Annotated in this window: 25 protein-coding genes, 1 pseudogene and 1 CRISPR repeat array; of the genes and pseudogenes, 20 read left to right on the forward strand and 6 right to left on the reverse strand. The window is 26.3% G+C overall.

The window, feature by feature from the left end; translation table 11 throughout:
• Nucleotides 1-98: 98 nt before the first annotated feature.
• The 5 genes from NG904_RS15580 to cas3 all read left to right on the forward strand — a co-directional run bounded on the left by NG904_RS15580 (nt 99) and on the right by cas3 (nt 6,533).
• The gene (locus NG904_RS15580) at nt 99-794 is read left to right on the forward strand and encodes a CRISPR-associated endoribonuclease Cas6 (RefSeq protein WP_252232567.1); all 696 of its coding nucleotides are present in this window, start codon (nt 99-101) and stop codon (nt 792-794) included.
• A 2-nt stretch (nt 795-796) separates the two neighbouring features.
• Nucleotides 797-2,536, forward strand: a complete 1,740-nt coding sequence (locus tag NG904_RS15585) for a hypothetical protein (protein ID WP_252232569.1) — start codon at nt 797-799, stop codon at nt 2,534-2,536.
• 1 nt (nt 2,537) lies between these two features.
• Nucleotides 2,538-3,473 (forward strand): type I-B CRISPR-associated protein Cas7/Cst2/DevR, encoded by a 936-nt coding sequence (gene cas7i / locus NG904_RS15590; RefSeq protein WP_252226532.1) that lies wholly within the window; start codon nt 2,538-2,540, stop codon nt 3,471-3,473.
• Nucleotides 3,474-3,475: 2 nt separating this feature from the next.
• On the forward strand, nt 3,476-4,189 hold the full coding sequence (cas5, locus tag NG904_RS15595; protein ID WP_252232570.1) for a CRISPR-associated protein Cas5: 714 nt from the start codon (nt 3,476-3,478) through the stop codon (nt 4,187-4,189).
• A 124-nt stretch (nt 4,190-4,313) separates the two neighbouring features.
• On the forward strand, nt 4,314-6,533 hold the full coding sequence (gene cas3 / locus NG904_RS15600; RefSeq protein ID WP_252232572.1) for a CRISPR-associated helicase Cas3': 2,220 nt from the start codon (nt 4,314-4,316) through the stop codon (nt 6,531-6,533).
• A 214-nt stretch (nt 6,534-6,747) separates the two neighbouring features.
• Nucleotides 6,748-12,997: direct repeats of the CRISPR family, unit length 30 nt; unit sequence GATTAACCTTAACATGAGATGTATTTAAAT.
• 85 nt (nt 12,998-13,082) lie between these two features.
• On the opposite strand, the gene NG904_RS15605 is transcribed toward cas3, so the two are convergent.
• A complete protein-coding gene (locus tag NG904_RS15605) occupies nt 13,083-13,982 on the reverse strand; it encodes a LysR family transcriptional regulator (RefSeq protein WP_252232573.1) in 900 nt (299 codons plus the stop codon).
• Between the two features lie 173 nt (nt 13,983-14,155).
• Between NG904_RS15605 and NG904_RS15610 the strand changes: the two genes are divergently transcribed.
• The 4 genes from NG904_RS15610 (at nt 14,156) to NG904_RS15625 (ending at nt 18,926) form a co-directional block, all read left to right on the forward strand.
• Complete coding sequence (locus NG904_RS15610; protein ID WP_252232575.1) at nt 14,156-15,394, forward strand: MFS transporter; 1,239 nt, start codon at nt 14,156-14,158, stop codon at nt 15,392-15,394.
• 131 nt (nt 15,395-15,525) lie between these two features.
• Nucleotides 15,526-16,734: a GNAT family N-acetyltransferase gene (locus NG904_RS15615; RefSeq protein WP_252212203.1), complete on the forward strand. Its 1,209-nt coding sequence runs from the start codon at nt 15,526-15,528 to the stop codon at nt 16,732-16,734.
• Nucleotides 16,735-17,171: 437 nt separating this feature from the next.
• Nucleotides 17,172-18,362, forward strand: a complete 1,191-nt coding sequence (locus NG904_RS15620) for a deaminase domain-containing protein (RefSeq protein ID WP_252232577.1) — start codon at nt 17,172-17,174, stop codon at nt 18,360-18,362.
• Nucleotides 18,363-18,467: 105 nt separating this feature from the next.
• The gene (locus NG904_RS15625) at nt 18,468-18,926 is read left to right on the forward strand and encodes a hypothetical protein (RefSeq protein WP_252232579.1); all 459 of its coding nucleotides are present in this window, start codon (nt 18,468-18,470) and stop codon (nt 18,924-18,926) included.
• A 105-nt stretch (nt 18,927-19,031) separates the two neighbouring features.
• Here NG904_RS15625 and NG904_RS15630 read toward each other — a convergent pair whose 3' ends face one another.
• On the reverse strand, nt 19,032-19,532 hold the full coding sequence (locus tag NG904_RS15630) for a spore coat protein (RefSeq protein WP_252232581.1): 501 nt from the start codon (nt 19,530-19,532) through the stop codon (nt 19,032-19,034).
• A gap of 137 nt (nt 19,533-19,669) precedes the next feature.
• Between NG904_RS15630 and NG904_RS15635 the strand changes: the two genes are divergently transcribed.
• The 8 genes and pseudogenes from NG904_RS15635 to NG904_RS15670 all read left to right on the forward strand — a co-directional run bounded on the left by NG904_RS15635 (nt 19,670) and on the right by NG904_RS15670 (nt 30,863).
• Nucleotides 19,670-20,404, forward strand: coding sequence for a tetratricopeptide repeat protein (locus NG904_RS15635; protein ID WP_252232583.1), 735 nt, complete (start codon nt 19,670-19,672; stop codon nt 20,402-20,404).
• A gap of 219 nt (nt 20,405-20,623) precedes the next feature.
• Entirely contained in the window at nt 20,624-22,282 is a 1,659-nt protein-coding gene (hcp, locus tag NG904_RS15640) for a hydroxylamine reductase (RefSeq protein ID WP_252232585.1), read from the forward strand.
• A 235-nt stretch (nt 22,283-22,517) separates the two neighbouring features.
• Nucleotides 22,518-23,171 carry an HAD family hydrolase gene (locus NG904_RS15645; RefSeq protein WP_252232587.1) on the forward strand — a complete coding sequence of 218 codons (654 nt, stop codon included), beginning with the start codon at nt 22,518-22,520 and terminating at the stop codon, nt 23,169-23,171.
• A gap of 412 nt (nt 23,172-23,583) precedes the next feature.
• Entirely contained in the window at nt 23,584-25,497 is a 1,914-nt protein-coding gene (locus NG904_RS15650) for an endonuclease MutS2 (RefSeq protein WP_252232589.1), read from the forward strand.
• A gap of 181 nt (nt 25,498-25,678) precedes the next feature.
• Nucleotides 25,679-25,791, forward strand: a pseudogene (locus tag NG904_RS17500) (magnesium transporter); the annotation flags it as partial.
• A 329-nt stretch (nt 25,792-26,120) separates the two neighbouring features.
• The gene (locus NG904_RS15660) at nt 26,121-27,764 is read left to right on the forward strand and encodes a sensor histidine kinase (protein ID WP_252232591.1); all 1,644 of its coding nucleotides are present in this window, start codon (nt 26,121-26,123) and stop codon (nt 27,762-27,764) included.
• A 470-nt stretch (nt 27,765-28,234) separates the two neighbouring features.
• Nucleotides 28,235-30,715: a CoA-disulfide reductase gene (locus tag NG904_RS15665; RefSeq protein ID WP_252232593.1), complete on the forward strand. Its 2,481-nt coding sequence runs from the start codon at nt 28,235-28,237 to the stop codon at nt 30,713-30,715.
• On the forward strand, nt 30,702-30,863 hold the full coding sequence (locus NG904_RS15670) for a TipAS antibiotic-recognition domain-containing protein (protein WP_353846075.1): 162 nt from the start codon (nt 30,702-30,704) through the stop codon (nt 30,861-30,863). The genes NG904_RS15665 and NG904_RS15670 overlap by 14 nt, the downstream gene beginning before the upstream one ends.
• Nucleotides 30,864-30,936: 73 nt before the next feature.
• Here NG904_RS15670 and NG904_RS15675 read toward each other — a convergent pair whose 3' ends face one another.
• Complete coding sequence (locus tag NG904_RS15675) at nt 30,937-32,685, reverse strand: NADH-dependent [FeFe] hydrogenase, group A6 (protein WP_252232597.1); 1,749 nt, start codon at nt 32,683-32,685, stop codon at nt 30,937-30,939.
• Nucleotides 32,679-34,514, reverse strand: a complete 1,836-nt coding sequence (locus NG904_RS15680) for an NAD(P)-binding protein (protein ID WP_252232599.1) — start codon at nt 34,512-34,514, stop codon at nt 32,679-32,681. The genes NG904_RS15675 and NG904_RS15680 overlap by 7 nt, the downstream gene beginning before the upstream one ends.
• A gap of 330 nt (nt 34,515-34,844) precedes the next feature.
• Between NG904_RS15680 and NG904_RS15685 the strand changes: the two genes are divergently transcribed.
• Both NG904_RS15685 and NG904_RS15690 read left to right on the forward strand, forming a co-directional pair.
• Complete coding sequence (locus tag NG904_RS15685; RefSeq protein WP_205454946.1) at nt 34,845-35,162, forward strand: nucleotide pyrophosphohydrolase; 318 nt, start codon at nt 34,845-34,847, stop codon at nt 35,160-35,162.
• 242 nt (nt 35,163-35,404) lie between these two features.
• On the forward strand, nt 35,405-35,803 hold the full coding sequence (locus NG904_RS15690; RefSeq protein WP_205454947.1) for a hemerythrin domain-containing protein: 399 nt from the start codon (nt 35,405-35,407) through the stop codon (nt 35,801-35,803).
• A 161-nt stretch (nt 35,804-35,964) separates the two neighbouring features.
• On the opposite strand, the gene NG904_RS15695 is transcribed toward NG904_RS15690, so the two are convergent.
• Nucleotides 35,965-37,965, reverse strand: a complete 2,001-nt coding sequence (locus tag NG904_RS15695; RefSeq protein WP_252232601.1) for a methyl-accepting chemotaxis protein — start codon at nt 37,963-37,965, stop codon at nt 35,965-35,967.
• 467 nt (nt 37,966-38,432) lie between these two features.
• Between NG904_RS15695 and NG904_RS15700 the strand changes: the two genes are divergently transcribed.
• Nucleotides 38,433-39,845 (forward strand): APC family permease, encoded by a 1,413-nt coding sequence (locus NG904_RS15700; protein WP_252232603.1) that lies wholly within the window; start codon nt 38,433-38,435, stop codon nt 39,843-39,845.
• Between the two features lie 62 nt (nt 39,846-39,907).
• On the opposite strand, the gene NG904_RS15705 is transcribed toward NG904_RS15700, so the two are convergent.
• Nucleotides 39,908-40,270 (reverse strand): C-GCAxxG-C-C family (seleno)protein, encoded by a 363-nt coding sequence (locus tag NG904_RS15705; protein ID WP_252232605.1) that lies wholly within the window; start codon nt 40,268-40,270, stop codon nt 39,908-39,910.
• Nucleotides 40,271-40,438 lie beyond the last annotated feature (168 nt).

Consider the following 40,438-nt stretch of genomic DNA (forward strand, 5'->3'; position numbering starts at 1 on the left):
ACATTAACATGAGATGTATTAAAGTTATTAATATGTAAAGGTAACTTAAAAGAAATGTTAATATATAAATATTTTATAAATAAATAGGAGATGAAACTATGAGGTATACTGAATTAACGCTTACCACCTTGCTAAAAACAAACATAAAATTTACACAAAGTAGTGAGATTATTGGAAAAAACATAAGTTATGCAATGCTAAGAGATTCTAAATTAAAAGAATACCATGAAGAAAAACTATATAAATATGTTTTTGATAATTTCTTTCCTATTGAAAAAGATGGTATATATAAAGAAAATAGAATTTATATATTTAATATAAGAGGTTTTGATGAAAATATTATTAGTAAACTTAAGTGCTGTTTAGATAACTATGAAAGCAATGATTTAAAAATAATTTCAATAGAAATAAAAGAAATAGATAAGAAACAAATAACTTTTTTAAAAACAGTAACACCTGCTATTATAACAGTAGATAGTAAACCATGGTTATATAGTATGGATATTTTAACTTTAGTTAAACGACTTCATGCAAATGCTGAAAAAAAATACAGGTTTTTCTTTGGAGAAGAGATTGGGAAGACTGAAGACTATTTTATTGAAAAATTAAAGATATTAAATAATAAACCAATACCATATAGATATAAAGGAAAAACATTATTAGGAAATAAATTTAAAATAAAAGTAAATGAAGATGAAAAATCTCAAAAATTAGCTTTTACTATATTAGGAGCAGGACTTGCTGAAAAAAATTCCATATTGGGAGCTGGATATTCTATAACTGACAGGAGGTGATTATGGATATGAAGGAGGATATATTAGTAAAAGAATTCTATAAGAAAGATGTTTTTTATAACAATGGATTAGTAAATTTAAAATTATATTTGGATGAAGTTAATATAGAAGAAATTAAATATGAATTAACAAATAGCAAATTAGCTTTAAAAATACCTAAAAATCAGATTGATAATTATTACAATGAAATTTTTAAAGGATTTCTTACTAATAATGAAATAGTTTTTCAAACTCAAAATAAAAGATTATATTGGGATAAGTATAATGAAAATTTTATTTATAGTGAGAAATATGATATTAAGGGAAAGTCAACAGGGAATGATGTAAAGAACTTGTATGAATACATTACTCTAAAAGAATTAGAAAAAACAACAGAAGAATTATTTAATATTTATATGAAATTTGCTGAAAAATATCCACTAAGTGAGTCAAATATTAAAGAGGATAGTAAACTATTTAGAAAAGGAACAGACTTTAAAGTTAATAGCAAATGTAGAATACCATTAATAATGACAAGAGATGAAGCTTTTGAACGTTATATGGATTATTTAATTAAGGGAGATAAATTAAAAGTTGATTCTAAAATACACCAATTTGAAGACGGTGGTAAATGTTTTAGAGATATGCTTATTAATAAAGATAATTATATAGATAAATGGGATGCACTTATTTATTGGTGTGGAGTAAAAGTTAAACGATTTTATAATTCATCATATTTCATATATGTAAATTCATTTGATTTATTATCATTATTAGAAATAAAAAGAGATTTATTTAAAAATATAACTGATAATCCACTGAAGGTTAAAGATAAAAAAGGTGGCAATTTTAAAACTATACCTACCAATGTGGATGTTTATAAAAAATTAAGTAATGATGGTATACAAAATCAGAATTTCTATATTTCAAATAGTATAGTAGAATTTGAATTAAAATTTTTTATGTATATAGAGTCATATGTTTTTAATATTGCAACAGAATATGAACTCTTAAATATAGATAAAATACAAAAACAGCAGAAAAAATTATATAACAGTATATCTAAAATGAATTTAGTTACGTATACAGAAGATGGAGATATGAAGTCGACTTTTGAAGAATATACAAAATCATACAAGGTAATTATGTTTTTAAAAAAATTAATAGAGACAAAAACTAAGAATGATTCTACGTTATTTAAATATTTTTCATATTTAATTACTGCAATTACAATGTCAAAAGCACCTAAAGAAAAAGTTAATTTATACATAAAAAGATTTTGTGAAAATATACTTAAATTTATAAATTTAAGAGATGTATATTATGAAGTTTCATTTAAAATTTTAAGAAACAATACAATTGGACTTGGAAATACGCTTTATGAATTTGAAAATTTATATTTACAGGAAATTGGAAGAGGTGGAGAAATAATGAGTTTACACAGCAAAGCAAAGGAAATAGGTGAAAAGATAGGGGTATTTTGTGGGACTATAGAGGATAAAGATTTACTATTTAAGTTAAGAAATATAAAAAATCATAAACAATTAATTAGTTATTTTAGAGATTTTAAATTTGCAGTATTGAAAAAGCAAGATGTTGCAAGATTTAAAAATGAATTTAATCAAATAATGGATGAAATATTTGTTGAACTAGAAAGAAAACCAGAAAATTGGGAAATTGTGAGAGATTATATTGCTATTTATTCCATAGATAAATATAAGTCAGTAACATATAAAATAAGTAAAGAGAAAGTAGGTAATTAACATGTTTTATAATATTTCGTATATATCAAAGGTAAATTTAGCCTCCTTAAATGGTAGTGAGGGAATGGGAGGAAACATAATTCCAATAAAGAAAATTATAGATAATCAGGGAGAAGAGTATGCGTATATATCAGGGCAGGCTCAAAGAAGATATTTAAAAGAAACATTGAGACAACTTGGGGAAAGAATAAGTGCAGTAAATGAAGAGGGAAATCCTAATTTTCTAGAGTTAAATGATAAAATTTATGATAAGAAGAAAGAGAAGTTTGATGATAAACAATTAATGTATAAAGAGTTTTGCGATCTTGATTTATTTGGATATATGTTACCTAAAGGAGGGAGAAGATGGTCACCAGTTAAGGTTTCACCTATGGTTTCAATACAGCCATATAAGGGATATTATGATTATTTAACAAGAAAGCAATATGTAAAAGATGAATCTAAAAAAAGTGGAAATATTGTTCAGGTAGAAATTGATACATTAAATTATATGAGAGGAAATATAATTATCGATTTAAAAAATATAGGCAATGAAGTGAATGAATATACGTATGAAATTACACCTATGCTTTCAGAAAAAGAAAAGATAAATAGAATTAATACCCTCATAGATGCAATAAGATTTTTAAATGGTGGAGCCAAGCAATCAAGAAACTTAGAAGATATTTCGCCTAAATTTGTTGTTATTGCAAAACAGAAGACTGGTAATCCATTTTTATTAAACAGCATTTATGTTGATAAATATAATTCTTTAGATTTTAAATCTATAATAGATGAAATTAGAGACAATAAATCTGTTATTGATAAAATTATAGTTGGAATTTCCAGAAACATATTTTCTAATGAAAAAGAAATTGAAGAAGGATTTTTAAGTGCAGATATTAAAATTTGTTCAATAACTGAGGCATTTGATTTTATAAAGATGGGAATTGATTAAGAATGAATGTTATAAGGTTTAGGATTGAAGGCATTTTTAATTCCTTTAGAATACCATTTTTTAGAACATACCATAAGACTTTTTTAGCACCACCTAAAACTACAATAGTAGGAATGATTACAAATATAATGAGAAAATCAGAAGCTTACTATTATGAATTATTAAATGAAGAAAAGATTCAGCTTTCAGTAGTAATAGACTCAATACAAGGCAAGGCAAAAGATTTATGGTCATATAAAACATTAGAAAATAAAAGTGGAATGCATGGACGTAGCATAATAAGAAGAGATAAATTATTTAAAGCAAAATATACAATATATCTTAAGATAAAAGATGATGAATTGAGTAATAAAATTTATAACGCTCTTTTAGAACCTAAATGCATTCCTTCACTTGGATTAGATGATGAAATAGTAAAAATTTATGATATTGAAAAAAATCTGCAATTGAATATAAATAAATCTAATTTTATTAATTCAGTTTTTATGGATAAAGGTTATTATTATGAAGTTAAAATAAAAAATATACAAGAAAACATGGAAATGCCCACAGCTAATATTGTTCCATTAAAATACGAAGTTAAGTTTGATGAAAATTATAGAACTGTAAGAAAAAATAAAGATGAGTATAAGCAAGTTGAGTATATTAATTGTTTTGTTGAACTAAAAGAAACTGAAAGTTATGAGTGTGATCATAACAAAATAGTATTTTATTAAAGCTACATTATATGTGTTGCATGATATATGTTGCATGAATAAACATTCATAGAATCAAAATGTTTTATGAAAAGTTATATTGTAACATATATTTTTATTTTGGAAGAGGGGCCATTAATTATAAATGAAAGGAACAATTGCAAAACTAATAACAGATTCAAAAACAAATAAAAAAAGGTTTCAGAATTTAGAAGAACACACAACAATGGTTATTGCTGAAGCTTTAAAATTAATTAATGATGAACAACTAAATATCATTTCAGAAGAAAGTGGATTTAGTAAAGATAAAATTAAGGATTTAATATTCTTAATAGCTTATTTTCATGATATAGGAAAAGCAACAGAAGAGTTTAAATATGGGATTTTAAATAATAAAAAAAGTTATCATGCATTATATTCATGTAGCCTATTCATTAAAGTAACAGATTTTGAATTTAGTGAAGAAACAGAAATTAATATGTTGATGCTTTGCATATTGACACATCATTCAATTTTTAATAAATATAGTACATTTAAATATATAGATAGTAAAGAATTTAAGCATACATTTTTTAAAGAGGCTAAAGTATTTTTTTATAAATATAAAGAAATGTATGAGAAGTATATGAATAAAAAATGTATTTATAATTTAAAATACAAAGAATTTGGTTTATCAGAGTTACAAAAAGAAATAAAAGTTATCTATTATTATATTGAACGTATAAAAAATAAAGAGATGTTAGCTCTAAGATGGCTTTATTCATATGTTCTTGGAATTATAAATTTAGCTGACTGGATTGCTTCTGCAAAATTTAATGAGACACTTCCTAAAATTAAATTTGATAAAATACCAGAAAAAGAAGAAGTGAGAATTAAGTTAGCTAAAAAAAATGAAACTAAAAAATTTAATTTAAAAAATTTTCAACAAGAACTTTCTAAATATGAAGGAAGCCTGATGGTAGAAATACCAACAGGAGAAGGAAAAACAGAAGGGGGATATTTTTGGGCAATAAATAATTTAAAAAATTGCCATAGTAGAATAATATACACGCTTCCAACTCAAACAACATCCAATAAAATATATGAAAGATCTAGTGAAGTATTTGGAGAAAATACAGGACTAATACACAGTGCTTCAAAAATACTTTTAGAAAAAAAATATGAGTCTGAAAATGGTATAGTTGATGAGTTATTTAAAAGTAACATTTTATTTAATGCAACTTTTAACAAGGGAATGACAGTATGTACAGTAGATAGTTTATTTAAATACTTTTTGAATATAGGAAGATATAATATAGCTATGCTTAACTTTTTGAATTCTGTAATAGTAATAGATGAAATACATTCATATGATTTTAAACTCATGGGATTTATGAAAAGATTTTTAGAAATTTGCAGTGAATATAAAGTTGCATATTGCTTAATGAGTGCATGCATTCCAAATAAGATAAAAGAAAAGTTAGAAATACAAAATTTACATGTTATAACTGATAAAAATATGTTTAATAAAAAAGCAAATTATATATATAAAATTGAAAATAGTCTAGATAACGATTTAAATAATATAGTAGATAATTTTAGTGAAGGAAAAAACATATTAGTAGTTAGGAATACTATTAAATCTTCAATAAAAACTTACATCGTTTTAAAAAGTAAAGGTATAGAGAATATAGTTTTATATAATTCACAATTTAAGAAAAAAGATAGAGTAGAAAAAGAAAATTTAATATATGAGAAATTAAAAAATAAAGAACTTTTTATTTTAGTAGCTACTCAGGTGGTAGAAATTTCTTTAGATATAGATTTTGATATTTTATTTACTGATAATGCACCAATAGATTCATTAATACAAAGATTTGGAAGAGTAAATAGGAGCAAAATTAAAGATAAACTAGGCAAAATATATATTTATAGATATACACAAATTGTACCATACAATACATTGCCTAAAATATTAGATTTAACATATGAAATAATAGAACAAGGTATATTTTCCATAAGCCAATACACTAAATGGGCCAATAATGTTTATGATAAATTATTTAATGAAAAATTGGCATTAGATATAATAAATAGAAAATTTAAAGAGGGATATGAGAAATTTGATAAAAATTTAAAACAACTTTATGGAATAAGCAAAAGTGATGATATATATGATTTAAGGGATATAGATGATTATAAGCAAGATTATATCTTGTTAGAGGACTACAATAATGGAAATACAACCTACAATAATACTATTTCGCTTAAAAGGGTTTATGATGATAAAGATATATGTATAAAAAAGGATTATAAAAAAGGAATCTATTATGATGTTGTTGATAGAAAATATAATTTTGAAATAGGAGTAATTAGTCAAACTTAGTTCATGAAAATTACATTTAAGTATAAAAATAATATATATTTTACCAGGTGATTATACTAATTCAACTACTGTAAGACTATATGAGTACAGGGATAAGTGAAGTTTTAAAACAATTTAGTTAATATTTTAAAATCATTTGGTAAAATTTTTGTAATGTGTTACTATTACTGTATTACAGGAATAGTAACATTTTAAGAATGGCTTATTTTCAATGGATTAACCTTAACATGAGATGTATTTAAATTTATTTATTCCTTTAATATATATAGAAGGCTTATCTGATTAACCTTAACATGAGATGTATTTAAATTTAAGTTTATAGCCTTTATTATTTTCTTCTTTTTTTGATTAACCTTAACATGAGATGTATTTAAATTATAGCAATTTATGCTGGTGACGGATATTTATATGGATTAACCTTAACATGAGATGTATTTAAATAGAGGTAAGGTTGTATTTGGAAAAGCTAGTGATTATGATTAACCTTAACATGAGATGTATTTAAATATGTCAAAATCAATATCCTTATCTTTTCCTGAAAAAGATTAACCTTAACATGAGATGTATTTAAATAATGATAAATGGACAAATCCAGCAGCAGATATTGTGATTAACCTTAACATGAGATGTATTTAAATAATAAATATAGATAGTAAAACAGCAGGTACGTCATAGATTAACCTTAACATGAGATGTATTTAAATACATAGTCTTTTACATGATCTACTTCTATATAATCGATTAACCTTAACATGAGATGTATTTAAATATTAATGAAGTCTTATTTAGGAAATATAGCTGCAACGATTAACCTTAACATGAGATGTATTTAAATACAAGTAAATGGTGGATTAAGTGAAACTTGTGAAGCGATTAACCTTAACATGAGATGTATTTAAATAATCTTCAAGCTCTTTAAATTCTGAAATATGATTAGATTAACCTTAACATGAGATGTATTTAAATGTAACGATAATACTTCCTCGTATATTATTACTAAGCGATTAACCTTAACATGAGATGTATTTAAATATGCTGGAAAGGGAGTTTTCTATATTACTCACCCTAGATTAACCTTAACATGAGATGTATTTAAATGATGAATTTTTTTGGAAATGGGATGCTGAATATATAAGATTAACCTTAACATGAGATGTATTTAAATATATCAGCTGCTACGATCTTACCATCAGTTATAATTGATTAACCTTAACATGAGATGTATTTAAATTCTTGTAATACATAAGAACCTATAATGGTATCAAGATTAACCTTAACATGAGATGTATTTAAATGCTATTGGTTGTAATAATGCAAACTTAGTTAAAGCAGATTAACCTTAACATGAGATGTATTTAAATAAGCAAAGAAAGAGAAAGTAATTCTCTCATAAAAGATTAACCTTAACATGAGATGTATTTAAATAAATAATCTTAGCATTTCTTAGCATAAGTGTAACCTGATTAACCTTAACATGAGATGTATTTAAATTGGTCTTAGGCATACTCATGCTACATTGTTAATATTGATTAACCTTAACATGAGATGTATTTAAATTAAAGCAATATATAAAGCATTTATTGATATGAAAGCGATTAACCTTAACATGAGATGTATTTAAATTACATAACTTGTTTAATATAGCTGCTAACCCCTATTGATTAACCTTAACATGAGATGTATTTAAATACAAGTAACATTAGAACAGGAAATCATAGGTGGCTTGATTAACCTTAACATGAGATGTATTTAAATAATTATAAGACAAATAAAAAAAGTGATGAACATAAGATTAACCTTAACATGAGATGTATTTAAATGTTTCTATGTTTTCAACTACATCAAACTTTTCTGCGATTAACCTTAACATGAGATGTATTTAAATGTATTCTAAGGACTTGAAAAAATTCTTAGGTGATAGATTAACCTTAACATGAGATGTATTTAAATTATTTCTACACCTCCTTTTTATTTAATTAATTTATTGATTAACCTTAACATGAGATGTATTTAAATTTATCTCTCTAAAGGAATTCTTAAACTTTCTCTCATGATTAACCTTAACATGAGATGTATTTAAATTCTATTAATTTATTAATAACAAAAGCTGCTGCTTGATTAACCTTAACATGAGATGTATTTAAATATCTCTTGCTTAAGAGTATTAGTATCTGTATTCTCGATTAACCTTAACATGAGATGTATTTAAATACCAAAGCTCTTTCTCTTACATCTTTACATGCAAGATTAACCTTAACATGAGATGTATTTAAATTTTAGTTAATTTAAGATTAAAATATTAACAAATAGGATTAACCTTAACATGAGATGTATTTAAATGATGTAGATTTATACAATTCTATAGAAGTTGAAAGATTAACCTTAACATGAGATGTATTTAAATTTAGTTATACTTTTATTATTTAATGGAAATATACCTGATTAACCTTAACATGAGATGTATTTAAATAATGTATATCCATTTGGAACACAATTTAAATTAACGATTAACCTTAACATGAGATGTATTTAAATATCCAGTTATAAATCAGGATGGTTATTTTGTATTGATTAACCTTAACATGAGATGTATTTAAATATTAATAGTTCATCCCATCTTTTTAATAGAATTTTTGATTAACCTTAACATGAGATGTATTTAAATACAATTTCCTCTTTGTGTTTTAATTCAAAATACTCGATTAACCTTAACATGAGATGTATTTAAATATTTTAGCTGATAGTTATGAAAGGTTAGGTATGGGATTAACCTTAACATGAGATGTATTTAAATAACCAAAGCAAGTTAAATTACAATGGAAGCCTATAGGATTAACCTTAACATGAGATGTATTTAAATAAAAATAAATTTACTTTTAATCTGTTTTCTTCTTGATTAACCTTAACATGAGATGTATTTAAATTTCTTTAAGCTTAACCACTTTTTAAGTCTTGTTTCGATTAACCTTAACATGAGATGTATTTAAATGAATATACAAATGGCTTATTTGCTACTATTAAGGGATTAACCTTAACATGAGATGTATTTAAATCATTACAACCTGTTTTCTCGTATTGTCTTTGCCTTGATTAACCTTAACATGAGATGTATTTAAATTCTATAACACAACTTGTACAATCTTTAAGAAAGCCTGATTAACCTTAACATGAGATGTATTTAAATGCTTGTAATAGATGCAATACACCGTTATATAAAGGAGATTAACCTTAACATGAGATGTATTTAAATAAGAAAAGGATTGCCTTATGAATTAAAATTGCTTTTGATTAACCTTAAGATGAGATGTATTTAAATTTAATGTAATGTATTATATCGACTTTTTTATTTATGATTAACCTTAACATGAGATGTATTTAAATGGAACTGACTTTTTAAAATCTTCTTCAAATAGCTTTGATTAACCTTAACATGAGATGTATTTAAATTAATTATATTCTTCCTTAAAGTTGTTTGGTACTTTTGATTAACCTTAACATGAGATGTATTTAAATATTTTAAGCACGTTGTAAACTATCCATAGACTTATTGATTAACCTTAACATGAGATGTATTTAAATCTTTTAAATATTGAAGAAAAAATTATATAGGACGGGATTAACCTTAACATGAGATGTATTTAAATAAGCATTGCAAGCTAAAATGTACACTAAAATGCGTGGATTAACCTTAACATGAGATGTATTTAAATAATTTTTCGCGTAACTCATAATCAATATTTGATAGGATTAACCTTAACATGAGATGTATTTAAATAAATTACGTTTATCTCCATCTGCAAAAATAACTACGATTAACCTTAACATGAGATGTATTTAAATAATCAAGCACCTTATGCTGATGCTTATGAGAACGGGATTAACCTTAACATGAGATGTATTTAAATAATTTAAAATAGAACCAAAAGGAAGTAATAAAACTAGATTAACCTTAACATGAGATGTATTTAAATCTTAAGCTTTCTTTATCTAATAATTTTTTTGCAAGTAATTAACCTTAACATGAGATGTATTTAAATTTTCTTATTGTATATTATACTACAAATTTATTAACTGATTAACCTTAACATGAGATGTATTTAAATGCTTCAACATTTAAAATTTGACTTAAATTTGATTGGGATTAACCTTAACATGAGATGTATTTAAATACTGATATGGTATCACTAAGTTTTCCATACCAACTAGATTAACCTTAACATGAGATGTATTTAAATATAAGAGGTGAATTATGTATAAATTAATAACTGATAGATTAACCTTAACATGAGATGTATTTAAATATACCTTTACACCAATAGTAACAACTATAAACAACTGATTAACCTTAACATGAGATGTATTTAAATAACATTAATATAGCTGAATTATATAGAGTTGTAGTGATTAACCTTAACATGAGATGTATTTAAATAATGGAAGTGTAACTAAAAACAATACCAATAATACAGATTAACCTTAACATGAGATGTATTTAAATCCTGGTGGAGTATAATTTCCATCAGAAATTTGTTCTGATTAACCTTAACATGAGATGTATTTAAATTTTTTAGCTTTAGATATATCATCATTAGAATCCATTGGATTAACCTTAACATGAGATGTATTTAAATGAAAATGAAGATTGGTCAAAGGGAATTGAATCTGTAGGATTAACCTTAACATGAGATGTATTTAAATTTGATAGTGAAGGTTGGTTAATAGGCAAAGATATTGATTAACCTTAACATGAGATGTATTTAAATTATTTAGATAGAGCTGACAGCGATATGAACCATACTGATTAACCTTAACATGAGATGTATTTAAATTAAACCTACCCCCTAAATTTAAATTTTTAGAAAAAAGATTAACCTTAACATGAGATGTATTTAAATGTATATATGAAGGTTCTGGAATATTAACTGGTGACAGATTAACCTTAACATGAGATGTATTTAAATTTTTATAAGTTCCTCTTTTAGGATCTTTCTTCATTTGATTAACCTTAACATGAGATGTATTTAAATATAACTTGTAATTTGGACATTTTACTGGTGCGAACTGATTAACCTTAACATGAGATGTATTTAAATCATACCCAAAATGACTACTATATAGTCAATTATATGATTAACCTTAACATGAGATGTATTTAAATCGACATTAAATATCAAATGTTTATGGCAACTTTAGGATTAACCTTAACATGAGATGTATTTAAATCATTAAAATTAATTAGGAGGATAAAACCCTACTGGATTAACCTTAACATGAGATGTATTTAAATTTCTCTCTAGTTATTTTTAAAATTTCTTTACTCATTGATTAACCTTAACATGAGATGTATTTAAATACGCTCAACTATACATGTACTCAACGAGCCAACGCGATTAACCTTAACATGAGATGTATTTAAATAAGTCAAACTGTTCTTTTAACTGTATATCTTTACTGATTAACCTTAACATGAGATGTATTTAAATTTAAAAATGTTTAAGTTAGATCCAATGTATCAATTTGATTAACCTTAACATGAGATGTATTTAAATGAAACAAAAATAACTCAATTATCAGATGAAATTTCTGATTAACCTTAACATGAGATGTATTTAAATAATTAATGCTAAGGAAATTGACCATATAGATATATCGATTAACCTTAACATGAGATGTATTTAAATTGGTGCACCTGGAACTATAAACACATCACGGGGAGCGATTAACCTTAACATGAGATGTATTTAAATTCTTATTTCTTTCATTAGTTTTCAACTTATTTTGTGATTAACCTTAAAATGAGATGTATTTAAATTTATAAGATACAAAAGGATTATAATGGCTAGTATGATTAACCTTAACATGAGATGTATTTAAATATTTTAGTCCCATCTGTAAGCTTACTAGGATAACCGATTAACCTTAACATGAGATGTATTTAAATGATTTAAATTTTTAATGTCATCTTTAGGATTGATGAGATTAACCTTAACATGAGATGTATTTAAATGTTTCTGGTGGAAGTGATAGTGATTTAATGATAGAGATTAACCTTAACATGAGATGTATTTAAATAATCATCTGGTGGACCATCTTCTAATAAAGAAGATTTGATTAACCTTAACATGAGATGTATTTAAATGTAACTATAAGCAAAGAAGTACATAATAAACTCTGATTAACCTTAACATGAGATGTATTTAAATTCTATGCTTACTGGTGGATTATTCTTATCACCTGGATTAACCTTAACATGAGATGTATTTAAATTGGATAGTTTTAATGATCCTTACATTGAACACATAAGATTAACCTTAACATGAGATGTATTTAAATGAGATAACTTGATTTACACCGTACCAATGATTAACTAATTAACCTTAACATGAGATGTATTTAAATGCTTTACTGTTAAGTTATATTGATTTTCCAATATGGATTAACCTTAACATGAGATGTACTTAAAAATATTATATAAATTCAATTTTTCTTTAAGATTTTAGTATTATATACTAAAATTTATTGTTTGTATGAATAAGGTTATTTACCAGATTAATTAAAAATATTTTTATCAAACATTTCTATAAAATTACGTGAAATATTTGATAGAGGTTTATTTTTAGTCCATATTAATCTTAAATATGACTCAATTGATGGTTCTATTATCTTTTTTATTTTTAGATTAACATTTGGTAAGATATTAGAAGCTGTAAGTGGTAAAATAGAAATTCCAATTCCAGCTTCGGCCCAACTTAAAGATGTAATAATATCATCATTTTTACATATTATCTGTGGTTCAAAGCCTGCTTTATTACAAGCACTTTTTATAACATCATCGTATCTTCGATTAATTATTAATGGCTTATCTTTTAATTCTTTAATGAGAATAGTGTTACTTTCTATGGAATCATAGAATTTAGATTTTGCAATTGTAACAAAATAGTCATTTAAGTTATTTTCAAGATTATCTTTAATTACAAATGAATTATATAGTGATAGATTAAATGATTCTCTCACAAATCCAACATCAATTAGTCCATTATTTAATAGTTCCATTATTTTAAAACTATTGCCCTCATATATTTCATAATCTATTTTAGGATGTTGTTTACAAAATTCCTTTATTTTTTGTGGCAAAATATTAATCCCTGAAGAACAAACTGTTCCTATACCTAGTGTTCCTTCTATTCCATCATTAAAATTCTTTATTTCATTAACCGTTGATTTATACAACTCAAGGAGTTGTGAAGATTTATTTTGAAGCAAAATACCAGCATCTGTTAATTCTAAACTTCTACTCGTTCTATTGAACAATGTTACTCCAAGTTCTTCTTCTAGTAATTTAAGCTGTTTGCTTAAAGGGGGTTGAGAAATATTAAGTTTTTTAGCTGCTGCAGTTATATGACCTTCTTCAGCTATGGTTAAAAAATATCTAAGCTGTCTTATATCCATCATCATTCACCTATCTATTCATATCTTTTAAGTATAGATCTATTCCTAATATGTATTTTAAATATAGATTTTCTCTTGATATAATAATAAGGAATAAATTATATTTTTACAAGTAAAGATAAATAATACAAAATTACTTAAAAATATAAACTTACATGAAAAGAAGGTTTAATATGAACAAAAAATTTATAAGACTATTTGCAGCTGGACATTTAGTAACAGACATTTATCAAGGAGCATTACCAGCAATGTTACCATTTCTTATATCAGAGAAAAACTTAAGTTATGCAGCAGCAGCATTCTTAATTTTTGCAGCCAATGCAAGCTCATCAATAATACAACCTCTATTTGGAATTTATGCAGATAAAATTTCGCTTCCTTGGGCACTTGGAACAGGTGTACTGCTAGGTGGTATAGGAATTGGAGTATCAGGAGTTACAAGTAGTTATAATATGATATTTGCTTTAGTAGCTTTAAGTGGAGTAGGAATAGCATTATATCATCCAGAAGGTGCTAGGCTTACAAATAAATTTTCAGGTGAAAATAAAACAACTGCAGTGAGTCAATTTGCAGCAGGTGGAAATATTGGTTTTGCAGTAGGGCCAATAATAACAACAGTAATTTTATCAATCTGGGGCTTAAAGGGAACTATAATATTGTGTATTCCTGCAATAATAATGGGACTAATACTTTTATACGAATCAAGATATTTTTCTAAAAATGAAAATGAATTAGTTAATGAAGGTAATTGTATAAGAAATGAAGAAGTAGTAAAAGTTGATCAGTGGGGTGCTTTTGGAAGATTAACACTTACACTTCTTTGCAGATCCACAGTATTTTTTGGACTTAATACATTCTTAGCACTTTATTTTGTACATGTATTAAATCAATCAGAAGTACATGGAAGTATAGCATTATCTACATTAATTGTTGTTGGAGCAGTTGGAACATTATTTTCAGGAAAACTTGCTGATAAGGCTGGAAATAAAAAGGTGATAATAATGGGTTATTCTTGTTTATTACCACTATTAATAGCTTTTCTAAGTGTAAAAAATCCAATAATAGTTACTATAATATTGATTCCATTAGGATTTTTCTTATATATGCCATATAGCCCAATGATAGCACTTGGACAAAAGTATTTGCCTAATCATGTTGGACTAGCTTCAGGGGTAACAATGGGATTAGGAGTTACCATGGGTGGTGTTGTATCACCGATACTTGGATGGGTTTCGGATAACTATGGTATACACACAGCACTATGTACTTTAATAGTAATGCCTATTTTTGCAGTGATTTTGGCAAGAAAATTACCTGTATCTAATGAAGATATAGAAAAGGATGAAATACAAAAAGATGTGCAATCAAACACTAAAAAATTATCAAATAAGAGTTTAAATTTACAAAAATAATAAAACTTTCAAATAATATAAAGAATATGAGTTAAATAATGTGCTTTTGGGATTTTTAATAATTTGATATTCATAGATATGTTATAATCAATAGTAAGATAAACGGAATTTGGTTAAAGGAGTAATATTATATGAATAAAAAACAATTAAAGTTAAAAAGTATTGGAATAGAACATCTTGAGCAATATAACCAGTTATTAAGATATGTTTTTCAAGTCACTGAACACGAACTGAATCAAATTGGTTGGCAAGATAAAGAAATTATTCGTGCTAAATCACCAACATTGAAACAGGCAGATGTATTAGGGTGGTTTGATGGAGATAATCTAATTTCACAGGTGGCTGTTTATCCTATGAAAGTTCGTATTTTTAATTGCACATATGATATGGGTGGTCTTACTGGTGTTGGAACTTATCCGGAGTACTCAAATCAAGGGCTAATGCATAAACTATTGTATCAATCATTATACAATATGAAAGAACGTAAACAATTTATATCTTATTTATACCCATATTCTATTCCTTATTATCGAAGGAAGGGATGGGAAATAATATCTGATAAAATCACATATGAAATTAATGATTATCAGTTGCCAAAAAATCGGCAAGTAGCTGGAGATGTGAGACGTGTTCATATAGATAGTGACCAAGTGAAAGAAGCTTATAATAGATTTGCTTATTTGACACACGGTGCGCTATTGAGAGATAGTCTGGCTTGGAATGAATATTGGTTGTGGGATACAGATGATATAATGGCTGCAGTATATTACAATGAAGATGATAAACCAGATGGATATGTAATATATTGGATAGCTGATGATGTTTTTCATATTAAAGATATGATATTTGTTAATGAAGATGCAAGAATAGGATTATGGAACTTTGTAAGTGCTCATTTTTCTATGATTTCAAAGGTCGTAGGAAATACATTTACAGATGAGCCATTAGCATTTTTATTGGAGGATGCTGATATAAAAGAAATTATTTCACCATATTTTATGGCTAGAATTGTTGATTTTGAACATTTTATTGAAGAATATCCTTTTAAGGCTGATACTATAGAGCGTGAATGGACATTTACACTTAGTGATCCATTACTTGCTTGGAATCAAGGAACATTTACATTGAAAATTTCAAATGATGGAAAAGGTAAGGTAGTTCATTCAGTAGAAAAAACTACAGATAGAATCGATATTCAAACTATGACAACTATGTTATTAGGATATAAACGCCCAGATTATCTGCATAGAATTGGACGTATTGTGTGTAGTTCTAAGACTGTAGATATGTTGGAAGATGCAATAGAGCAGCAGTCACCATATTTTTCAGATTATTTTTAAAATTTAAGTTAAATTGATTGATTTTAATTTATGGCTCTGTTTTAGCAGGGGGTTGATATATGCATAAGCAAAGTGGGCGGAGTAATTGAACTTAGGAATGCTAAAATNNTTTACCTATTGCATATATCAACACACATTTAAAACAGAGCCTAATTTATAAATAATATATACCAAGATCATATTATTAAAAAATCATATGCTCTCCTTAAAGTGGAAGATTAAAAATCTATAACTTTGAAAGGAGAGTGTTTTTATGTAATAAATAACTAAGTATACAGTAGGGTGAAAACATAAAATCGAACATGATATGGTTAAGTACATCAGTTGTAATTGCATACTATAAAATAAAATGTATAATATAATTTGGTATATTCTCTGAAATCTTATTCATAAGATAAGAAATATGTACTAAAAAACGTTAATTGGGAGGAGTTATTGTGCAGGAAAAGAAAGCTTTTAATTCTTTAAGAGGCAATACTCGAAGTATTGAAGAAGAGATTCAAATAAATACTTTATCAAAGAAGATAAAGAAAAATCGGATTAAGATAAATAATTTAGATGAATTTAAAGATGCATTGAAAAAAGAAGGATATGAAATAAATGAGTTTGATGAAGAAAAATTTAAAGCGGATATTGTGAAAATTTTTCAAGTAGATAATAGTGTAATAGAGATTCTACATACATATATTAATAATCCTGAAATTACTTATAAAGTTTATGATACTAGCGATTTAATTGATTATATAAAAAAGATGATATTATTTAAAAATGAGCATAATAGGTTGTGTGAAAAAATAAGTGCAATAAAGAAATTAAACATAGATAGAATTGAATATGAACGAGAATTTAGTCTTCAAGATAATGTTGAAGATATAATAAAGGCTATAGAAGAAATAAAAGATGATATATCTGGGATCATAAGTATAGAAGGTAAGATCAGATTAGAGAATTTAGAAAAAGAAATAAATAAGGAATATCTTTATGCAAAAGATATTGAATTATTAAAAAAAATGGTTCTTATTAAAAATGAAAATGTGAAAGAAAAGTATAATGTTGAGTCTAAGACTAAAACAATATCTATAGAAATACCTAAAAAAATAAATTATGAGCACATTGTAGCGAAGAAAGGTTCTGTAGAATATCATGATTATTTAAGTAGTAATATACCAAGAATGCAACGTTTAATAAAGAACATACATAAATATATGGAAGTTGATGAAAAAGAAAAATCAACTTTTAAAATAAATCAAAGTAAGGCTTTGCAGGATTCTATAAATATAGCTGTAGCAACATATGATAATAAGGAGTTTAAAGCAATAAGTGGAAGTAATGATATAAAAAACTATTGCAAGATAACTCCATTAGAAAATGCAACTTTTAAAAGTAGTAAAGTTAATAAGCTTGGTAATTTAGGAATAGGATATAACAGAATTAATGATAGTGAAAAAAAGATATTTGAAGAAATACATAGACAAATAGAGAAGAAAGCCTTGAAAGACGAAGGTAATCTTATTTTGTATACTAAATTAGAGCCATGCCCAAGCTGTTATTACGTAATTAGTCAATTTTGTAAAAAGTATCCTAATATAAAAGTTGAGGTCAAATATAGCAAAAAATATGGAGAGTAGAAATTAGATGTATTTATAGAAATTAATTTTCTATATTTACCTCTTTATTTTTTTACAAAAATAATACATAATATAGTAAAAGTGTTATATATAGGAGATGGAGAGATGAGAGGAAAACATGCAATTGGAAATAGACAATTTGGTAATATACATTTAGATTATGTTAAATACAAAGACAGTGATAAAGATATTAGACAAATGTATGAAAGAGTAAAGAATGATTATTTAAAAAATAAAAATTTGGACATAGATTTAGAAAAGGCATATTTAAATGAGAGATTTATATCTTGTAGGGCATATTCAGAAAAATATTACTTAAATATATTTATGATAGCTGTAGTTGCTTTTTTAGCAGGAATTTCCACACAATATTCTAACAGACCAATTATGACATTAGCTATATTGCTTGCATTTATTATTATAGTAGTAAAGTCTTTTTCAAACATACATACAAAAGTAATGCTTAATAAAGAGAAATATGAACATAAGTATTATATTATATGTATTGAAGCTTTAAAAGAAATTGAACATGAACAAAACAGCATAATTGAAGTAGAAATCTAGATTAGAATAAAGAAATTATTTTAGAATATTAATTAGGTTTTAAATAAAAAATGGATTCAGATTACTTGAATCCATTTTTGTGATTTTATTTATGCCTTAGTTTAATTAGTTGTACATTCCATGTTGACTCATATAATTGTATAGTTGTTCACCATGTTCTTGTTCTTCTTTTTGAATATGATTTAACACTTGCCTCATATTTTTATCTTTAAATTCAAATATAGTTGTATTATAGGTAGAAGATACATATTTTTCAGTAGATAATGAATCTTGACATAACAATTTATCATTACTAATATCATTTTGAGTTAATTGAGAATTAGTAGCATTATTCATATTCATGTTTTGCATAGAAGTTTGATTTTGGTTAGCAGTTTGATTTTGATTAGATTGTTGACCTTGATTTACACTTGGAACACTTCCACTTAACATTTGATTAATAGTGTCTAAATGTTGTTGTTCCTTTTGAGCTAATGTTGAAAATAAATTTTTTAATTCTACATCGCAAGCTTTATCAGAATATCTATTGTATTTTTCAACACATAATTCTTCATGACTTTTTTCATCTTGCAACAACATTCTTTCTTTCATACTTAGATTTACCATAAGAACACCTCCAAGTATAGTTTTACTAAAAAGTAAAATAATATTCATTTTCTTTTATTTATAATATATTCACTAAAAATTTCACTTTTATGTTAAAATGTAATTAAAAATTAAATACCAAAGTAGGTGTAGATGAAATGAAAGAAAACTTAAAAGATAAAATAGATAATTTTTTAAAGGAAAACAAGATAAATATAACAGGCGGAATTATAAAAACAGAAGAGGAACTTTCATTAGTTCTAAACAACATTGCTATGAGTGATTTAAAAAAAGGAAAACTTCAAAAGTCATTATATTTTGCGAGTAAAGCATTAGAATTTGATTCTAAGAATTATTATGCAATGTTTATAAAAGGACTTATTTATAGAGCTTCAAGAAATTTTAATGAGGCAATTAAATTATTTGATGAATATTATGAACTTAGCAAGGAGTCATTGAGTCTTATTCACATAGGGTTTTGCTATGCAGAGTTAGGTGATATTGATAATGCATTAGATTATTTTAGAAAAGGTGAACAAGAATTTACAGAAGAAGAAAAGCATAATTATAGTAGTTTAATGTGTACTGTATATGAGTGTATCGGAAATATCTATATGAATAGAGAAAATGTTTTAGAGTTTAAAGAAAATGACAAGTTTAGTCTTAACTATAAGTTAGCTATTAAGTACTACAAAATGTCACTTAAAATAAACAAGAAAAATCATTTATTACTTAATAAATTAGCAGCTTGTTATCATCATTTTGATGATGAGAAGAAAGCATTATATTGTTATGAAGAAGCAGTTAAGATTGCACCACAAATAGAAGAATATAAAGGTGCAATTGAGGAAATGAAGGAACAAGGAATTGTATCTGAGATTATAGAATTTTAATTTAATTATGAAAGTTTTTAAAGTTAGAAGTATATAATTTTCTACTTATATGTTTTGTTGTAATTTAAATATTGAGATTTTCAAATATAATAAAATCTTTGACAATGTTCATTTAGAGCATTGTTAAAGATTTTTTTTATAAAAATAAAAATAAGTACATATTAATTATTATTAAGTGAAACAATTAAGATAGACTAATTTTAATAGGAGTGATATGTTATGGAAGAAAATCCAATGTTTTGTTATCAATGCGAACAAACAGCAGGGGGAAAAGGTTGTACTAAATTAGGTGTATGTGGAAAGACACCTGAAGTAGCTAATCTTCAAGATTTACTTATATACCAATGTAAAGGTATAAGTGTTTATGCAATGGAACTTATAGAAAAGGGAGAAAACATAGATAAGAGTATTGTTAGATTCGTAGAAAATTCATTATTTACGACACTTACTAATGTTAATTTTGATGCAGAAGTTCATGTTGAAATGCTTAGAGATTCTCAAAAAATCAAAGAAGAATTGAGAAATAAAGTAGGGAATGATAAGGAATATCCAGAAGAAGCAACTTATGATTTAACTAAAACTAAGGAAGAAATGCTTAAAGACTCTAAAAAAGCTGGAATTATGTTTGATCAAAATATAGATGCAGATGTAAGATCACTTAGGCAAACAATTATTTATGGATTAAAAGGTATAAGTGCTTATGGTCATCAAGCTAGATTTTTAGGTTATTATGATGATCAAGTTGATAACTTTTATTTTAGAGGACTAGAGTGTACAACAAATGGTAATTTAAGTGTTGAAGAACTAATTAGAATGACAATGAGAACTGGAGATATGAGTGTAGCAGTTATGAAAAAATTAGATGAAGCTAATACTGAAACTTATAAAAATCCAACGCCACACAAGGTTAATGTACATATTAAGAAAGGAGCATTTATAATTGTTTCTGGTCATGATTTAAGAGATTTAGAAATGCTACTTAAGCAAACAGAAGGAAAAGGAATTAACATATATACTCATGGGGAAATGATACCTAGCCATGGATATCCAGGACTTAAGAAATATAAACATCTTGTTGGTAATTATGGTGGAGCTTGGCAGGATCAACAAAAGGAATTCGATGGTATTCCAGGATGTATTCTTATGACTACAAATTGTCTTATGAGACCTAGGGAAACATATAAGGATAGAATATTTACTACAAGTGTAGTTGGCTGGGATGGAGTAAAGTATATAAAGGCAGAGAAGGATGGTTACAAAGATTTTACAGAGATAATAGAAAAGGCATTAGAACTTGGTGGATTTAAAGAATCAGAAGAACCACATGAAATATTAGTGGGTTTTGGGCATCATGCAACTTTAAGTAATGCAGAAACAATAGTAAATGCAGTTAAGGATGGGAAAGTTAGACACTTCTTCTTAATTGGAGGATGTGATGGGGCAAGGCCAGGAAGAAATTATTATACTGAATTTGCAGAGAAAGTTCCAAAGGATTGTATAATTCTTACTCTTGCATGTGGAAAATATAGATTTAATAAGCTAGATTTTGGAGAAGTTGCAGGACTTCCAAGATTGTTAGATGTTGGTCAATGTAACGATGCATATTCAGCAGTTAGAATTGCAACAGCACTTGCAGATGCTTTTGATACAGATGTAAATGGATTACCACTTTCAATAATTTTATCTTGGTATGAACAAAAAGCAGTTGCTGACCTTTTAGCATTACTTTCATTAGGCATAAAAGGAATATTTGTTGGACCAACTTTACCTGCGTTCTTTAGCCCTAATGTACTACAATATTTAGTTGATACATTTAATCTACAATTAATAAGTGAACCTGATGATGATTTAAGGACTTGTATGCAACAAGGAATTTAAATTATTAAAGTATAGTATGAGTTTTTAGAGATATATAACAATAAAAAATAAGGATTGTTTTGTGAAAATAATCCTTATTTTTATATGTAAGATTAGAATATAATAAGTTGTAGCAATAAGATGATAAGTAACACTTATTTAAGTGTTGTTAAAAAGTAACTTTCAAATATGAATAGGTAAAAAATCCTAATTATGTTATAATTAATAAAAGAAATAGAAAAGGGTGTGTGAAGTTATGAACGCATTTATATTTGATATGGATGGTGTAATAATAGATAGTGAACCAATACATCGTCAGGTGCATGGCGAAATTATGAATACCTTGGGGATAAATATATCTAAGAGAGAATTAGCATTATATGCAGGTGCTACAAATGAATATATTTTTACAAAATTAAAAGAAAGATATGGAATAAAGAAATCTGTTAGTGAGCTTATGGAGTATAAATCTAAACTTATTATTAACAAAGTAAAAGAAGAGTCACTAGAACCTATAAATGGAATTAGAGAATTATTAAATGCTTTAAGAAAAAATAATATAAAGACAGCTATAGGATCATCTTCTCCTAGAAGTTTAATAGAAGCTGTTATAGATAAGTTTAATCTACATGATGCTTTTGATTATATAGTAAGTGGAGAAGAAGTTGAAAGAAGTAAACCATATCCTGATGTTTACATAGAAGTAAGCAAAAAGTTAGGTATAAGTCCAAAAAATTGTATAGTAGTTGAAGATTCTCATAATGGTGTACAAGCTGCTAAAAGAGCTGGAATGAAATGTATAGGTTTTGATAATGTAAATTCAGGTAATCAAGATTTATCAAAAGCTGATGTGAGAGTAGATACTATAAGAAAAATAGATATATTTAATTTATGTAAATACTTTGAGTAGAATAAAGATTATTATTTTAAAATTTATTATTGACAAACTATAAGTTTTAAAATAATATAAAATATATAGATTTCAGAAAAAGGAAGGTATTTTTGTGAGTGTAGTAAGTATTTAATTATAACTAATTTAATATTCATCAAAAAATAGGTTATAGAACCTTTATTTGTTGATGGAAAAATTAATTATTATAGATACACTACGAGTCATGAAATAACTTTACTTTAAAAGATATAAATAACTATATGTTTTATTAATGTTGATTTTTTAGCCGTGGAGATATCCATGGCTTTATTTATTTTGTAATTATATTTATAGGCTTAAAAACAATAATATTACTAAAATAATATAATTTAAATCTTGAAATCTATATAGATTTTCGTGACTTGAATTTAAAAAAAGAAGGACGAAAAGAATGAATAATATAACAATAGAAAAATTAAATTATGAAAATTTAAAAGAAATTGTAAAATCATATTGTATAAGCAATTTAGGTAAAAATTTAATAGATAAACTTATGCCAAGTAAGAATTTAAAGCAAGTAAATAGAATGTTAAATGAAACTTCAGAAGGAAGAAGACTTATAGATGCATCTTATCATATGCCTCTTGAAGGAATATTTGATATAAATCCATTATTGAATAAAATGGAAAAAGGGGCAGTGCTTGAACCCTCAGAATTAATAACTATTGGTGATTTTTTAAGAGGATGTAGAAAAGTAAAATTATTTATTAAAGACAAAGAAGGATATGCGCCTACATTAAGCAGCTATGGAGAAAATATAACTGAACTTCAATATATAGAAGAGGAAATTTCAATATCAATTAAAGGTACGATAATTGATTCTAATGCAACAAAAGAATTGAAAAAAATAAGAAAGCACATTGATTTATGTGAAGGAAAGATAAATGAAAAACTTGAAAAATTTATAAAAAGTCCATCTAATCGAGAATATTTGCAAGAAGCTTTTGTAAGTCAAAGAAATGGAAGATATACTGTTCCAATAAAAGTTTCATATAAAAATCAAGTTAGTGGCAGTATTGTGGAAGTATCTTCAAAAGGAAACACTGTATTTATGGAGCCAAACATAATATCTAAATATACAGTTGAACTAGCTTCTTTAAGGGGTGAAGAAAGCATTGAAGAATATAAGATACTATCAACTTTAACAGAAATGATTTTTTCAAGAATTAGAGAATTAAAAGTTAATGTTGAAGTTATATCTGAATATGACATGATATTAGCTAAAGCAAAATATAGTAAGGATATTAAAGGCGTTAAACCTAAATTAAATAATCACGGCTTTATTAATATAGTGGATGGAAGATACCCATTAATTAAAAATTCAATACCTTTAAATTTAAAAATAGGAGAGGAATATAGAAGTTTAATAATTACTGGTCCTAATGCTGGAGGAAAAACAGTAGTATTAAAAACAGTGGGAATTCTTACAATGGCAATCCAAAGTGGATTTCATATAAGTGCAAATGAAAACTCTGAAATGGCTGTGTTTGATAATATATTTGTTGATATTGGTGATGATCAAAGCGTTGAAAATTCATTAAGTACATTTTCATCACATGTTGGTAATTTATCAAGAATTTTAAGAGAAAGCACTAAAAATACATTGCTTTTATTTGATGAAATAGGAAGTGGTACAGAACCTAATGAAGGAGCAGCATTAGCTATTGCGATATTAGAGGAGTTTTATAAAAAAGGATGTATAACAGTTGCATCCACTCATTATGGTGAAATTAAAAATTTTTCTTATAATCATCCACATTTTGAAAATGCTGCAATGGAATTTAAAAAAGATACTTTAGAACCTATGTATAGGCTTAATATAGGAAAAAGTGGGGAAAGTAACGCCTTATATATTGCAAAAAAAATGGGCATTGATAATGTTATACTTGATAGAAGTAAGAGATATTTTAAGAGTAAAGAATATAATTATGAGATTATAGATTCAAGAAAATTATTAAAGAATAAAACTGAAAATGAAAACTTAGAATATGAAGATATAATTAATGAGTATGACTATAAAATAGGTGATAAAGTTTTATTATTAGATAAAAAGGTTAGTGCAGTAGTCTATAAAACAAAAGATAGATTTAATAATGTAGTTGTATTTTTAAATAATGAATTTGTAGAAGTGAATTTTAAAAGATTAAAGTTGGAATTTACAGCAGAAGAATTGTATCCAAAAGATTATGATTTGAATCAATTATTTGTAAGTTTTAAAGAAAGAAAATTAGACAAAGATTTAAAAAGAGGCTCAAAGAAAGCAATCAAAAAGTTTAGAAAAGAAATTAACACAGTAAATGTATAACTAAATAGTATAAGTATCTATCTATAAAATGAACTTAATTTAAGGTGGTTTTATAGGTAGTTATTTTAAAGATATGAATTCAGTAGATATAGCTAAAATAATATCAGAAGGTGCAATAATGACAATTGAATTTTTGGATTTAAAAGCTGATATGACTGTAGTTGACAAAGAAGATAGAATAGTTGGAATAATTACAGCATTTATCCCTATGCTTATGGATACTGGTGGCAATGCAGGATCACAATCATTTACTTTAATAATTAAGGATTAGTGTTAGGTGATATAAGTATTAAATATACAGGATTTGGAATTCCTAAGGAAGATATAAAGAATATATTTGAAAGGTTTTATAGAGTACTTTTTTATTAATATGAAGAAAAGTTAGATTAGGCTTAATTATATTAAAAAGATACAAATACTATTTTAATTAATTTAAATTAATGCTATAATACGGACAGGAATTAATAGGATATTTTATATAAACATATATAAATATGGAATTTATTTCAATATATATGTACTGAATTAATATCTCAATGTTGTTAATAAATTTATATATGAGTATGTGTTTTATATAAACAGAAAGAAAATACTTAACTTATTTAACAGGGGGGACTTTTAAAGTGCTGACGAAAGGGATAAAGGGGATTAACAAAAAGTTAATATTGCTTATAATAACAAATGTAATTAGCTTTTATATTATATTTAAATTGAATATTTTTATGGTTAATAATGTAGATTTAGCTGAATTAACTCTTGTTAAAGATATAAAAGGTATAAATTATATAATAGGATTTATATCAGTGTTTTGTTGTTTTTTATATTATTATTTATACGAAGAAAATTATTTTTTTATGTTTTCACTAATCTATCTATCTATATATTCTGAATTTTTAATAGTTGATTTTTTAACAAAACATATAAATATAAGTGTTCTTATGCATTCTAACTCATCATTTGTAGGTTTTGCATCAATATTTAGAACGCTATTATTATATTTAACTATATTCAATCAAAACAAAGTAACCAAAGGTATTTGTAAAAATAGATTTGCTACAGTAATATTTGTTTTGATTTCTAATGTATTATTTATATTAATGGAGTTAAATATAATGCAGTACTATTCACATGCAATTAATATAAATATTCTTATGATTATTAAGTGTATAATAAATTTAGCGACGTACTTATTAATATTAGAAGTATGTATAAAATACTTTAAAGAAAAAGAATTTAATTATTTTATAACTTTTGCTAGTTTAAGTGTTATGTTTTTGAGCAGAATTTTACTAGTTAAAAGTTTATATAAAGACGAAAAGATGATGTATGTATTAAATCGCTGTCTATTGGCATTAGGTTTTTTCATAATAATAATCAGTGTATTTATAGAAATAATAACTAAGTCTAAAGAAAACAAGGAGTTAAGTTATGAAGTGGTTAATCAAAAAAATGAAATGTATAAATTGAAGGAAGAAGAGGAAATGAGGAGTCAATTTTTTGCAAACATATCTCATGAACTTAGAACACCACTTAATATAATCATTTCATCTTTTCAACTTTTAAGAATGTACAATTATAATGAAGAAGAATTTTTAAAATACTACAATAAATATGAAAACACAATTTCACAAAATTGTTCTAGGATGTTAAGACTTATTAATAATATTATTGATGTTACTAAGTTTGATGCTGGATGTTTTAAAATGAATTTTGTTAATTGTGAAATTATTAGTTTGGTTGAAAATATAACTCTATCAATAGCAGAATATGAGAAAGCTAGAAAAAGGAATATAATTTTCGATACAGATTGTGAGTTCCTTGAAATAAAGTGTGATCCAGAAAATATGGAAAGAGCAATTTTAAATCTTCTTTCTAATGCTATTAAATTTACAAGTGATAATGGAAATATATTTGTGAATATTGAAAGTCAAAATAATGATGAGTATTTAAGCATAACTATAAAAGATGATGGAATAGGAATTCCAAAAGATTTTAGAAAAAGCGTTTTTGAAAGATTTGTACAAGTTGATAAGTCTTTTAGAAGAAATGTAGAGGGAAGTGGAATAGGCTTATCTTTAGTTAAATATATAGTAAATTCTCATAACGGAGAGATCAATCTAAAAGATAATGAAGAAAAAGGCTGTGAATTTATAATCAATTTACCTAATGTAAAGATAGAGGAAGAGTTAGATGATATTGAATTCAATTTGCATAAAAAAGATGAAATTGATAGTAAAATACTTATTGAACTTTCAGATATTAAATAAAAAATATAAAACCTTGTAGTTTTAGAATTACAAGGTTTTCTGTTATTAAAAATTTTCTATTCTATCAATAAGACTTTTTTTATAGGTATTTTTGTATATAATTCTTGGAAGTATAATTGAAATAACAATTAAAATTGAAGATGATATGAAAATAGGGGTAAGTTTAAAACAATAATTAATATAAGTTATATTATTAGTTAATGATTTAATTATAGTAGAAGAAAAATATATACCTATAGTGATTTCAAATATTATAGTTAAAATTGCATAATATAATCCTTCATATGTTAAAACTGATTTTATATTTGTGTGATAAAGTCACAGATTCTAATAAGCTTATTATGGTATAACTTTATTAAAATATAAGAAATAAAGACTTGTAGCATTTGAATAAATACAGAAAGCAATATTAGAGAATACTACTTTATATAAATGTTTATGTTAAAAATAATAAAGTAAGGAGAGATAACATGGCTAAAAAAATTATTATTGTTGGTGGGGTTGCAGGTGGAGCATCTACTGCAGCTAGACTTAGAAGGCTAGATGAAAATTTGGATATAATTATGTTTGAAAAAGGTGAATATATATCATTTGCTAATTGCGGACTTCCATATTATATAGGAGGGACCATTAATGATAGAGAAAAACTTATAGTTCAAACTGTAGAAGAAATGAGTAAAAAATTCAATTTAGATATAAGAAATTTAAGTGAAGTTATAAAAATAGACAAGGCAAATAAAAAAGTTAGTATAAAAGATTACAAGAGTAATGAAGTTTATGAAGAAGACTATGATATTTTAGTATTATCTCCAGGAGCAAGTCCTTTAAAACCTAAAATATCAGGAATTGATAAATGTGATAATTTATTTACACTTAGAAATATACCAGATACGGATAAAATAAAAGAATTTGTTGATAATAAAAATCCTAAAAAAGCAGTTGTAATAGGTGGAGGATTTATAGGACTTGAAATGGCTGAAAATCTAAAGGAAAGAGGTATTGATGTAACTTTAGTAGAAGCTAGTGATCAAGTAATGGCTCCAATTGATATAGAAATGGCAAGTATAGTACATGATCATTTAATTGATAAGAATGTAGAATTAATTTTAAAAGACGGTGTAGAGTCTTTTGAAGACGAAGGAAAGAAAATCGTTTTAAAAAGTGGAAGAAAAATTAATACTGATATGATAATTTTATCAATTGGTGTTAAACCAGAAACTAGAATAGCTAAAGAAGCAGGCATTGAGTTAAATGAAAGAGACGCTATTGTAGTAGATAAGCATATGAAAACTTCTGATTCAAACATTTTTGCATTAGGAGATGCAATTGAAGTTATGGATTTTGTAAATAAGAAGCCTACAATGATTCCTCTAGCTTGGCCTGCAAATCGTCAAGGTAGATTAGTTGCTAATAATATAATTGGAAAAAATGAGGAGTATAAAGGAAGCCTTGGTTCATCAGTTGCCAAAGTATTTGACTATACAGTAGCTGCAACTGGCAATAATGAAAAAACGCTTAAAAGACTAGGTATTGATTATAAAGCAATTCATATACATCCAGGTTCTAATGCAAGATATTATCCAGGGTCTTTTCCAATAGCAATTAAAATGTTGTTTGATCCTAAGGATGGGAAAATATTTGGAGCTCAAGCTGTAGGAATGAGTGGAGTTGAAAAACGTATTGATATATTAGCTACAGCAATTAAAGGGAATTTTAGTGTTTTTGATTTACAAGACATTGAGGTGTGTTATGCACCACCATACAATTCAGCAAAAGATCCAGTTAATATGTTAGGATACTATGCAGCAAATATTATAGAAGGAATAGTTGATACAATTCAATGGGATGAAATAGATAATATAGATAAAAATAATTCTATAATTTTAGATGTAAGAGAAGAGTTTGAATTAGTTACTGGGAAATTTGATAATTCAATTAACATTCCTCTTGGTGATTTGAGAAATAGATTAAATGAGATAACAAAAGATAAACATATATATGTTACATGTCAAGTTGGGTTACGTGGATATGTAGCTTGTAGAATATTAAAACAAAAAGGAATAAATTGCACTAACATAGATGGTGGTTTAAAGACTTATATGTATGTAAAAAGAGCAGAAGAAAGTTTGAAAAATCAAGATGAAAAACTTAACGAGATAAAAGAAGAGGTAGCAGCTATGAGTTTAGAAGATTTAGATATAACAGAAATAAATGCAAAAGTTACGTTAGATGCTTGTGGACTTCAATGTCCAGGACCGATAAGAAGAGTATTTGAAGAAATTAATAAAATGGAAGAAGGTCAAATTTTAGAGGCAAAAGCAAGTGATGTTGGATTTAGTAAGGATATAAAAGCATGGTGTGAAAAAACTAATAATACTTTACTTAAATCAGAATTTAATAAAAGTAAAAATGCTTTTGTAGCTTATATACAAAAAGGAACAAAGAAAGAGGAAGTACTATCTTCAAATGCGGCTGTAGATAAAAATGGAGCAACTTTAGTAGTATTTAGTGGAGATTTTGATAAAGCTATAGCATCATTTATAATAGCTACTGGAGCAGCTTCTATGGGAAAGGAAGTTACTATGTTCTTTACTTTCTGGGGTCTTAATATATTAAAAAGTAAAAATAAGCCAAAAGTAAATAAGAATACTATGGAGAAGATGTTTGATATTATGTTGCCAGGACATCCAGAAAAATTACCATTATCTAAAATGAACATGATGGGAATGGGACCTGCAATGATAAAACAAATAATGAAAAAGCATAATGTTGACGATTTAGAAAGTTTGATAACTAACGCAATAAATATGGGGGTTAAGGTTGTTGCATGTGCTATGAGCATGGATCTTATGGGAATAAAAAAAGAAGAATTCATTGATGGCGTTGAAATAGGAGGAGTTGCATCTTATCTAGGTGCTACTGAAGATTCAGGATTAAATTTATTTATATAATTTATATGAAAATTATTTCAAAGAAACGCATATAGGACTAGGAGAAATGTATGTATACGATGAACGATTTAACAAATTTTATACTGAAAATGTTGGCTGTGGTACAGCTGAGTTTTTAAAAGATGAAATTATTGAATTTTATAGTTAAAAAACAAAATAGATAATGTAAAATAACAGTATAGAAATTNNAATTTCTATACTGTTATTTTTATATATTTAAATTAATTATCATTTATATCAAGTTCAGGAGAAAGAGGCATTTCCCATAAGTTGTGATTAGTATGCAAAAGCTTATGAGAGACATTAGATAAAGGTTTTTCTAAAAATTCTTTATATACATTTAAAATTGATGGATTTTCATGAGAAAATCTGATGTCAGATAATTCATCAAGCTCATAAAGCTTCTTTGATCTAGTTTCTGCAAGTTCTATACCATCTTTAATTGGTTGTCCGCCACCACCAGAGCAACCACCAGGACAAGCCATTACTTCTATAAAGTCATAATAAACATTTCCTTTTCTTAAATTTTTAATTAAATTTCTAGCATTACCCAAACCACTTACCACAGCTACTTTTAATTTAGTATTATTAATTTCAAAAGTGGCTTCCTTAATTCCATTCATACCTCGAATTTCTTTAAAGGCATTTGGATCAGGATTTTTACCACATGTTAAAAAGTAAGCAGTTCTAAGAGCAGCTTCCATAACACCACCAGTAGAACCAAAAATAATACCAGCACCAGAACCTATTCCTAAAGGTGTATCAAAGTCAGATTCGTTTAAATCTTTAGCTATAATATGTTCTGATCTTATCATTCTCTCTACTTCACGAGTAGTAAGACACAAGTCTATATCTTGACCGTATCCAGCATCATTCATAATAGGAATTTCAGCTTCATGTTTTTTAGCAATACAAGGCATTATAGAGATACAATATATCTTTGATGGATCTACATTTAAAAGTTTTGCATAATAGCTTTTTGCAATAGCTCCAAACATTTGTTGAGGAGATTTTGCAGTAGAAAGCATTTTAGTCATATCAGGATATTGAGATTTTAAGAATCGAACCCAAGCTGGACAACATGATGTAAACATAGGCAAATTTGTATTATTTTTTAATCTTTCTAAAAATTCACTACCTTCTTCCATTATAGTTAAATCAGCAGCAAAGTTAGTATCAAAGATATAATCAAAGCCAATTTTTCTAAGTGCAGAAACAAGTCTTTTTACTGTTGCTTCTTCTTTTGTAAGTCCAAGAGATTCACCCCAAGACGCTCTAACAGCAGGAGCGATTTGAAGTATTGTAATTTTATCTTTATTTGAAAGAATATCAAATGCTTTCTGGGTATTATCCCTTTCTCTTAAAGCTCCAGTAGGGCAGTGAGTTATGCATTGTCCACATAATGAACAATCTGAATCTTGAATTTTTCTATTGAGTGAAACGTCAACAGTTGTTCTAGTACCTGTATTTGAAACATCCCATATATTAAGATTTTGTATTTTAGTGCAAACCTGAATACATCTCATACATTTAATACATTTTCTTGCATCACGTATTAAGGGGAATTGCTCATCCCATAAATAAGGCTCGATCATTCTTTTATATTGAATTGTAATAACGCCTAAATCATTAGCTATATTTTGTAGATTGCAGTTACCACTTCTTACACAAGTTGCACAATGACAATCATGCTGTGAAAGTATAAGTTTTATATTAGTTCTTCTAGTTTCTCTAACTCTAGGACTATTTGTGAAAATTTCCATACCTTCTTCAACTACATTATTGCAAGCAGGTAATAATTTATCTTTTCCTTTTACTTCAACAATACAAACACGACAAGCGCCTATTTCATTAATATCTTTTAAATAACATAAACTCGGAATTTGAATTTTAAAAGATTTAGCTGCATCTAAGATGGTAGTTCCTTTTTTTACTTCAATATCTATATTATCAATTTTAAGTTTTACCATTTGTTAATTCTACCTCCTTTAAATACTCCATATCCAAAGTGATCACATCTTAGACATCTATAAGATTCTTGATGAGCTTCTTCACATGTCATTCCATATTCAATAAGTTCAAAATCATTTTTACGTATATCAGCATCTCTTTCAGAAGTATTAACTCGTCCACAAAGAGGTCTATCATCTAGTCTTGCACTTGGAATTTCAACATCAGAACTTATAATGTGGTTATAACCAAGATAAGTATCTATATTAGCAGCAGCTACTTTGCCAGCAGCTATTGCTCTAATCACAGTAGCAGGACCAGTTACACAATCACCACCTGCAAAAATTCCAGGACTATTTTCAACACCACTAGAACTCATAGCTTCAATAACACCTCTTTTAACAGGAACTCCAGATTCAGCAAAATGATTAGACTCTATGCCTTGTCCAATCGCTACAATTAATATATCACAAGGAATTCTTTGATCTTCTTGGCATGATGATGTAGGACGTGGACGTCTAGAATCGTCAATTTTACCAATTATTTGAGGCTTAACAAAAAGGGCTGTTACATTACCATTTTTATCACTTTCAATTCTAAGAGGTGCTTTGAGCGTTATAATTTCACAACCTTCTGCAATTGCACCTTCAATTTCATCAGGTAGAGCAGTCATATCTACTTTTCTACGCCTATATACATTACATACTTTTTTTGCTCCAAGTCGTATTGCAGATCTAGCAGCATCCATTGCTACATTACCACCACCAATTACTACAACTGTTTTACCAGAAAAATCTGGTGGATTATCTTCACCTATTGCACGTAACATTTCTACAGCTGAAATAACACCTGTACTTTCTTCTCCATCAATACCTATTTTTTTATCAATATGTGCTCCAATTGCAATATAAACAGCATCATGTGAATTTTCAATATCAAGTAAAGATATATTAGTACCAATAGATATATTGTTTTTTACTTCAATGCCTGTTGATAATATATCTGAAATATCATTTTCTAAGTGTTCTATAGGAAGTCTATAATTAGGAATTCCATATCTAAGCATACCTCCTAATTTTTCACGTTTTTCATAAATCACAACCTTGTGTCCCATTAATGATAAAAAATAAGCTGCACTTAAACCACCTGGTCCACCACCAATTACTGCTATTTTTTTACCAGTAGAAGAAGCACATTTGGGTATTGGAACTTTACCAGCATTATCAACAGCAAAACGCTTAAGACCTCTAATATTTATAGAGTCATCAAGCATATTACGTCTGCACCTAGCTTCGCAAGGGTGTTCACATATAAAGGCGCATGCTGTTGGGAAAGGATTATCCTTTCTTATTAATCTAACAGCATCAGAATATCTCTTCTGCGAAATTAAAGCAATATATCCAGGAATGTCTACACCAGCAGGGCATAGGGCAACGCATGGAACAGGCTGATTTAAGTTACATATACATCTATTGTTGACTATGTGTTCAATATAGTCTGATTTAAAACCTATTACTCCTTTTAAAACCATATTAGCTGCTTCATATCCTATAGCACAATCAGCAGAATCAATAACTACCTTTGCTGTTTTTTCAATTAAATCAATAGTTTCTAAAGTTGCTTTACGATTTAAAACATCATCAATCAAATTTTCTAATTGAGCAAGTCCAATTCTACAAGGTACGCATTTTCCACAAGTTTGTGCTTGACATAATTTTAAAAAAGAAGATGCCATATCTACAGGGCACAAACCAGGAGGACTTGCAATGATTCTACGTTCTAAGTCTTTATAAAGTCCTTCTACAACAGTTTGAGCTCCATTAGGCGTTGTAATCTCTAGTCTACTCATTTTTCTCCTTTCTGTATGTTTTAACATACTTAACAAATGTTTAATTTAAATCTTTTCATAAGTATATTTAGATTAAGTAAAATTATTCTTAAATTTAAAATTTTATTATGTATTTTAGAGTGAATTTGTAGTTTTATTGTAAAAACCCTAAATAATTTCTTATTATAAGTTATAATAAAAAGTAATATAGAATATACTGAAAAATTAAATATCAAAATCAAATATAATTGTTAAAAATTTAGCAATTAATGATGATAAAGACTGAAAAAATATAATATTAAAATTATATAAATAGAATAAAAACAACTAATAAGAAAAGAGTGATTTTTTATGAAAAGTACATTAAACAGAATAAAAAAATTTAGAAGTGATAGGGACTGGGATAAGTTTCATACACCAGCTAATCTTTCAAAAGCTATTTCAATAGAATCTGGGGAATTACTAGAAAATTTTTTATGGGATGAAGAAAATTATGATAAAGAACATGTCCTTGAGGAGTTAGCAGACGTAATGATTTATTGCATACATATGAGTGATTGTTTAAAGGTTGATTTAACAGAAATAATAAATAATAAGATGGATAAGAATGAAAAGAAATATCCAGTAGAAAAGTGTAAAGGAAGTAGCAAAAAGTATACGGAATTATAATTAAATGATGCTGTATTTTTTGTAAAACTATGAGAAATTGATTTATTACATCTTTCAAAAGAAGAACACAAATTACTTGAGAAGCTTTAGCAAAACGTTACTTTGAGATGTTAAAATAGCAAGTTAAATTAATCTCTAGAATAAAAAAGTGTATGTAACATTTGTTACATACACTTTTTAACTTAATAAGTATAATTAAAATATAGAAATTATACTTAATAATGTAAAAAGGATGGATTGACATGGATTTAAAAAACTTTAAAAGACAACATATAGAAATATACGATATAATCAAAAAAATTGAGGAAATTATAATTAAAGATGATATAAGTGATTATTTTGATGAATTAGCAAGTAATATAAACAAACTTTCTGGTAAATTACAAATTCATTTAAACACAGAAGATAAATTTTTATATCCCAATTTATTAAAGGATGATAATGTAAAACATATAGCTCAAAAATATGTAGATGAAATGGGTGGGATATTGATACAATTTATAAGTTATAAAGACAAGTTTAACACTAAGATTAAACTTAAAGAAAACAAAAATCATATTATTTCAGAAACAAATAGTATTCTTTTAAAAATAACAAGAAGAATGAACAAGGAAGAAAATGAGCTTTATAAATTGATATAATAAAAAGAAGTGGTAATGAAGTCCATTAGTTTAAAGTTAAAATTAAAACACAAAATTTATTATATTTTTTTGATTTGAATCAGTTTAATATTTATAAAAATTACAAAAATAAACGATATAGTAAATATACAATTTAACTACATCGTTTATTTTAAATATATTTATTTTATTTTAAATTTATTTACACCATCTTCAAGTTTTTCAGAAAGTTTTCTTAAATTATCTACGTAATTTTCCATCTCTTGCATTGTTGCAGTTATTTCTTCAGCAGAAGCAGAAACTTCTTCTGTGGCAGAAGCGGTTTCTTCTGAAATAGAAGATATGTTTTCTATTTGAAGAACAACTTTATCCTTTTTAGAATCAATAATTGAAGTATCATCTTTAACATCATTGATTTTTTCAGCAAGAATTTTTATATTCTCTATTATGTCAATAAATATTTTGTGAGTATCATTTACTACTTTTTCTTGATCATTTACTGTAATTTCTGTTTCTTTCATGGCTGACACAGCAGTCAAAGATTTACTTTTTATTACATCTATTATTTTTTTAATTTCTTCTGTTGAATTTTTTGATTCATCTGCAAGTTTTCTTATTTCTTCTGCAACAACAGCAAATCCTTTCCCCGCTTCACCAGCTCTTGCAGCTTCTATAGAAGCATTTAAAGCTAATAGATTAGTTTGTTCTGTAATTTCAGCTATAGAATTAGACATAGCATTAATTTTTTCAGTACTTAAATTCATATCATTAACAATTTCACTAACTTGTAAAGTTGAATCTTTAGTTTTAGTAGATTTTTCAACTAAAATTTTCACCATATCTAAACCTTGTGAACTTAAATTTTCAGATCCTTCAGAAATATTTACAATATGATTATTAGCATCTGTTATTTTATTTATTCCATCAGATAAATCAAGAATTTCTACTGATCCATCTTGAGAATTTTGAGCAGTTTGTGTAGCACCTTGAGCTATTTCATCTATAGCATGAGAAACTTGTTCTACTGATAATGTTGTTTCTTGTGCCATTATTGCAAGACTTGAAGAAGTTTCAAGTATAACTTTAGATGAATTTTCTACTTCTAGCATAAGTTCTGATATATTTGTTAACATAGAATTAAAATTGTCTCCAAGGCTTCCAAATTCATCTTTACTTTTTATATTAACCTTAGCAGTTAAATCACCATCTGATGCTTTACTAAATGCAATATTTAATTTATTAGCATTATCTGATATAGATTTACTTAAAATATAAGCAACAATAATTGATAAAATAAATGCGATGAATGAAACAATAAAGATTAAATTTCTTATTGCACTGACATCATCACTTATTTCTGAATCATCCATAGTGGCTATAAGTTTCCATCCAGTAAGATGATTAGAAGTGAAACTTGCAAATTTATTAGTACCTTTATATAAATATTTTGAAAAACCTTTATTGTTAGAATTAATCATATTCCAAATTTCTAATTGAACAACATCAGTTGAACCTATAAGTTCACTATTTGGATGAAATAACATTGTACCATTAGAATCACAAACATATACATATCCTGCTTTTCCTATAGTAATTTCTGATAAAGATTTAGAAATATTTTCAAGAGAAATATTCATAGACACAACACCAATAATATTAGAATCTCTCTCAACTGTTTTAGAAACAGAAACAACTAGTTTTCCAGTTCGTGCATCATTAAAAGGTTCTGATATAACAACTTGACCTTTGTTTTCTAATGCTTTCTTATACCATGATCTTTCTTTAGGATTAAAATTTTCACCCATATCTCCTTCAGGATAAATGGTAAATTTACCATTCTCAGTACCGTAGTAAGCACTAAAAATATTATTGTCACTTTGCACTACATTACCAAGTGTTTCTTGTGCAAAAGAAATTCTTTCATCGGATAAATCACTTTCATTAAAGTTAATATTATTAGACATCATTTCAATTGGATTTATAAAAACTTTAAGTTGAGTATTAAGAGATTCATCAACTTGTTGAAGAGTTTGAGCACTATTAACTTCAAAATTCTTTTCTAAAATTGACTTGGATTTAGAATAAGATGAAATTCCTAGGAATAAAATAGGTATTAAACAAATCAATATAAAGCTAATAATAAGCTTAAAACGAATACTTGTAAATTTAAATTTTGTTTCCATAATTTAATTAACCCTCCTAATATTTTTTCATATTTGCTAAGAAATATTGAGATTCTCTTTGTATGTTAGTAAAAAACTACGTTCATTAGTGAAAAAGCTACTTTATAATTAAGAGATTATACTAATATATAATGTTAAAGACTATATTACTTAACAGTAGATAAATATATTATAATTATCGTTATTTTTCAATTAATCTTTAGAAAAAACATACAAACTACAAAAAATATTCGGTGAATATAACAAATTTAATTATTAAATGACATTATATTTTTTAAAATGATAAATAAAGAAGACTAAAAGTGTATTCATATAAAATAATATTATATAAAAAATATATAAATATAATTTTATAAAAGAAATAAAAAATAAAATCTACTTTTGTCGAATACGTATACAAACATATAAAGTTAAGTTATTATTTTAATATAAATATTAAAATAATTAATAAAAGTAAGGGGAAAGTTATGTCAGAAAAGAAAGATAAACAGATTATGTGGTATACATTAGCATTTATGGCATTCTCAGCTGTATGGGGATTTGGAAATGTTATTAATGGATTTTCAGAATATGATGGTCTTAAAGCGATTGTATCATGGATTATAATTTTTGCTATTTATTTCATACCATATGCTTTAATGGTAGGGGAATTAGGTTCAGCATTTAAAGATTGTGGTGGTGGAGTTAGTTCATGGATTAACGAAACTATAGGACCTAAGCTTGCGTATTATGCAGGTTGGACATACTGGGTAGTACACATGCCTTATATTTCACAAAAGCCATCAGGATTTATAATTGCCTCAAGTTGGGCTATTTTTCAAGATAATAGAATTAGTGCAATGAATCCCAAGATGTTACAATTAGCTTGTTTAGTAGTTTTTTTAGTTGGAATGTATATTGCATCTAAAGGATTAAATCCATTAAAAAAATTATCTGCACTTGCTGGTACATCAATGTTTGTAATGTCAATTTTATTTATAGTGTTAATGGTAGCAGCACCATCAATTACAGATGCAAAGCTAAATACTATTGATTGGTCTTTTAAAACATTTATGCCTACTTTTGATACTAAATTTTTTACTAATTTAGCTATCTTAGTATTTGCAGTTGGTGGATGCGAGAAAATTTCACCTTATGTTAATGAAATGAAAGATCCAGAAAAAGGATTTTCTAAAGGTATGATTGCCCTTGCAATTATGGTAGCTGTATGTGCAATTTTAGGAACAGTTTCACTTGGTATGATGTTTGATTCAAATAATGTACCTAATGATTTAATGACAAATGGTGCATATTATGCATTCCAAAAGTTAGGTGAATATTATCATCTAGGAAATTTCTTCGTAATTATATATGCTATTACAAATCTTATTGGACAATTTGCAGTATTAATTATATCAATTGATGCACCTTTACGTATGTTACTTGATAGTGCAGATAAGAATTTCATTCCAGAAAAAATGTTCATAAAAAATAAAAATGGGGCTTATACAAATGGTCACAAACTTATATTAATAATAGTATCTATATTAATAATAGTTCCAGCTATTGGAATTAAAAATGTTGACGATCTAGTTAAATGGCTAGTAAAGCTAAATGCAGTGTGTATGCCACTTCGTTATTTATGGGTATTTATTGCTTATATTGCTTTAAAGAAAGCTGGAGAAAAGTTTAATAGAGAGTACTACTTTGTTAAGAATAATACTATAGGTATTATTTTAGGAGCATGGTGCTTTGTATTTACTGCTTTTGCATGTATTAGTGGTATGTACTCTACAGATATATTTAAATTAATACTTAATATTATAACACCATTCATATTAATTGGATTAGGTATTATAATGCCTTATATTGCTAAAAAAAATAATAGGCAAGAATTATAAAAATATAAAAATGTACTATACACTAAGTTATTAGTGTATAGTACATTTTTTATGATAAAATATTAATTTTGTAATACATTAATTAATGTATTATAAGAAAAATCCACTATTTCACCACAACTAATTTTATTTGCTTTCAATTCTCTACACATTTCTGTAGAATATTTTTCTTTGATTTTTGTTACAAACTCCCTAGAGTAATCTCTAGCCATATTGATTTCATTATTATTATGTCTTCCTTTTAAGAAGCCTATAATTACAATTCCAGCATTTATAGCGCCGCAAAGACTTCCAATTCCAGCGCCAGCCCCCATACCACTACCTAATCCAAGTGGAATACTTTCATTATATTCATCATTATAAAATTTAATTAATGATTCAGCACAATTATAACCTTGGCTAAGATATTTTGATGCACACGTCATTTACTTTGTCCCCCTAAAAATATTTTACTATATTGATATTATCATATTTTTCTATAGTGAAAAATGTTTTTTTATTCTTTAGAAATTTATATTATTAAAGAATTTGTGGATAACTTTTAGAATACCGTGTTTTAAAGGTATGATAAGTACCCCTAAAGAATAAAAAAT

Source organism: Clostridium sp. ZBS15 (assembly GCF_023845705.1).
Classification (GTDB): domain Bacteria; phylum Bacillota; class Clostridia; order Clostridiales; family Clostridiaceae; genus Clostridium; species Clostridium aquiflavi.

Excerpts from the sequence above, each read along its gene's own strand:
- NG904_RS15580 (WP_252232567.1), top strand. The coding sequence starts at position 99 with ATGAGGTATACTGAATTAACGCTTACCACCTTGCTAAAAACAAACATA.
- NG904_RS15585 (WP_252232569.1), top strand. The coding sequence starts at position 797 with ATGGATATGAAGGAGGATATATTAGTAAAAGAATTCTATAAGAAAGAT.
- cas7i (WP_252226532.1), top strand. The coding sequence starts at position 2,538 with ATGTTTTATAATATTTCGTATATATCAAAGGTAAATTTAGCCTCCTTA.
- cas5 (WP_252232570.1), top strand. The coding sequence starts at position 3,476 with ATGAATGTTATAAGGTTTAGGATTGAAGGCATTTTTAATTCCTTTAGA.
- cas3 (WP_252232572.1), top strand. The coding sequence starts at position 4,314 with ATGAAAGGAACAATTGCAAAACTAATAACAGATTCAAAAACAAATAAA.
- NG904_RS15605 (WP_252232573.1), bottom strand. The coding sequence starts at position 13,982 with ATGGATATAAGACAGCTTAGATATTTTTTAACCATAGCTGAAGAAGGT.
- NG904_RS15610 (WP_252232575.1), top strand. The coding sequence starts at position 14,156 with ATGAACAAAAAATTTATAAGACTATTTGCAGCTGGACATTTAGTAACA.
- NG904_RS15615 (WP_252212203.1), top strand. The coding sequence starts at position 15,526 with ATGAATAAAAAACAATTAAAGTTAAAAAGTATTGGAATAGAACATCTT.
- NG904_RS15625 (WP_252232579.1), top strand. The coding sequence starts at position 18,468 with ATGAGAGGAAAACATGCAATTGGAAATAGACAATTTGGTAATATACAT.
- NG904_RS15630 (WP_252232581.1), bottom strand. The coding sequence starts at position 19,532 with ATGGTAAATCTAAGTATGAAAGAAAGAATGTTGTTGCAAGATGAAAAA.
- NG904_RS15635 (WP_252232583.1), top strand. The coding sequence starts at position 19,670 with ATGAAAGAAAACTTAAAAGATAAAATAGATAATTTTTTAAAGGAAAAC.
- hcp (WP_252232585.1), top strand. The coding sequence starts at position 20,624 with ATGGAAGAAAATCCAATGTTTTGTTATCAATGCGAACAAACAGCAGGG.
- NG904_RS15645 (WP_252232587.1), top strand. The coding sequence starts at position 22,518 with ATGAACGCATTTATATTTGATATGGATGGTGTAATAATAGATAGTGAA.
- NG904_RS15650 (WP_252232589.1), top strand. The coding sequence starts at position 23,584 with ATGAATAATATAACAATAGAAAAATTAAATTATGAAAATTTAAAAGAA.
- NG904_RS15665 (WP_252232593.1), top strand. The coding sequence starts at position 28,235 with ATGGCTAAAAAAATTATTATTGTTGGTGGGGTTGCAGGTGGAGCATCT.
- NG904_RS15675 (WP_252232597.1), bottom strand. The coding sequence starts at position 32,685 with ATGGTAAAACTTAAAATTGATAATATAGATATTGAAGTAAAAAAAGGA.
- NG904_RS15680 (WP_252232599.1), bottom strand. The coding sequence starts at position 34,514 with ATGAGTAGACTAGAGATTACAACGCCTAATGGAGCTCAAACTGTTGTA.
- NG904_RS15685 (WP_205454946.1), top strand. The coding sequence starts at position 34,845 with ATGAAAAGTACATTAAACAGAATAAAAAAATTTAGAAGTGATAGGGAC.
- NG904_RS15690 (WP_205454947.1), top strand. The coding sequence starts at position 35,405 with ATGGATTTAAAAAACTTTAAAAGACAACATATAGAAATATACGATATA.
- NG904_RS15695 (WP_252232601.1), bottom strand. The coding sequence starts at position 37,965 with ATGGAAACAAAATTTAAATTTACAAGTATTCGTTTTAAGCTTATTATT.
- NG904_RS15700 (WP_252232603.1), top strand. The coding sequence starts at position 38,433 with ATGTCAGAAAAGAAAGATAAACAGATTATGTGGTATACATTAGCATTT.
- NG904_RS15705 (WP_252232605.1), bottom strand. The coding sequence starts at position 40,270 with ATGACGTGTGCATCAAAATATCTTAGCCAAGGTTATAATTGTGCTGAA.